54 protein-coding genes and 1 rRNA gene are annotated in these 49,362 nt (G+C 39.2%); 54 read left to right on the forward strand and 1 reads right to left on the reverse strand.

All coding sequences use genetic code 11. The features are described from left to right. The first annotated feature begins 10 nt into the window (after positions 1–10). The 12 genes from rrf (at position 11) to rsmI (ending at position 7,835) form a co-directional block, all read left to right on the forward strand. A 5S ribosomal RNA gene (gene rrf, locus ACFQRG_RS17420) occupies positions 11–126 on the forward strand. A 230-nt stretch (positions 127–356) separates the two neighbouring features. Then, positions 357–575, forward strand: a complete 219-nt coding sequence (locus ACFQRG_RS17425; protein ID WP_380968440.1) for a sigma factor G inhibitor Gin — start codon at positions 357–359, stop codon at positions 573–575. 129 nt (positions 576–704) lie between these two features. Next, on the forward strand, positions 705–2,144 hold the full coding sequence (locus ACFQRG_RS17430) for an aminotransferase class I/II-fold pyridoxal phosphate-dependent enzyme (RefSeq protein WP_380968443.1): 1,440 nt from the start codon (positions 705–707) through the stop codon (positions 2,142–2,144). A 26-nt stretch (positions 2,145–2,170) separates the two neighbouring features. Then, a complete protein-coding gene (gene tmk, locus ACFQRG_RS17435) occupies positions 2,171–2,821 on the forward strand; it encodes a dTMP kinase (RefSeq protein WP_380968446.1) in 651 nt (216 codons plus the stop codon). 12 nt (positions 2,822–2,833) lie between these two features. Then, on the forward strand, positions 2,834–3,163 hold the full coding sequence (locus ACFQRG_RS17440; RefSeq protein WP_380968448.1) for a cyclic-di-AMP receptor: 330 nt from the start codon (positions 2,834–2,836) through the stop codon (positions 3,161–3,163). Positions 3,164–3,233: 70 nt separating this feature from the next. Then, complete coding sequence (locus ACFQRG_RS17445; protein WP_380968450.1) at positions 3,234–3,674, forward strand: YaaR family protein; 441 nt, start codon at positions 3,234–3,236, stop codon at positions 3,672–3,674. Positions 3,675–3,688: 14 nt separating this feature from the next. Next, positions 3,689–4,696: a DNA polymerase III subunit delta' gene (gene holB / locus ACFQRG_RS17450; protein WP_380968452.1), complete on the forward strand. Its 1,008-nt coding sequence runs from the start codon at positions 3,689–3,691 to the stop codon at positions 4,694–4,696. Further along, positions 4,686–5,516 carry a PSP1 domain-containing protein gene (locus ACFQRG_RS17455; RefSeq protein WP_380968454.1) on the forward strand — a complete coding sequence of 277 codons (831 nt, stop codon included), beginning with the start codon at positions 4,686–4,688 and terminating at the stop codon, positions 5,514–5,516. The genes holB and ACFQRG_RS17455 overlap by 11 nt, the downstream gene beginning before the upstream one ends. 14 nt (positions 5,517–5,530) lie before the next feature. After that, a complete protein-coding gene (gene yabA / locus ACFQRG_RS17460; RefSeq protein ID WP_380968456.1) occupies positions 5,531–5,890 on the forward strand; it encodes a DNA replication initiation control protein YabA in 360 nt (119 codons plus the stop codon). Positions 5,891–5,976: 86 nt separating this feature from the next. Continuing rightward, on the forward strand, positions 5,977–6,714 hold the full coding sequence (locus tag ACFQRG_RS17465; protein WP_380968458.1) for a tRNA1(Val) (adenine(37)-N6)-methyltransferase: 738 nt from the start codon (positions 5,977–5,979) through the stop codon (positions 6,712–6,714). Then, complete coding sequence (locus tag ACFQRG_RS17470) at positions 6,701–6,991, forward strand: GIY-YIG nuclease family protein (protein ID WP_380968460.1); 291 nt, start codon at positions 6,701–6,703, stop codon at positions 6,989–6,991. Before ACFQRG_RS17465 ends, ACFQRG_RS17470 begins: the two co-directional genes overlap by 14 nt. Continuing rightward, a complete protein-coding gene (gene rsmI / locus ACFQRG_RS17475; protein ID WP_380968463.1) occupies positions 6,963–7,835 on the forward strand; it encodes a 16S rRNA (cytidine(1402)-2'-O)-methyltransferase in 873 nt (290 codons plus the stop codon). The genes ACFQRG_RS17470 and rsmI overlap by 29 nt, the downstream gene beginning before the upstream one ends. A 41-nt stretch (positions 7,836–7,876) precedes the next feature. Here the strand turns inward: rsmI and ACFQRG_RS17480 are convergent, their stop codons facing one another. Beyond that, the gene (locus tag ACFQRG_RS17480; protein ID WP_380968465.1) at positions 7,877–8,155 is read right to left on the reverse strand and encodes an AbrB/MazE/SpoVT family DNA-binding domain-containing protein; all 279 of its coding nucleotides are present in this window, start codon (positions 8,153–8,155) and stop codon (positions 7,877–7,879) included. A 397-nt stretch (positions 8,156–8,552) separates the two neighbouring features. Between ACFQRG_RS17480 and metG the strand changes: the two genes are divergently transcribed. From metG to lysS, 42 genes are all read left to right on the forward strand, one after another. Further along, entirely contained in the window at positions 8,553–10,520 is a 1,968-nt protein-coding gene (metG, locus tag ACFQRG_RS17485) for a methionine--tRNA ligase (RefSeq protein WP_380968468.1), read from the forward strand. 33 nt (positions 10,521–10,553) lie between these two features. Continuing rightward, the gene (locus tag ACFQRG_RS17490) at positions 10,554–11,327 is read left to right on the forward strand and encodes a TatD family hydrolase (RefSeq protein ID WP_380968470.1); all 774 of its coding nucleotides are present in this window, start codon (positions 10,554–10,556) and stop codon (positions 11,325–11,327) included. Positions 11,328–11,402: 75 nt separating this feature from the next. Further along, a complete protein-coding gene (rnmV, locus tag ACFQRG_RS17495) occupies positions 11,403–11,975 on the forward strand; it encodes a ribonuclease M5 (protein WP_380968473.1) in 573 nt (190 codons plus the stop codon). Continuing rightward, positions 11,968–12,840, forward strand: coding sequence for a 16S rRNA (adenine(1518)-N(6)/adenine(1519)-N(6))-dimethyltransferase RsmA (gene rsmA / locus ACFQRG_RS17500; RefSeq protein WP_380968475.1), 873 nt, complete (start codon positions 11,968–11,970; stop codon positions 12,838–12,840). The genes rnmV and rsmA overlap by 8 nt, the downstream gene beginning before the upstream one ends. Before the next feature lie 90 nt (positions 12,841–12,930). Then, positions 12,931–13,797 (forward strand): sporulation peptidase YabG, encoded by an 867-nt coding sequence (gene yabG / locus ACFQRG_RS17505; protein WP_380968477.1) that lies wholly within the window; start codon positions 12,931–12,933, stop codon positions 13,795–13,797. A 173-nt stretch (positions 13,798–13,970) separates the two neighbouring features. Further along, positions 13,971–14,228: a biofilm formation stimulator Veg gene (veg, locus tag ACFQRG_RS17510; RefSeq protein WP_380968479.1), complete on the forward strand. Its 258-nt coding sequence runs from the start codon at positions 13,971–13,973 to the stop codon at positions 14,226–14,228. A gap of 400 nt (positions 14,229–14,628) precedes the next feature. After that, positions 14,629–14,811 carry a small, acid-soluble spore protein, alpha/beta type gene (locus tag ACFQRG_RS17515; RefSeq protein WP_380968481.1) on the forward strand — a complete coding sequence of 61 codons (183 nt, stop codon included), beginning with the start codon at positions 14,629–14,631 and terminating at the stop codon, positions 14,809–14,811. Between the two features lie 82 nt (positions 14,812–14,893). Then, positions 14,894–15,763 (forward strand): 4-(cytidine 5'-diphospho)-2-C-methyl-D-erythritol kinase, encoded by an 870-nt coding sequence (ispE, locus tag ACFQRG_RS17520; protein ID WP_380968483.1) that lies wholly within the window; start codon positions 14,894–14,896, stop codon positions 15,761–15,763. Between the two features lie 102 nt (positions 15,764–15,865). Further along, positions 15,866–16,690: a pur operon repressor gene (gene purR / locus ACFQRG_RS17525; RefSeq protein ID WP_380968486.1), complete on the forward strand. Its 825-nt coding sequence runs from the start codon at positions 15,866–15,868 to the stop codon at positions 16,688–16,690. Between the two features lie 31 nt (positions 16,691–16,721). Continuing rightward, positions 16,722–17,096, forward strand: a complete 375-nt coding sequence (locus ACFQRG_RS17530) for a RidA family protein (RefSeq protein ID WP_380968488.1) — start codon at positions 16,722–16,724, stop codon at positions 17,094–17,096. 120 nt (positions 17,097–17,216) lie between these two features. Beyond that, positions 17,217–17,507 carry a septation regulator SpoVG gene (spoVG, locus tag ACFQRG_RS17535; RefSeq protein WP_380968490.1) on the forward strand — a complete coding sequence of 97 codons (291 nt, stop codon included), beginning with the start codon at positions 17,217–17,219 and terminating at the stop codon, positions 17,505–17,507. A 171-nt stretch (positions 17,508–17,678) separates the two neighbouring features. Beyond that, entirely contained in the window at positions 17,679–19,052 is a 1,374-nt protein-coding gene (gene glmU / locus ACFQRG_RS17540) for a bifunctional UDP-N-acetylglucosamine diphosphorylase/glucosamine-1-phosphate N-acetyltransferase GlmU (protein WP_380968492.1), read from the forward strand. A gap of 43 nt (positions 19,053–19,095) precedes the next feature. Continuing rightward, complete coding sequence (locus ACFQRG_RS17545) at positions 19,096–20,046, forward strand: ribose-phosphate diphosphokinase (protein WP_380968494.1); 951 nt, start codon at positions 19,096–19,098, stop codon at positions 20,044–20,046. Between the two features lie 61 nt (positions 20,047–20,107). Further along, positions 20,108–20,743, forward strand: a complete 636-nt coding sequence (locus tag ACFQRG_RS17550; RefSeq protein ID WP_380968496.1) for a 50S ribosomal protein L25/general stress protein Ctc — start codon at positions 20,108–20,110, stop codon at positions 20,741–20,743. 101 nt (positions 20,744–20,844) lie between these two features. Continuing rightward, positions 20,845–21,405, forward strand: coding sequence for an aminoacyl-tRNA hydrolase (gene pth / locus ACFQRG_RS17555; RefSeq protein WP_380968498.1), 561 nt, complete (start codon positions 20,845–20,847; stop codon positions 21,403–21,405). Between the two features lie 63 nt (positions 21,406–21,468). Then, positions 21,469–21,699, forward strand: coding sequence for an anti-sigma-F factor Fin (locus tag ACFQRG_RS17560; RefSeq protein ID WP_380968500.1), 231 nt, complete (start codon positions 21,469–21,471; stop codon positions 21,697–21,699). A gap of 201 nt (positions 21,700–21,900) precedes the next feature. After that, positions 21,901–25,440 carry a transcription-repair coupling factor gene (gene mfd, locus ACFQRG_RS17565; RefSeq protein WP_380968502.1) on the forward strand — a complete coding sequence of 1,180 codons (3,540 nt, stop codon included), beginning with the start codon at positions 21,901–21,903 and terminating at the stop codon, positions 25,438–25,440. Positions 25,441–25,604: 164 nt separating this feature from the next. After that, entirely contained in the window at positions 25,605–26,141 is a 537-nt protein-coding gene (gene spoVT, locus ACFQRG_RS17570; RefSeq protein WP_380968505.1) for a stage V sporulation protein T, read from the forward strand. Positions 26,142–26,440: 299 nt separating this feature from the next. Next, a complete protein-coding gene (locus ACFQRG_RS17575; protein WP_380968507.1) occupies positions 26,441–28,045 on the forward strand; it encodes a putative polysaccharide biosynthesis protein in 1,605 nt (534 codons plus the stop codon). A gap of 4 nt (positions 28,046–28,049) precedes the next feature. Then, positions 28,050–29,510 carry a bifunctional methyltransferase/pyrophosphohydrolase YabN gene (gene yabN, locus ACFQRG_RS17580; RefSeq protein ID WP_380968509.1) on the forward strand — a complete coding sequence of 487 codons (1,461 nt, stop codon included), beginning with the start codon at positions 28,050–28,052 and terminating at the stop codon, positions 29,508–29,510. A gap of 104 nt (positions 29,511–29,614) precedes the next feature. Beyond that, entirely contained in the window at positions 29,615–29,887 is a 273-nt protein-coding gene (locus ACFQRG_RS17585) for an HU family DNA-binding protein (protein ID WP_380968511.1), read from the forward strand. Beyond that, entirely contained in the window at positions 29,887–30,147 is a 261-nt protein-coding gene (locus ACFQRG_RS17590) for an RNA-binding S4 domain-containing protein (protein WP_380968513.1), read from the forward strand. Before ACFQRG_RS17585 ends, ACFQRG_RS17590 begins: the two co-directional genes overlap by 1 nt. Before the next feature lie 175 nt (positions 30,148–30,322). Further along, a complete protein-coding gene (gene yabP / locus ACFQRG_RS17595; RefSeq protein WP_380968515.1) occupies positions 30,323–30,631 on the forward strand; it encodes a sporulation protein YabP in 309 nt (102 codons plus the stop codon). Next, the gene (yabQ, locus tag ACFQRG_RS17600) at positions 30,628–31,197 is read left to right on the forward strand and encodes a spore cortex biosynthesis protein YabQ (RefSeq protein ID WP_380968517.1); all 570 of its coding nucleotides are present in this window, start codon (positions 30,628–30,630) and stop codon (positions 31,195–31,197) included. Before yabP ends, yabQ begins: the two co-directional genes overlap by 4 nt. A 10-nt stretch (positions 31,198–31,207) precedes the next feature. After that, positions 31,208–31,588 (forward strand): FtsB family cell division protein, encoded by a 381-nt coding sequence (locus tag ACFQRG_RS17605; protein ID WP_380968519.1) that lies wholly within the window; start codon positions 31,208–31,210, stop codon positions 31,586–31,588. A 72-nt stretch (positions 31,589–31,660) separates the two neighbouring features. Then, positions 31,661–32,068 carry a S1 domain-containing RNA-binding protein gene (locus tag ACFQRG_RS17610; RefSeq protein ID WP_380968521.1) on the forward strand — a complete coding sequence of 136 codons (408 nt, stop codon included), beginning with the start codon at positions 31,661–31,663 and terminating at the stop codon, positions 32,066–32,068. 201 nt (positions 32,069–32,269) lie between these two features. Then, entirely contained in the window at positions 32,270–34,771 is a 2,502-nt protein-coding gene (spoIIE, locus tag ACFQRG_RS17615) for a stage II sporulation protein E (protein WP_380968523.1), read from the forward strand. A 64-nt stretch (positions 34,772–34,835) separates the two neighbouring features. Beyond that, positions 34,836–35,570: a vWA domain-containing protein gene (locus ACFQRG_RS17620; protein ID WP_380968525.1), complete on the forward strand. Its 735-nt coding sequence runs from the start codon at positions 34,836–34,838 to the stop codon at positions 35,568–35,570. Then, positions 35,536–36,507 (forward strand): protein kinase domain-containing protein, encoded by a 972-nt coding sequence (locus ACFQRG_RS17625; protein ID WP_380968528.1) that lies wholly within the window; start codon positions 35,536–35,538, stop codon positions 36,505–36,507. Before ACFQRG_RS17620 ends, ACFQRG_RS17625 begins: the two co-directional genes overlap by 35 nt. A 42-nt stretch (positions 36,508–36,549) precedes the next feature. After that, a complete protein-coding gene (tilS, locus tag ACFQRG_RS17630) occupies positions 36,550–37,968 on the forward strand; it encodes a tRNA lysidine(34) synthetase TilS (RefSeq protein ID WP_380968530.1) in 1,419 nt (472 codons plus the stop codon). Further along, entirely contained in the window at positions 37,968–38,507 is a 540-nt protein-coding gene (gene hpt / locus ACFQRG_RS17635; protein ID WP_380968533.1) for a hypoxanthine phosphoribosyltransferase, read from the forward strand. The genes tilS and hpt overlap by 1 nt, the downstream gene beginning before the upstream one ends. Before the next feature lie 71 nt (positions 38,508–38,578). After that, on the forward strand, positions 38,579–40,516 hold the full coding sequence (ftsH, locus tag ACFQRG_RS17640) for an ATP-dependent zinc metalloprotease FtsH (RefSeq protein WP_380968535.1): 1,938 nt from the start codon (positions 38,579–38,581) through the stop codon (positions 40,514–40,516). Positions 40,517–40,771: 255 nt separating this feature from the next. Further along, on the forward strand, positions 40,772–41,539 hold the full coding sequence (locus tag ACFQRG_RS17645) for a type III pantothenate kinase (RefSeq protein WP_380968537.1): 768 nt from the start codon (positions 40,772–40,774) through the stop codon (positions 41,537–41,539). Positions 41,540–41,563: 24 nt separating this feature from the next. Further along, entirely contained in the window at positions 41,564–42,442 is an 879-nt protein-coding gene (gene hslO, locus ACFQRG_RS17650; protein WP_380968539.1) for an Hsp33 family molecular chaperone HslO, read from the forward strand. 95 nt (positions 42,443–42,537) lie between these two features. After that, positions 42,538–43,458: a cysteine synthase A gene (gene cysK, locus ACFQRG_RS17655; RefSeq protein ID WP_380968541.1), complete on the forward strand. Its 921-nt coding sequence runs from the start codon at positions 42,538–42,540 to the stop codon at positions 43,456–43,458. Positions 43,459–43,663: 205 nt separating this feature from the next. Continuing rightward, positions 43,664–44,248 (forward strand): anthranilate synthase component II, encoded by a 585-nt coding sequence (locus ACFQRG_RS17660; RefSeq protein ID WP_380968543.1) that lies wholly within the window; start codon positions 43,664–43,666, stop codon positions 44,246–44,248. A 107-nt stretch (positions 44,249–44,355) separates the two neighbouring features. Next, positions 44,356–45,207, forward strand: a complete 852-nt coding sequence (gene folP / locus ACFQRG_RS17665) for a dihydropteroate synthase (RefSeq protein ID WP_380968545.1) — start codon at positions 44,356–44,358, stop codon at positions 45,205–45,207. Then, the gene (gene folB / locus ACFQRG_RS17670; RefSeq protein ID WP_380968547.1) at positions 45,200–45,559 is read left to right on the forward strand and encodes a dihydroneopterin aldolase; all 360 of its coding nucleotides are present in this window, start codon (positions 45,200–45,202) and stop codon (positions 45,557–45,559) included. Before folP ends, folB begins: the two co-directional genes overlap by 8 nt. Before the next feature lie 2 nt (positions 45,560–45,561). Next, positions 45,562–46,095: a 2-amino-4-hydroxy-6-hydroxymethyldihydropteridine diphosphokinase gene (folK, locus tag ACFQRG_RS17675; protein ID WP_380968549.1), complete on the forward strand. Its 534-nt coding sequence runs from the start codon at positions 45,562–45,564 to the stop codon at positions 46,093–46,095. After that, positions 46,047–46,256 carry a helix-turn-helix domain-containing protein gene (locus ACFQRG_RS17680; protein WP_380968552.1) on the forward strand — a complete coding sequence of 70 codons (210 nt, stop codon included), beginning with the start codon at positions 46,047–46,049 and terminating at the stop codon, positions 46,254–46,256. The genes folK and ACFQRG_RS17680 overlap by 49 nt, the downstream gene beginning before the upstream one ends. A gap of 12 nt (positions 46,257–46,268) precedes the next feature. Further along, positions 46,269–47,255 (forward strand): tRNA dihydrouridine synthase DusB, encoded by a 987-nt coding sequence (gene dusB, locus ACFQRG_RS17685; protein ID WP_380968555.1) that lies wholly within the window; start codon positions 46,269–46,271, stop codon positions 47,253–47,255. A gap of 225 nt (positions 47,256–47,480) precedes the next feature. Beyond that, positions 47,481–48,971 (forward strand): lysine--tRNA ligase, encoded by a 1,491-nt coding sequence (lysS, locus tag ACFQRG_RS17690; protein WP_380968557.1) that lies wholly within the window; start codon positions 47,481–47,483, stop codon positions 48,969–48,971. The last annotated feature ends 391 nt before the right edge of the window (positions 48,972–49,362 follow it).

Consider the following 49,362-nt stretch of genomic DNA (forward strand, 5'->3'; position numbering starts at 1 on the left):
AAACCAATAGTCTGGCGGCAATGGCGAAGAGGTCACACCCGTTCCCATCCCGAACACGGTCGTTAAGCTCTTCAGCGCCGATGGTAATTGGGGGCTTCCCCCTGTGAGAGTAGGACGCTGCCAGGCACATGAAAGAGCAGGTAAAATACCTGCTCTTTTTTTTTGATTTTAACTTTCAAACCCTTCTGACTCTTTCTAGAATGAGTCAGGTCCATCTTGAGCCTATCTCTTTTTTTCGTTGACAAACACGAACAAAATAAAAAAACCATATAATATAAAAATTCTTTTTATAAATAAAGCGGCTATGAATAATTTTGAAAAATATGGGCAAGGATGACTAATGGAGGTGGATTGACATGGCTATATTAACGAACAAGCATGCAGGGGAAACGTGTATTATATGCGAAAAACAAAAAAGAAGCGGCATTCATATTTGTGATCAATTAATCTGTGATTCTTGCCAAAAACATATAATAGAAACAGATGTTAGTGATATAAAATACCAATATATTTTAAAAAAGTTATCTAAATTAAGTATAACACTTAAAGACACGGTTAAAAGCAGGCATTCTTAATAAAATGCCTGCTTTTTTGTTTAAACATATACATAGACAAAGTGAAGGATGCTCTTTCATATGATAAAATATGAATATCAATGAGTAAAATATGAATATCAATGAGTAAAATATGATAAGGAATGGACTATGGATCAAAATAGAACACCTTTGTTAGATGCATTGCTTAGTTATCGAAAAAAACAACGAATTTCCTTCCATGTTCCGGGACACAAAGATGGTTTGGTTTTTTCTCAAAAAGGGGAAAACATATATCGGGACATATTGTCTATTGACGGGACTGAACTGGAGGGCCTCGATGATTTATATCAACCTCAGGGTCCTATTTTAGAGGCACAAAAATTATTGACTGATTATTATCAAACAGGGAAAAGCTATTTTCTGGTCAACGGATCAACAGTCGGCAATTTAACAATGATTTTATCAGCGTGCAATGTCGGAGATCGGATACTTGTCCAGCGGAATTCTCATAAATCTATTTTTAATGCTATTCAATTATCAAAGGCTAACCCTGTTTTTCTGACACCGCAAATAGATGAAGACACGGAAATTCCGGTTGGTATAGATAAAAAGGTCATTTTAGAAGCACTGGACAAGTATTCCGATGCCAAAGTGCTGATTTTAACGTATCCTAATTACTTTGGGATGGCAGCTGATTATAAAGAAGTGATAAGCATTGCCAAAGATAAGGGATTAAGAGTATTAGTTGATGAAGCACATGGCGCCCATTTTAAACTTGGAGAACCAGTACCGGTCAGTACATTAGAATTAGGGGCAGATATCGTTGTTCATTCGGCTCATAAAACTCTTCCGGCCATGACTATGGGGTCATTTCTTCACATTCATAAGGATTCGCAGGATTTGACAGCTCCTGTTGAAAAATATCTGAGTATGCTGCAGTCATCAAGTCCTTCTTATCCAATTATGGCTTCTTTAGATTTGGCAAGGCATTATTTGGCTAGTGTCACTGAAAAGATGCTGGAAAATACACTATCAAATATTAAACAATTAGAATGCCAATTACAAGACATACCGCAAATAAATCTGGTAACTGACCAGGGCAAATTTTATACTAAAGACCCTTTTAAAATTTTATTGCAAGCCCCTTTTGACATTTCCGGCTATATGATGCAGGAAAGATTGATCTCCCACGGCATTTATCCTGAACTTGCCGATCCAAACCATGTCCTGTTCATCTTAGCTGTCAGCGATCAAATAGATTATTCTATAGAACCCAAAATACTAAAGCGGGCATTAAAAGATTTGCCTATTAAAAATAAACAAATGAATAAGAGAATGTATTTACCTGATAATATTTCATCATTAGCTTTAAATTATGATCAGATTATTAATCTCGAAATGATTGAAGTCCCTTTAACTGAGGCAGAAGAATGTATCTCGGCAGAAGACGTCATTCCTTATCCGCCAGGCATCCCGATTGTTTTAAAGGGCGAAAGACTAACGGGCAGAACGATTAAAATAATCGAGCAATGGCGGCTTACAGGCGCGCGTTTTCAAAACGGAGAAACATTGCAGTATAAGGGAAAAATTAAGGTTTACGATTTTTGACGGCATGACTTAAAGGAGAATGATTTGTGAAAGGTCTATTTATAACATTCGAGGGTCCTGACGGTTCAGGGAAAACAACACAGATTCGAAAATTAGCAAATTACTTAAAGGAAAAAGGGATTCCATATATTTTAACAAGGGAGCCGGGCGGTACTAAAATCAGCGATGATATTCGCTCAATTATTCTTAACCCTGCATATAATGAATTAACCGGTGCAACGGAGATTTTGCTTTATGCGGCTTCAAGAGCGCAGCATGTCAGAGAAAAAATTAAACCCGCTCTGCAATCAGGTAAAATTGTTTTATGTGACCGGTTCGTAGATGCATCAATCGCTTATCAAGGATATGGACTTGGTGTATCATTGCAAACAGTCAAAGAGATTAACGAGTTTGCGACAGAAGGTTTAACACCGGATAGAACTTATTTACTCGATATTTCACCTGAAAATGCCAAAAAAAGAATGTTGAGCCGGATGGAAATGGAATACAAGGAAGGGCTTGACCGTATAGAACAAAGAGAGAATGTTTACCATCGTAAAGTTCGTGAAGGGTTTTCGAATATCTATAGAGAAAATAAACATCGTATCTGTTTTATAGATGGTGATCGCAGTGAACAGCAAGTTTTTGAAGATATCAAGAATGATGTTATGCAAGTGATAGACAAATATTTTAAATAGAGGTGATGAGAAATGAAACTGATTATGGCAGTTGTACAAGATAAGGACAGCAACAGATTGTCATCGGCACTTATAAAAGCGGGCTTTAAAGCGACTAAGCTTGCAAGTACCGGCGGATTTCTAAGGTCCGGAAACACAACATTTTTAATTGGGGTTGAAGATAATAAAGTCGATGACCTTTTAAATATTATCAGGGAGAATTGTGAAAGCAGGGAACAATTGGTTGCTCCGGTATCTCCAATGGGAGGCAACGCCGATTCCTTTATTCCTCATCCTGTTGAGGTTGAAGTCGGCGGTGCGACAGTTTTTGTTTTATCTGTTGATGAATTTAAACGTTTTTAATAAAAAGTTCCAAAGTGTGCTGAACAATGTTTGTCTTAATCTTTTGGATACAAAATAATGGGAGCAAGGTATGTCTTTAAAAGTGCAAAAAGAACAGCAAGTAAGAGAGTTAATGAAGCCAAAGCGGCAAGCGGCTGACAAATCATCAATTCAGTTCCAAAATGATATGAAAAGTCAACAAGCCCGGCTGCAAGAGGGTTACCTTGGGCAGCTTCTTAATAAAGCAGAAGGACAAGCCAAACGATTAGCTGTCTCACGAACGATAAAAGATGTACAATTGTATAAAAATGCCGTTCACCAATTTATTAGAGAGGCGCTTAGGACCGGGATGGAAATGAAGCAATCCCGGTCTTGGCAACAACCGTCGGCGCCTATGCAAACATTGGTACAAAAAATTGATAAAAAACTAATAGAATTAACTGATGATGTTATAAATAAAGAAAGAGACGCCATTGACCTTTTGGCTAAAATAGGTGAAATCAAGGGGTTATTAATTAATTTATGTACTTGAAAGTGTGATAATAGATGGGATTCCAAGACCTTTCCAAACAGCAAAAGACCGTTTCCCGGATTTTAGTAAATGCATTAAAAAGGGAGCAGCTGGCTCATGCTTACCTTCTTGAAGGCCCTAAAGGAACAGGAAAACGGCAAGCAGCAAGTTTGTTAGCTCAAGCGTATTTTTGCCAAAATAAAGATAGAGAGAATATTGAACCCTGCCAAAAGTGTGTCAACTGCCGGCGTATTTTATCAGGAAATCATCCAGATCTCGTATGGGTAAAGCCGGACGGGCAATCCATCAAAAAGGAACAGGTATCAAATCTTCTTAAAGAGTTCTCTTATCGCGGTGTAGAATCAATTAAGAAATTCTTTGTTATTGAAGAGGCTGATAAATTAACAACCCAGGCTGCCAACAGCCTTCTTAAATTTATTGAAGAACCCTACTCTCAGACAATTGCTATTTTGATTACTGAACATGCCCACCAATTATTGGATACAATTGTGTCACGCTGTCAAGTATTAACCTTTATTCCATTGTCTAAGGAACGCATCGCAGAGCAATTAATGGGAAAAGGCATTAGTGAACCGTTAGCAAACCTTGGAGCTGCTTTAACTAATGATATTGATGAAGCTGCAGATTATTGCGGCGATGAATGGTTTGCTAAGGCAAGACAACTAGTGATACAATTAATGGAAGGCATAATGGGGAAATCCCATTCACCTTTACTTATGGTCTATGATCAATTCTTACCTCATTTTGATGATATTCGTAAAATGGACATAGCTCTTGATTTTATTCTTTACTGGCTCCGAGATGTCTTGAGTATTCATTTGGAAAATGAGAAGGATATTGTTTATATAGATCAGATAGACTTATTAAAGAACCAAGCGTTAAAGTCCTCGATGCAGCAGGTTACAGGAAGAATGACAGCTGTATTAGCTGCAAAGAAACGTCTGGGCGCAAATGTTAATCTGCAAAGTGTTATGGAACAGCTCGTGCTCAGGTTACAAGGAGGATCTCATCATGCAGTATGATATTGTAGGTGTCCGTTTTAAAAAAGCGGGTAAAATATATTATTTTGATCCTGGTGAATTTGATATTCCGGGAGACGCTTCAGTCATAGTTGAAACAACCAGAGGTATTGAGTATGGTACAGTCGTCATTGAAAAAAAGTCAGTGGATGAAGAAGATGTTGTTCTCCCTTTAAAAAAGGTCATCCGCGTAGCGACTGAGGATGACAAGATTCAGGTTGAGAAAAACCGTACGGATGCCGAGGAAGCATTAGACATTTGTTTAGCAAAAGTGAATGATCATCAATTAGACATGAAGCTGGTTGATGTTGAGTATACTTTTGATCGTAATAAAATTATTTTTTACTTTACAGCTGATGGACGTGTTGACTTTAGAGAATTGGTCAAAGATTTAGCTGCTGTTTTTAAAACAAGAATAGAATTAAGGCAAATTGGTGTAAGAGATGAGGCCAAAATGCTTGGCGGGATCGGCCCGTGTGGTAGAATGCTATGTTGCTCGACCTTTTTAGGAGATTTTGAACCCGTTTCGATAAAAATGGCAAAAGACCAAAATCTTTCATTAAATCCAGCTAAGATTTCTGGGGTCTGCGGACGGTTAATGTGCTGCTTAAAGTACGAAAACGATCAATATGAAACCGCGAAACAAGAACTTCCGGATATCGGCGAAAATATTGTCGTTGATTATGGAAAAGGCCGTGTTGTTGGACTTAATATTTTAGAACGGCTTGTCCAAATTGAGTTGGATGAACAAGAAAAAGTGATAGAGTATACACTAGATGAGCTAATCGAAGAAGGTGCCATCTCTTCACAAGCCACTAAATAATGAGGTGGATGGACTTGGAGAAGAAAGACATTTTTTCACAAGTATTGCGTTTAGAGGAACAGATCGGTCACTTATATACGGAGCTTGGGGACTTAAAGGCTCAGTTAGCAGAGTTCTTAGAAGAAAATCAGCATTTGACGATAGAGAACCGCAATTTACGTCGTCATATTGAAACATTGCAGCAAGAGAAAAAAGCTGAATCACAAAAAGGCAAATCGGTTAATCATAAGGTCGTTGAACCTGAAGTTGGAGAAGGATATGATAATCTTGCGCGATTGTACCAAGAGGGGTTTCATATCTGTAATCTTCACTACGGCAGTATTCGAAAAGAAGGAGATTGCTTATTTTGTTTGTCCTTTTTAAATAAGAAGTAGGCCTTTCCAATAGGGAAAGGCAATTTTTTTGTCTTGTAAAGGCATAATCAAAAATAATGTTCAAAAAAGGAATGACTTAAAAAAGAATGGTAACCCTTGAAGATAATGAACGAATTGACGTTTTATTTGATTCGAATTTAAAAGTTATTCAAAGTAAGGATGTTTTTGCTTTTTCATTAGACGCTGTATTGTTGGCGAAGTTTGTATATGTACCTATTCAGAAAGGTTCGTTAATTGACCTATGTACAGGTAACGGCGCAATCCCGTTAATGTTAACAACGCGGACTAAGGGTCATATAACGGGGATTGAACTTCAGCCAAAACTCCATGATATGGCAAAAAGGAGTGCGTTATTAAATCATTTGGAACAGCAAATTTCGTTTCTTTGTGATGATGTGAAAAATGCTCCCGAAAGGCTTGGAAAACACCAATTTGATATTGTCACTTGCAATCCTCCTTATTTTCCAAAGCATCAAGCCAGTGACCGCAATATAAATGAACATTTGGCCATAGCCCGTCATGAAATATTTATTACGTTGGAGGAAGTTATCGCGGTATCCAGTCAGCTTCTAAAACAAAAAGGGAAGGCAGCCTTTGTCCACCGGCCGGAACGGTTAATGGACATTATGATGTATATGCGCAAATATCATCTTGAACCAAAAAGAATTCAGTTCATTTATCCGAAAAAGGGAAAGCCGGCTAATATTTTACTCATTGAAGGCACAAAAGCCGGCAAAGAAGGCCTGAAAGTTTTGCCGCCTGTATATGTTTATGACGAACAAGGGCATTATACTGAGGATGTATTGAATTATGGGCGAAGATAAATATACCGTTTATATTTTGGAATGTGCTGATGGCAGCTATTATACCGGCTATACTGTTAATATTGACCGGAGGATGATTGCCCATGAACAAGGCAAGGCTTCCAAATACACGCGTTCGAGAAGGCCATTGAAATTGGTTCATCAAGAAAAGTATGAAAGCAAATCAGATGCGCTTAAACGCGAATATGCCATCAAGCAATTAACAAGAACTGAAAAGGAAATGCTTGTGGAAGGAGGCGAGCTGGATAATGTGGATTCAACAAAGTTTTCAGAGTAACCAAACAGGCGGTGTTCTTTATTTGGTTCCTACACCCATTGGAAATTTAGAAGATATTACAGTCCGTACTTTAAATATTTTAAAATCAGCGGATATGATTGCCGCCGAGGACACAAGACAAACCATGAAGCTCTGTAATCATTTTGAAATTCATGTCCGTTTGGTGAGTTATCATGAACATAATAAAAAAGCAAGCGGAGAGAAGCTGCTTGAAGAACTTAGAAAAGGATCTCAAATTGCCCTGGTTACAGATGCAGGCACCCCGGCTATTTCTGACCCGGGCTATGAGCTTGTTGTGCAATGTATTAGCCATAACATTCCTGTCATTCCTTTGCCTGGGGCTAACGCCGCAATTACCGGTTTGATTGCGTCGGGACTCCCGACTGACCATTTTTTATTTTACGGATTTTTACCAAGACAGAATAAGGAAAAGAGAAAGGCTCTTCAGGACCTTGAGAAAAATCCTTACAGCATGATTTTTTATGAATCACCGCATCGGGTTAAAGATACACTGGATATGGTATTAAAAGTGTTGGGTAATAGAAAAATGGCGCTGGCAAGGGAGCTTACCAAGAAATTTGAAACCTTTGTAAGGGGCAGTGTTGAAGAATTAAAAGATTGGCTTGATGATGAGCCTATTAAAGGGGAATGCTGCTTAATTATAGAAGGGGCAAGTGAGTCTTCCCAATCAGATGAAAATTGGTGGGCCGACTTAACCATTGCAGAGCATGTCGACCATTATGTTAAGGTAAAGCATGAACCGAGTAAAGAAGCAATTAAATTGGTAGCCAAAGAAAGGCAGCTCCCGAAGCGTGAGGTCTATCAAGCTTATCATATCAAATAAAAAATTGGGTGAGGAATATTCCTCACCCAATTAATTAACACTTATTTTCCAAGGTAATCTTGGATTTCTTTAAGAACGACTTCAGCGCCTTCTTTGCTAAGGATCAGTTTTCCGCCGTCAATACTGAGGTTATTTTCGTCAGTATCTCCTGTGATTTGACAAGTCATGCTAGGTTTATATTTTTTAAGAACAATTCTATCATCGTCAACATAAATTTCTAAGGCATCTTTTTCATTAATCCCTAGGGTACGCCGTAACTCAATAGGAATAACTACGCGGCCAAGTTCGTCAACTTTTCTTACAATTCCTGTTGATTTCATGAGAATTCTCCTCCCAATGATAAAGTCCGTCATAATTCGACAAAATTTATTTTTACTTATAATACCAATGTTTCCGAAACTCGTCAATGTTTTTCTATTAAGTTTTTAAGAGATTGGTATAATATAAGACATAAGGACTACTAAATGGGAGATTTTATGAGTTTTTTACTTTTTGGAATATGGATTAACTAGATATTATAATGGTATTTTTTTAATAGTGTTTGTTCTATGTTGTTTGACACGTTTCGACATGTTGCTTAAAGCCTTGCAATTCTTGACATTCATTAATCTCATTAGTATAGTTTTGTGAAAGAGATAGAGGTTTTTAAAGCCTCTCGGACGTTTTTTGAAATACTATTAGAACTCTAGTTATTGTTAAATTAAGGAGGCAGGAAAAGTGGAAGAACGTCAATCGTTTTATATTACAACACCCATATATTATCCAAGCGGAAGATTACATATTGGACATGCTTATACAACGGCAGCCGGGGATGCTATGGCGCGTTATAAGCGTTTGCGGGGCTATGATGTGATGTATCTGACAGGTACAGATGAGCATGGACAAAAGATTCAAAGAAAGGCAGAGGAAGCACGTGTATCACCACAAGCTTATGTAGATAAAATGGCTGAAGGGATACAAACGCTATGGCGTAAATTAGACATTTCTAATGATGACTTTATCAGGACAACAGAAGAGCGTCATAAGAAGGTTGTTGAAAAGATCTTTAAGAAGTTATTAGATCAAGGCGATATTTATTTAGGAGAATATGAAGGCTGGTATTGTACATCATGTGAATCATATTTTACTGAAATTCAATTAGCGGACGGCAATTGCCCGGATTGCGGCGGACCCGTTGAAAAGGTGAAAGAGGAATCTTATTTCTTTAAAATGAGTAAATACGCCGATCGTCTTCTGAAATATTATGAAGACCATCCTGACTTTATCCAGCCTGAATCAAGAAAAAAAGAAATGATAAACAACTTCATTAAGCCAGGACTTGAGGATTTAGCTGTTTCAAGAACTGCATTTGAATGGGGAGTCAAGGTGCCGGACAATCCGAAGCATGTGGTATACGTCTGGATTGATGCCCTTTCTAATTATATTACTGCTCTAGGCTATGGAACAGACCATGATGAAAAGTTCAAAAAGTTCTGGCCGGCTGATGTCCATTTAGTGGGAAAAGAAATTGTTCGCTTCCATACGATCTATTGGCCGATTATTTTAATGGCATTGGACCTTCCTTTACCAAAGAAAGTGTTTGCCCACGGCTGGTTATTAATGAAAGACGGCAAAATGTCCAAGTCGAAGGGGAATGTCGTAGATCCTGAATCGCTCATTGACCGTTACGGGCTAGATGCGCTCAGGTATTACCTGCTGCGGGAAGTGCCGTTTGGTTCCGATGGCGTTTTCACTCCGGAAAGTTTTGTTGAAAGAATTAATTTTGATTTGGCCAATGACTTGGGAAATCTCTTAAATCGGACAGTCGCCATGATTAATAAATATTTTGATGGTACCGTTCCGGCATACCAGGGCCATGTCACTGCTTATGACGAAAGCCTGCAAACTTTTGTCCAAGATACCGTTGATAAGATAGAAAAGGAAATGGAAAATCTTCAGTTCTCTGTCGTCTTATCTACAATTTGGCAGCTTGTCAGCCGGACAAATAAATACATTGATGAAACTGAGCCATGGGTATTGGCAAAAGATGAAGCGAAACGTCATGAATTAGCGTCGGTCATGACCCATCTTGTTGAATCGTTGAGAACGATTGCTATTATGATCCAACCTTTCTTAACGGAAGCTCCGGAAAAAATTGTTCACCAGTTAGGAATTGAGAAGGAACAATTAAAGGATTGGAATCATGTTCATACATTTGGTCTAAGCGAAGGGAAATGGTCAGTAACCAAAGGCCAGCCTATTTTCCCAAGATTAGATGTTGAAAAGGAAGTAGAACATATTGTCAGCCTGATGAGAGGACCGAAAGCAGCTGATTTTAATGAAGCTGAAGAAAGTAAAAAAGAAGATAACGGTATAAAAACAGATCAAATCAATATTGACGACTTCTCTAAGGTTGACCTTCGAGTAGCAAAGGTTCTTCATGTAGAAAAAGTAAAAAAGGCAGATAAATTGCTTAAGTTCCAATTAGATCTTGGTTATGAAAAGCGCCAAGTTATTTCAGGGATCGCGAAATTCTACACACCTGAAGAATTAGTCGGGAAAAAAGTTATCGTTGTAGCAAACTTAAAGCCTGTGAAATTAAGAGGGGAATTGTCAGAAGGCATGATATTATCAGGAGAGGAAAACGGTGTCTTAAAAGTGGTGACCATTGATCCTTCCGTACCGAACGGGGCTAAAGTTAAATAGTTGCTTTGTTATGGTTCATCAAGGAGGAATGAAATGTTATTTGATACACATACACATATAAATGCAGCTGATTTTAAGGATGATTTTGATGATGTGTTGAAAAGGGCGAAAGAGGCTGGCGTGTCTAACATGCTGGTTGTCGGTTTTGATCAGCCAACCATTACAGATGCTATTAAAATCATTGATGAATACGACCATATCTATGGCTCTGTAGGCTGGCACCCTGTTGATGCAATTGATATGAGGGACCAGGATTTGCAGTGGATTGAGGAATTATCAAGCCATCCCAAAGTTGTTGCACTAGGGGAGATGGGCTTGGATTATCATTGGGATAAGTCTCCAAAGGATATTCAAAAGGATGTCTTCAGAAGGCAAATTGACTTGGCTAAGCGGGTTAAATTGCCAATTATCATCCATAACCGTGAAGCGACAGATGATATCATTCAAATATTGAAAGAAGAGAACGCGGAAGAAATTGGCGGTATTATGCACTGCTTCAGCGCAGACTGGGAAGCGGCCAAGCAATGCCTTGACATGAATTTTTATATCTCGTTCGGCGGTCCGGTGACGTTCAAAAATGCCCATCTTCCAAAGGAAGTTGCTGTCAAAGTCCCTGATGATAAATTACTTGTTGAAACAGATTGCCCTTATTTAAGTCCGCATCCTTATCGCGGGAAAAGAAATGAACCTGCCCGGGTAAGGCTGGTTGCTGAAAAAATTGCTGAATTAAAAGGGATGTCTTTTGAGGATTTAGCAAAATTAACAACTGACAATGCCAAACGATGCTTTGGTATTAAAAAAATATAAGTACTAAATTGTTCCTTACGGGCGGTCATTTCTCATTTGTTAAAATGGGTCATACCGCCCGTTACACATTAGTGTTTGGAGGCGTCTATGCATATTAAAGAAATCATTGTAGTTGAAGGCAAAAGCGATACACTAGCAATAAATAACGCAGTTCAAGCAGATACTATTGAAACAAATGGTTCGGCAGTTAATTCAAGTGTTATTAGAGCCATTGCTCATGCCCAGCAAAAGCGCGGGGTTATTATTTTTACGGACCCGGATTTCCCAGGAGAGAAAATCAGAAAAACTATTAGTCAAAAGGTTCCCGGCTGTAAGCATGCCTTTTTAACAAGAAAGGAAGCTTTTGGCGGGGAAAATTGCAGTTTAGGTATTGAACATGCCTCTCGGGATGCGATTATTGAAGCATTATCAAAGGTATATACCGAGGCGGAGGAGCAGCCGGAACATATTTCCCAAAGCATGTTGCGGGAATATGGATTAACGGGCGGCTCTTATGCAAGAAGCCGGCGCGAAAAACTTGGTGAAGCACTGAAGATTGGTTATACAAATGGCAAACAGCTTTATAAACGCTTAAAAATGTTCCAAATTACAAAGCAAGAATTTATAGATGTGATGCAAAGGATTTTTGAGGAGGAACAACATGGATAATAAAATCTCTAACCCGCGTAAAACCTCAGATATTATAAAAAAGCACCAGTTTTCTTTTAAAAAGAGTTTAGGACAAAACTTTCTTATTGACGAAAATATTTTAAAAAAAATTGTTTCATCAGCAGATTTATCGCCTTACAGCGGTGTTATTGAAATAGGGCCGGGCGCCGGGGCGCTGACTCAATTTTTGGCAGATGAAGCAGATAAGGTCGTTGCATTTGAAATTGATCAGCGTCTAAAACCCATCTTGGCAGAAACGTTAAAAGATAAGGATAACGTTAAAGTCTATTACGAAGATATTTTAAAAGCAGATTTAAAAAAAATAATTGAAATGGAATTCCCGGATAATAACGATATTATGGTGGTCGCTAATCTTCCGTATTATGTCACAACACCAATCCTTATGAAGCTGTTAACAGAGAAACTTCCAATCAGGGGTATTGTTGTGATGATTCAAAAGGAAGTTGCTGACCGTCTGGAAGCGGAACCTTGTGAAAAAAGTTATGGATCATTATCTATTGCCGTACAATATCTCAGTGATCCTAAAGTGGTTATGACAGTGCCAAAAACCGTTTTTGTTCCCCAGCCTAATGTTGATTCCTCAGTCATTCGCTTAAATATTCGCAAACAAAAAAAGGTGGACGTTGAAGATGAAGACTTTTTCTTTAAAGTTGTCCGGGCAAGCTTTGCGCAAAGAAGAAAAACACTGATGAACAATCTTCTCAACAACCTTTTTACAAAAGACAAAAAGGAAGCGTTAATAAAAGCATTATCAGTGATTAATATAGATCCGAAAAGAAGAGGAGAAACGCTTTCCATTGAGGAATTCGCCAAGCTCAGCGATGCATTGATCAAGTTGCGTTAAAGGAAATGATCATGATTTTCCAATCCCCTGCATATGTTGGTATTAAGGCCCTTATCTTGCGCTGCCTCAGTATATGTGAGGAGGATAACCATGAAGATCACTGTTGGAGATATGGTAGGACGATTGTCTTACAAGTGCGATATCTGCTTTCGTGTTGTTAAAATTAATCCGGAAAAGGAGACAGCGGAATTATCAGGAGAAGACCTTCGCTTATATGCTGATGCGCCTCTTAGTGATTTAACATTAATAACAGAGGATGAACGCTTGCTTTACGAAAAAAAGAAACGTCAACTTGAAGATCATTCTTATCGTTTATTTCGACAAGATTATCAAAAACTTAAGCTTAAAAGAGAGTATACCTCGACAAATGGCTATCGCGCACATACAGCCTATTTTGAAATGCCTGGTCGGGTTCTTCATATTGACGGCGATCCTCACTATTTAAAGAAGTGCTTGCGTGTCTATGAAAAACTCGGGGTTCCGGTTCTTGGAAAATACATGAAAGAAGAGGTAATGCCTGAGAAAGTACCGCAATTGGTACAGCAAATACACCCGGATATTCTTGTATTAACCGGTCATGATGCCTATATGAAGAGTAAAGGGACAGAGGATGACATAAAAGCTTACCGGCATTCGGGACACTTTATACGAACGGTTAAAGAAGTCCGTTTTCTATTCCCCCATCTGGATCAATTGGTCATTTTTGCCGGCGCATGCCAGTCTCATTTCGAAATGCTTATTCGAGCCGGGGCAAACTTCGCCAGTTCACCAACTAGGATTAATATCCATGCTCTGGATCCGGTTTATCTCGTTTCCAAAATCAGTTTTACATCCTTTATGGATCATGTCAATGTTTGGGATGTTTTGAGAAATACGTTATCCGGCTCCGATGGTTTAGGAGGTGTAGAGACACGGGGGTTGTTAAGAACAGGAATGCCGTATCCGCCATCTCAATAAAAAATGAAATAACATTACATATTTATGTAAGACTATGCACATACTATCAACATTAACAGCAATAAAAATTGACAAGATATCTAATTTCTTGATATAATTTTCTCTTTTTTGCTCTTATTTGACATTTGGTATGATCAATGTTATAATTTGGTTAAGCGAGGTGGATTGTTCAAATGGGAAAAACCATTAAAGATATCAAGTGCGCTTTAGATGAAAGAGTCGGAAAACGTTTAGCTTTAAAGGCGAATGGGGGCAGACGGAAGACGATTCAACGTGAGGGTGTATTGGAAGAAACCTATCCATCTGTGTTCATTATTAAGCTGGATCAAGACTCTAACGCGTATGAAAGAGTTTCATACAGCTATACAGATGTCTTGACTGAAACAGTTGAAATAACATTTCTAGAAGAAGCAGCAGCAAGCGGGCAGTAAAAACTTGCTGCTTTTTTGCTGTCTGAAATAACATTCTTATAACTGCGACGAGAAGTGGAGCAGCCTCAATGAATAGGCGACGGCGCAGGAGCAAGCGGCCAGTAAAAGCCCTCTTGCTGTTTTTTTGCTTCTTCGAAAAGGCATCATTAATAACTGCGACGAGAAGTTGGAGACACTTCCTTGAATAAGCGACGGCGCAGGAACGAGCGTTACATCTCGAACTACTACGAGTTGCGACGAGAAGTGGCCATACTTCTCTGAATTAGCATCGGCGAAGGAGCACCACCTACACTTCTCGTAAATATTGCTTTTTTTATAACCTGGCTAAAAAAGCCATTCATATTAAAGCACCTCCCTTCAAATAATAAAAATGCTCAACATTAAAGGAGGCTGGCTTGCCGTGAGCAGACGCCGCAGCATTATGTCCGATGAGTTGAAAGAAGAAATAGCGAAAGAGCTCGGTTTTTATGATACCGTTCAAAAGGAAGGTTGGGGCGGTATTCGGGCACGTGACGCTGGTAACATGGTTAAAAGAGCCATCGAAATGGCAGAAGAACAAATGCTAAGGGATTCTAATAAATAATGTTGAGCAGCCGGAGCCTTGTGCTCCGGCTTTTTATTTTTTATATTAATATAAGGAAATTTATTTGAAGCGGGGGACAAATGTGAAAGTCATTGAAAGGGCGCCAGCAAAAATTAATCTATCTCTGGATGTAATTAGAAAAAGAAACGACGGCTTCCATGAAGTAAACATGGTTATGACCACCATTGATTTGTCTGACAGGATAGAGTGTACAGCGTTAGATACTGATCAAATAAAAATTAATTCTTCCGCCTCCTTTGTTCCGGAGGATGCAAGAAACTTTGCTTATCAGGCTGCTAAACTTATTAAACAAAAGTATAACATTCATCAAGGGGTTTTAATTAATATTCTAAAGGAAATACCTGTAGCAGCAGGATTGGCGGGAGGAAGCAGTGATGCAGCAGCCACCATTCGGGCCTTAAATAAAATGTGGAATCTTAAAATGTCAGTTGAAGAGATGATGGCTATTGGTGAGGAAGTTGGTTCAGATGTACCTTTTTGTATTATAGGGGGAACGGCAATAGCAAAAGGAAGGGGAGAAAAATTAATACCGATAGCGTCACCGCCGCCATGTTGGGTGATATTAGCTAAACCTCCCGTGTCTGTATCAACTGCTGAAATTTATCAATCATTGTCATTAAACAATGCCCCGCATCCGGATGTTCAGGCAATGGTTCAAGCTATAGAAAATCAGGATTACTTTCAAATATGTGCCTTATTAGGCAACACACTGGAATCAGTAACGCTTTCAAAAGTACAGGAAGTCAGCCAGATTAAAGCACATATGAAAAGAATGGGTGCAGACGGAGTATTAATGAGCGGCAGCGGCCCTACAGTATTTGGTTTAACACGGTATGAATCAAGGATGCAAAGAATTTATAACAGTTTAAAAGGATATTGCCCTCATGTCTATGCGGTCCATTTATGCCGCGGGAGAGAACCGCTTGAATAAACAATTTTGTAGGTGTAAGATTTATCTTAAGTACGTGTTCGGAGTGAGGAGAAAATCTTTATGAATATCCTCTGTAAGTAACACTTGGTTTGGAGGATTAAAATGAAACTCAAGCGAAGCAGCAGGTTAATTGATATGACCGGCTATTTACTGCAACACCCGCATCAAATTGTTTCGCTTTCATATTTTTCAGATCGTTATGCTTCCGCAAAATCATCCATTAGTGAAGATTTAGGCATCGTTAAAGATAATTTTGAATCTCAAGGCATCGGACGATTAGAAACGATTGCCGGAGCTTCCGGCGGTGTTAAATACATTCCGTTTATGAAAAGGGATGATGCTGAAGCCTTTTTACGATTGTTAAGTGAACAATTATCTCAATCAGACCGTTTGTTGCCAGGCGGTTATCTATATATGACAGACATCCTTGGACAGCCCTCGTACATTAATGAAATCGGCAGAATGATTGCTTCCGTTTATTCAAATCATTCAATTGATGTTGTGATGACTATGGAAACTAAAGGTATTCCTTTAGCATTTGCGGCAGCTTCTCAACTCAACGTTCCGGTGATCATCGTCCGGAGAAGCATCAAAGTTACAGAAGGTTCTACGGTGAGTATCAATTACGTTTCCGGTTCATCCAAACGTATACAAACAATGGTATTGCCGAGAAGAAGCTTAACACCGGGTTCCAGAGTCTTAATTATTGACGATTTTATGAAGGCTGGAGGAACGATGAAGGGTATGGCGAATTTACTTAAAGAGTTTGATGCCGAAGTTGCCGGAATGGCTGTTCTTGTTGAGACGAAGAGTGAAGAGCCAAAGCTCGTAGATAATTATTTATCGCTTTTAAAACTGTCAATGACAGAACAAGAAGAACAATTTATTATTGAACAAGGCAACTATTTTCAATACTACGAATGCTAGTTCAAAAACAACTTTACAAGGAGGAATTATCATGAAAAAAACCCATACTGATCTTGCACCGGCTGCTATTGGCCCGTATTCCCAAGGAGTAATAGTTAATAATATTTTTTACAGCTCAGGGCAAATCCCTCTCCGTCCAAATGGAGAACTTGTGAGTGAAAATCTAGAAGAACAAGTTCATCAAGTCTTTTCGAATATCAAGGCTGTTTTGGAAAGTGCAGGGGCCTCATTAGAAACGGTTATAAAGACAACATTGTTTATTAAAGATATGAATGACTTTCCAAAAATTAATGACATTTATGGTACATATTTTGATAACCATCTTCCTGCCCGTTCATGTGTTGAAGTTTCCCGGCTTCCTAAAGATGTAAAAGTCGAGATGGAAGTTATAGCTCTAGTGAAATAGGACAAAAGATATACATCTATCATAAAAATTTTGACTTTTTTCATTTTGTTGAAGGATTTAGCCACTTTTTGTTGAATGATTGTATAGTCTCTTATTTATGGTAAAAGGTGGTGCCTAAAAATGGAAGTGACAGATGTAAGGTTACGTCGCGTAAATACAGATGGGCGTATGAAGGCAATTGCTTCAATCACGATTGACAACGAATTTGTTGTCCATGATATTCGTGTTATTGACGGGAACAACGGAATGTTTGTTGCTATGCCTAGCAAGAGGACACCGGATGGTGAGTTTCGAGATATAGCCCACCCAATCACGTCGAGTACCCGTGAAAAGATACAAACGGCGGTATTGGAAGAATACCAGCGTGTAGGTGAAGTTGAATCCGCTTACGAAGAAGCTGGCGCATCATAAGTTTAAAAAGAAGGGAAAGGAACCTAATTTCAAAGTTAGGTTCCTTTCTCTTCTTTGTGTTTTCTTGAAAAAACACTTTTTTTAAGCTATAGTCATAATGGATGAAAAGGTATTTATAAAGGATGTTCAAAAAGTCTTTTTTGAACACATTTATATGATGGAGGTTTCCAAATGTCAAAGCGTTATGCTGTCATTCTTGCTGCCGGACAAGGTACAAGAATGAAGTCAAAACTATATAAAGTATTGCACCGTGTATGCGGAAAGCCAATGATTCAACATATAGTTGATCAAGTCAGCGATTTAGAATTTGAAAAGATTGTTACTATCATAGGACACGGTGCAGATGCTGTCAAGGAACAACTTGGTCATTCTGTGGAATATGGTCTTCAAGCTGAGCAATTAGGGACCGCTCACGCTGTTATGCAAGCAGCTGATTCTCTTAAAGGTCTTGAGGGTACAACGGTTGTCCTTTGCGGTGACACACCGCTTATTAAGAAAGAAACAATTGACGCCCTGTTAAGTCATCATGAAAATGAAAAGGCAGCTGTTACGGTCTTAACTGCCTTTGCTGAAGATCCTTCAGGTTACGGCAGGGTTATCCGCAATGATAATCAGCTTGTTGAACGCATTGTAGAAGATAAGGACGCAATGCCTCAAGAGAAGGAAATTAAAGAAATTAATACGGGGATTTACTGCTTCGATAATCAAAAGTTATTTAATTCCCTGGAAAAAGTAAATAATAATAACTCCCAAGGTGAATATTACTTACCGGATGTCATTGAAATATTACAAAATGAAGGTCAAAAAATTGCAGCTTACATGGCCGATTCATTCGAAGAAACCATTGGCGTGAATGATAGGGTCGCCCTTTCCAGAGCAGAGTCTTTTATGAGAAGAAGAATCAATGAACGGCATATGCGCCAGGGAGTGACAATTATTAACCCTGATGACACGTATATTTCACCAGATGCTGTTATTGGAATGGATACGACAATTTATCCGGGCAGTATCATTGATGGAGAAACAAAAATTGGCGAAAATTGTAACATTGGCCCTTATACAGAGATAAAAGACAGCGAAATTGGCGATGGGGCAAACATCAAACAATCTGTCGTTCATGACAGTGAAATCGGTAACGATGTTAATATTGGACCGTTTACTCATATACGCCCTCTATCAAAAATTGGACATGAAGTTAAAATCGGCAACTTTGTCGAAGTGAAAAAATCGACGATAGGAAACGGAAGCAAAGCATCTCATCTTAGCTATGTAGGTGATGCAGAAGTAGGCAGCGGCGTTAACCTGGGCTGCGGATCAATCACAGTTAATTATGACGGCAAGGATAAACACCTGACTAAAATTGAAGATGGCGCATTTGTCGGCTGCAATGTCAATCTTGTTGCACCAGTAACAGTCGGAAAAGATGCGTTTGTTGCTGCAGGTTCGACAATTACGAGTTCCGTCAATGATCATGCACTGGCAATCGCCAGATCACGTCAAGTTAACAAAGAAAATTATGTCGATAAACTGAATTTAAAGAAATAAAGGATATTAAAGTACTATAAAAAACCACGGAGGGACCGTAAGGATGGCCAATTATTTAGATCCAAATTTAAAAGTTTTTTCTCTTAACTCAAACCGGGAGTTAGCGAAAGAAATTGCTCAGCATATAGGTATTCATTTAGGAAAATGTTCAGTAACACAATTCAGCGATGGAGAAATTCAAATCAATATTGAAGAGAGTGTCCGCGGTTGTGATGTCTATGTCATCCAATCTACGTGTGATCCTGTTAATAAACATATGATGGAACTGCTTATTATGATTGATGCTTTAAAGAGGGCATCGGCAAGAACAATCAATGTGGTCCTTCCATATTACGGATATGCGCGCCAAGATCGCAAAGCCCGGGCAAGAGAGCCTATTACTGCAAAGTTAGTCGCCAATTTATTAGAAACAGCAGGCGCCACCCGGGTCATTACAATGGATCTGCATGCGACTCAGATTCAAGGGTTCTTTGATATTCCTGTTGATCAGCTCCTTGGTGTGCCTATTTTATCGGATTATTTTATTAGTAAAGAATTAAATGACATTGTAGTTGTTTCCCCTGACCATGGCGGCGTTACAAGGGCAAGAAAAATGGCGGACCGCTTAAAAGCGCCGATAGCCATTATTGATAAAAGAAGACCAAAGCCGAACGTGGCCGAAGTCATGAACATTATCGGTAATATTGAAGGGAAAACAGCGATCATTATTGATGATATTATTGATACGGCTGGAACGATCACTTTGGCTGCGAATGCTTTAATTGAAAACGGGGCAAATAAAGTATTTGCTTGTTGTACGCACCCTGTTCTTTCAGGACCTGCTATCGAAAGAATTGAAAATTCCTGTATCGGCGAGCTTGTCGTAACAAATACGATTCCGTTACCGGAAGAAAAACAAATTGAAAAAATTACTCAGTTGTCGGTAGCGCCGCTTTTGGGTGAGGCAGTGATCCGTGTTCATGAAAAATTATCAGTAAGTAAATTGTTTGATTAAATAGGTTTTAAACTGATAGAAAAAGGGTAATTGTATATAGTAGAGAAAGGGAGTGTCTTATATGTCAACTTTGAATGTGATAAATCGAGATGAATCTAGAAGGTCATTAACGAAGGGATTAAGACGCAAAGGAAAAATCCCTGCTATTGTATACGGCAAAGATATCAGTAATCAAACGATTGCAGTAGAAGAAAGCGATATGTTACGTCTTTTAAGAAATGAAGGACGCAATGCTGTCATAAACTTGAATTTGGATAATAATAAGTCTTATCCGGTTATGGCTCATGAAATCCAATATGATAATCTTAAAGGTGAAATTGTCCATATCGATTTTCTGAAAATTGATATGAAGTCTGAAATTGATGCGGTTGTTCCTGTGACATTAACGGGAGAATCCATCGGCGAAAAAGAAGGCGGGGTTGTTGAACAGCCTCTTGTTGAATTAAACATACGGGCATTGCCTGGGAATATTCCAAACCATATTGAAGCAGATATTTCCGAACTTAATGTGGGAGACTCATTAAGAGTCGCGGATATTTTAGATAAGCTCGATGTTGAAGTGCTTGATGAGGAAAATGAAGTTATAGCTTCGGTTCAACCGCCTACAAAACTTGAAGAAGAAACCGCTGATGAAGAGCCTGAAGAACCGGAATTAGTTGACGAAAAGGGTTCAGGCGATAAAGAGGACAAAGAGTAAATATTTTAAGCAACAGGCGCATCCTGTTAGGTTGCGCCTGTTTCGCTATGTAATATATAATTTACAGACATATCAAGACAGATGAATGGAGTGTCTTATTTGTGAAACTAATCGTTGGATTAGGGAATCCTGGTTCTAAATATGAACATACAAGACATAATATAGGCTTTGAAGCGATTGATGCGATATCAGAAAAGCATCAAATACCATTAACAAAAACAAAATTTAATGCATTATACGGCAAGGGCAAGATTAACGATGAGGATATTCTTCTTGTGAAACCATTAACATACATGAATTTATCCGGAGAAGCTGTTGCCCCTTTAATGAATTTTTATAAGTTATCCATAGACGATTTACTCGTTATTTATGACGATATGGATTTAGCGGTCGGCAAAATACGCTTACGAAAAAAAGGAAGCGCCGGCGGGCATAATGGTATAAAATCATTAATAGCCCATTTGGGGACGCAAGATTTTAAAAGGATAAGGGTTGGTATTGGCAGACCTGACGGCAGACAACCGGTTATTGATTATGTATTGCAGCGTTTTGGCGAAAATGAAAAAGATACCATAAGTCAAGCGATTGAAAAAGCAAAAGAAGCCAGTGCTTATTGGACAAAACATTCCTTCGAACAAGTTATGAACCGTTTTAATAGTTGAATAAAAAAAGTATAGTAAGACAATACTACTCCTAGCAGAACCTATGTTAGGAGGCCGAATAATATGGATGTCTACTATACATGCCGTCATTGCGGCACAAAAGTAGGGCATATCCAAGGCGATGTTTTTAATGCTGATAAGCTAGGTTTCGATCATTTAACCGTAAAAGAACGCGAATCAATGATACACTATGATCATGCCGGCAGTATTCACGTTAAAACGATATGTGAAGATTGCCAGGAAGCCTTAGAAAGAAACCCCGAATTTCATCAGTGGGATACATTTATACAGTGAAAGTCGCTTTGGTCCAGCCAAAGCATTTTTCCGCTTAAAGAAAATGTTTAAAAGGCAGAGGAAAAAGGTGCGTTAAAGCGGTGATCCTTCGCTGGCGATTATTTGAAGAGGCAGCGCCAATTCTCGCGGCAGCACGCAGCAGTTCGAGATGTAACGCTCGTTCCTCTTTTTTGAACATGGAGTAAAAGGGAGGGGATTCCTATGTTGGGGTTAGAAAGATACTTTTCAGAAAAATTAATGGATTTAGATACAGTACTTGATGGGTTTGCAGGCGGTATGAAGCAGCAGCTTGTTTCAGGTTTAACAAATGCTGCTAAATCGCTATGGATGGCTTCTATTTACAAGAGACGGAAAAAACCGCTGCTTATCGTGACGCATAATTTGTATCAAGCCCAGAAGCTGTATGATGATTTAGAGGATTGTCTTGGTTCAGAACAAGTCTATTTATACCCGGTTAACGATTTAATAGCCTCAGAAATTTCAATCGCCAGTCCTGAATTACGGGCTCAGCGCATAGAAGTATTAAATCGGCTTGCTCAAAAGGAAAATAGCGTTATTATTGCTCCAATTGCCGGTGTCAAAAGATATCTCGCCCCGGAAAAATTATGGGCATCCAGTCTTATTCATTTAAAAATGGGCGGAACTGTTGATCTTGATTCATTAATTAAGACATTGACAGCTATTGGTTATGAAAGAGAAACAATGGTTAATGGGCCTGGAGAATTTAGTGTCCGGGGGGGAATTATTGATATTTACCCTTTAACAGAGGACTATCCGGTAAGAATTGAACTGTTTGATGATGAAGTTGATTCTATTCGCTATTTTGATAGCGATACACAAAGATCGGAAGATAAAGTAGAAGAAATTACGATTGGACCGGCTAAAGAACTGATTTTATTTGACAGCCAATACCAGTTAGCTGCTGATAAACTTGAAAAAGGGCTCGCCAGTACATTAAAGAAGGTTAAAGACAAACAGGTTAAAGAACTCTTAACTGAAAATATAGGCTATGAGATAGAACAGTTAAAAGAGCATCAGCCTTTTCAAGGAAATGCCAAGTATACAACATTTTTTTATGAGACAGAATCAACGCTTTTGAGCTATCTTCCAAAAGATTCTTTGATTATTGTCGATGAAATTAGTAGAGTTCAAGAAATGTCGGAACAGCTGGATAAAGAAGAAGCGGAATGGCAAACCGCATTATTACAAAAAGGCGAGATTGTATCGGGGGTTTCATTATCTTTAGATTGGCAGGATTTTAACCAGATCATTAATCATCCGGTATTATACTTGTCGCTGTTTCTCAGACACCACGGGTATATTCAACCGGAGAACATCATTAATATTTCTTGCCGTTCTATGCAAAATTTCCATGGACAAATTAATGTATTAAAACATGAGTGTGAGCGCTGGGAAAAGGGCAATTATGCCGTTGTGCTGCTTGCGGCCAATCATGACCGCGGCAAACGTATGGAAGATGTATTGTCAGATTACGGCATTGAAGCGCAATTTGTTGAAGATAAAACAAGACCGGCCCCCGGTAAGAGGCAAATCGTAACCGGACATCTTGACGGCGGATTTGAACTTCCGCAGCAGAAGCTTGTTGTTATTACAGAAAAAGAAGTTTTTGCGAACAAAGCGCCTAAGGCTTCAAGACGGCAAAAGAAAATTTCCAGTGCAGAACGGTTAAAAAATTATAATGAACTAAAAATTGGCGACTATGTTGTCCATGTTGATCATGGGATTGGTAAATATATAGGTATTGAAACTTTAGAAGTCAACGGGATTCATAAAGATTATTTACAAATCGTCTACAAGGGCAACGATAAATTATACGTTCCGGTTGAAAACATTGATCAGGTTCAGAAGTACGTAGGGTCTGAAGGAAAGGAACCCAAGTTATACGCGCTTGGCGGAAGTGAATGGAAACGTGTTAAAAGCAAAGCCAAATCTTCTGTACAAGACATTGCGGATGACCTTATTAAACTTTATGCGGAACGTGAAGCAAGCCAGGGTCATGCCTTTCAAAAAGATGGCCCTGAGCAGCATGAATTTGAAGCTGCCTTCCCTTATCAGGAAACAGATGACCAACTTCAAGCGATTGAAGAAATTAAAAAGGATATGGAAAATATCAAACCAATGGACCGCTTATTATGCGGCGATGTAGGTTACGGGAAAACTGAAGTAGCGCTTAGAGCAGCGTTTAAAGCGATTGCTGAAGGCAAGCAAGTGGCATTTTTAGTTCCGACGACGATTCTTGCCCAGCAGCACTTCGAAACAGCGAAAGAACGGTTTGAAGATTTTGCTGTTAATATCAGTGTTTTAAGCAGGTTCGGCACCCGTAAAGAGCATCAGGAAACAATAAAAGGATTGAAAAAGGGTACAGTTGATATGGTGATCGGCACTCACCGTTTATTATCAAAAGATATTGTTTTTAAAGATTTAGGGCTGCTAATCGTCGATGAGGAGCAGCGTTTTGGCGTCACACATAAAGAAAAAATAAAAAGAATGAAGGCCAATGTTGATGTATTGACACTTACGGCCACACCAATACCAAGAACATTGCATATGTCGATGCTCGGGGTTCGTGATTTATCAATTATCGAAACGCCTCCAGAGAATCGTTTTCCGGTTCAAACCTATGTGACGGAGTATAGCGGGACATTAATTCGTGAAGCGATTGAGAGGGAACTGGCGCGGGATGGACAAGTTTATTTTCTTTATAACCGGGTTGAATCCATTCAAAGAATGGCCGAACAAATTTCAGCACTTGTACCGGATGCGCGAGTTGCCTTTGCTCACGGCCAAATGAAAGAGAATGAGCTTGAGGCCGTTATGGTTGATTTTCTTGAAGGTGCGTATGATGTGTTAGTCAGCACAACTATTATTGAAACAGGTGTTGATATACCCAATGTAAATACTTTGATCGTCTATGATGCTGATAGAATGGGTTTATCCCAGTTGTACCAGCTGCGCGGGCGTGTTGGCCGGTCTAACCGTGTTGCTTATGCTTATTTCACGTACCAGCGCGACAAAGTGGTTAATGAAGTAGCAGAGAAACGCCTTCAGGCTATTAAAGAATTTACAGAACTTGGTTCAGGATTTAAAATCGCGATGCGGGATCTGTCCATCCGCGGCGCAGGTAATTTGCTTGGCGCCCAACAGCATGGTTTTATTGATTCTGTCGGTTTTGACTTATATTCGAAAATGCTGAAGGATGCTATTGAAGAAAGAAAAGGAACCGTTAAAGCCAAACATGAGCATCAAGTCGGCATTACGATTGATGCTGATGCTTATATTCCAGAGACTTATATCGAAGATTCTCTGCAAAAAATAGATATGTATAAACGATTTAAATCCATTGAAACATTAAGCGACGTTAATGAACTTCATGATGAAATGATTGATCGTTTCGGTGACTATCCTCAAGAAGTTGTTGATCTATTTACTGTTGCTAAAATTAATGTCATAGCCCATGAGCTGCAAATTGAGACGATTAAGCAAAATAATAATCAAATGACCCTTACTTTTTCTGAAGAAGGATCTGAGAAAATAGATCGTGTGAAGTTATTTGAGGTCGTCAGTGAAAGAGGAAGACAAATGGGTATCGGTGCTGACGGACAAAAAATCAAATTATCGATTAAGGTTGATAAAGCGTCCCCAAGTAAACAGTTAAATGACTTTTACAGCCTAATCGAAAAGATTTATGAGGGACAGTCAAATATCCCTATCGCTAACTAAAGAAGTTGCAAAAGTTTGCCCTCCTTTTTGAACACTTACTAATAATTTCAAAAGCGTGCATAGTTATGGAAACGACGTAAATAATAAGAGCAAGAAATATTACAATATCATTATTTATGACACCTTAGACATTATTGAAAGTGAAAGCGAGGGCATCTTAGAATATGAAAGCAACAGGAATAGTACGTCGTATCGATGACTTAGGACGTGTAGTGATTCCAAAAGAAATTCGCAGAACGTTACGTATTAGAGAAGGGGATCCTTTGGAGATCTTTGTAGATCGGGAAGGTGAAGTCATTTTAAAGAAATACTCTCCCATTAGCGAATTGGGTGATTTTGCACAAGAATATGCGGAAGCCTTGTCCGAAAACTCGGGCAGTGTAGCTTTAATCGCCGATCGGGACGCCATCATAGCGGTTTCCGGAGGAGCCAAAAAAGATTACCTGGATAAAAATATATCAAGCACCGTTGAAAAGGCAATGGAAAACCGAAAGTCAGTTCAAGAGGAAAAAGGTAATCACGAATTAGTCGAAGGTGCCGGTGAAGTTACTGGCGCTTACGTGATATCGCCGATTATTTCCGGCGGTGACCCAATAGGCGCTGTCATGTTGATAGCAAAAGAAGATAAAACATTAGGTGAAGTAGAACTGAAATTGGCAGAAACAGCTGCAGGCTTCCTGGCAAGACAAATGGAATCGTGATGCTTTATTAATAAATGTACAAGCTTTTATTTCATTTCTTTGCAGAAACACCGTGTCGTAAAGCTGCCGCTTGAATAACCTCTTGCAGCTTTACGACGGGACCGAGACACTTCTTTGAACAACCTTTTCGGAAAAAAGCACTGAAATATATATTATACTTTTCGCAACTCGCCATCCGGCGGGTTTTCTTATTATGTTTTTGATATAATATATCCAGTTTAGGAAAAGTACACGTTCTATTTTTTATGCGGATAAATATTTCCCGGGCATTTTTAATATCCTTGAAAAGGTGAAATACCATGAATCATCATATATGGAGAGGGGCTCTTATTCTTAGCATTGCTGCTATGATTGTTAAAGTCCTCAGTGCTGTCTATCGGCTCCCTTATCAAAATTTAGCGGGTGATGTCGGCTTTTACGTTTATCAACAAATCTATCCTTTTTATTCCCTTGCGGTTGTGATGGGAGGGACAAGCTTTCCTGTCCTGATTTCAAAATTGATGGCTGAACATTCAGCTGATAATTCGAAAGGGCAGCGGCAAGTGTTTGTTAATGCCAGTATGGCTGTCGGCGGGCTGTCATTTTTAATTTTTATTATTTTGTTTGGAGGAGCCGAATTTATTGCCAGGGTGATGGCTGACCCTCTTCTTGCCGCACCTATTCGAACGATTTCCTTTATCTACCTCTTTGTTCCTTTTCTTGCTGTGTTACGCGGTTATTTTCAGGGCAGTTTATATAATATGACGCCTACTGCCGCGTCACAAGTAGGTGAACAAGCGCTGCGGGTAGGTTTGATTTTGGGTTTGTCTTTCATCCTGTTTTATAGAAGCGGGACGCCGTATCAATTTGGGACGGCGGCGGCTTTTGGTTCAATGATAGCGCCGATAGCTTCAATTTCTATCCTTTGTTTTTTCTTTTTTAGGAGAAAAAATAAGATAAAGGTAAAACAAACCCATTCCAGTAAAAGATTCGGGCATGTTAAAGTTGATGTCCCCTTTATTAAAAGACTTTTAAAAGAAGGCATTGCCTTTACATTAACTTCACTGACATTGATATCTTTCCAGTTCATCGATTCGCTGACACTTGTGCCGCTTCTTAAGCATTTCCACTGGGGGCATGCGAAGGTATTGGAAGGTGTATATGATCGGTCTTTTCCGTTAATACAAATAGGGGTGACTGTGGCAGGCGCATTAACGGCTTCAATCGTCCCGGCGGTTGCTAAAATAAGGGAAGAATCACCCGGTGATGACCTCATCGACCAGATCAAATTTTCCTTACGGGTATGTATAATATTTGGATTAGCGGCTGCTTTAGGACTGGCATTAATTTCGGGGGAGACGAATCATATGCTTTTTGAAGATACTAAAGGGACGCTCGCCATGTTCTATATGTCTTTTAATCTTTTATGGATTATCATTGTTGTACCGTCGGCAGGTATTTTACAAGGGGGAAAATCAATTTGGCAGCCTGTTGCTTATTTATTAGCGGCTCTTGTCGTTAAAGTTTGTTTAAATACCGTGCTTGTCCCGCGTCTCGGAATTACAGGTTCCGCAGTGGCTACAAGTCTGTCCATGGGACTTGTTGCTTGTCTAAATTTAAATCAAGTAAAGAAAGTTTACCGGATTTCACTTTTTACTTTAAAGGATAAATGGAAATTGATACTGTCATTATTAGTGATGACATGTTCAATTATCATTTGGAAAATGGTTTTTGCTGTCCTGCATTTTGATGAAGTATCTCGTATGAATGCTGCTGTAGTCGCTTTAACAAGCGTTTTTATAGGGGGAGGCGCCTTTTTTATGTTAATCATTAAATTGAATTTTTTTAAAGATGATGAACTGAGACATCTCCCAATCGTTGAGAAGTGGTTAAATAAATCGAAAAAAGTGAGAGTAAAGGAGTGAAATAATGGCTTGTAAGATAACAATTATTGGGCTTGGAGCCGGCGGGATAGATCAACTGACACTTGGCATATATAAGAAATTAAAAGAGACAAACAAGCTCTTTTTAAGAACGGCGGATCATCCTGTTGTTCAGGATTTGAAAAATGAAGGGATTGAATACCAATCCTTTGACCATATTTATACCGATCAAGGCACATTTGAAGGGGTTTATGAACAAATTGTTAAAACCCTCCTTAAAGAGGCCGGCCAATATGAAGAGATTGTCTATGCGGTACCCGGCCATCCAATGGTGGCGGAACGCACTGTTCAGTTGTTGTTAGACGATGCTCAAAATCAAGAGGAGATTTCAGTAAATATCATCGGCGGGCAAAGCTTTCTTGATCCGTTATTTACAGCACTTAAGATGGACCCAATAGAAGGATTAAATTTTGTTAATGCGATGGATCTGGATGGTGATGAGATCTCCTTACACCAGCATCTGGTTATTTGTCAGGTCTATGATGCTTTTGTTGCTTCGGAGGTCAAGCTTGTTCTTCTTGAACACCTTCCCTATGATTACCCGGTAGTTATCGTCACAGCTTGCGGTCATGAAAATGAAAAGGTGATTCATGTGCCGTTACATGAACTCGACCATAGTATCGAGGTAGATAATCTGACCAGTGTATATGTTCCGCCGGTTAAGGATCCGGACTTATTAACCCATACGTTCCCGTCGCTTAGAAAAGTCATCCGAAAACTCCGCAGCCCTGAAGGCTGTCCTTGGGATCGACAACAGACGCATGAATCATTGAAGAGATATTTGGTAGAAGAGACGTATGAAGTTCTAGAAGCAATTGATCAGCAAGATGATGATCATTTGGCAGAAGAGTTAGGCGACGTTCTTTTACAGGTCATGCTTCATGCACAAATTGGCGAAGACGAAGGATATTTTTCAATTGATGATGTCATTAGGTCCATTACGGAAAAAATGATCAGAAGACATCCGCATGTTTTTTCTAATGAACATGTTAAAAATGCTGACGAGGTAGTAACAAATTGGGAACAAATCAAGGCTGAGGAAAAAGGAGTAAAAAAAGATTCATCAATACTTAACGATGTTAATCAGGCTTTGCCTCCGCTTCTAAAGGGATTAGAATATCAAAAACTTGCAGCCAAAGCAGGGTTTGATTGGGAAGATATACAATCTGTATGGGAGAAAGTGGATGAAGAGTTAAAAGAGGTTAAGGATGCTGAAAACCAGCCTGATCACTTGGAACTGGAGATTGGCGATCTCCTTTTTTCAGTCATCAATGTGGCAAGATGGAAAGGAATTAACCCTTTTCTTGCATTGGAACGGACAAATCGTAAATTCCTTAAACGATTTACTTATATTGAGCACTGTGCCCGTCAAGAAGGTAAATCAATCAATGATCTGACTTTAGAACAAATGGATTATATCTGGGAAGCTTCTAAAGAAAATGAATGATAAAGAAGGATAATGCTATCGAACAGAGAATAAGATTGGTAAAATAAAAAAGCTGGTCTTTGCTAACTAAAATTGTTTTATGAAGTAAAAGGAGGATTTTAAAGATGAATAAAAATGAATTAGTTAACAATATTTCTGAAAAAAGCGGATTGACAAAAAAAGATGTTGAATTGGTCGTTAATGAACTTCTTGATGAAATTACTGAAGCTCTTAAAAAAGATGAAAAAGTTCAGTTTGTCGGATTTGGCACATTTGAAACCAGAGAACGTTCAAGCCGTACAGGAAGAAACCCTCAAACCGGCGAAACGATTAATATTCCTGCATCAACGGTTCCTGCTTTCCGTGCCGGAAATAAACTAAAAGAAGCTGTGAAATAATGCGGTTAGATAAGTTTTTGAAAGTTTCCCGTCTTATAAAGCGGCGAACTGTAGCTAAAGAATTGGCTGATCAAGGCCGTGTTGACATCAATGGTCAGCAAGGTAAAGCAAGTTCCGACATTAAAGCAGGAGACACTCTGCGCATTCATTACGGTCAGAAGGTATTAACTGTAAAGGTGACAGAACTTAAGGAAACAGTTAAGAAGGACGAAGCCGGGACGCTTTACGAAGTGATAAGCGAAGAGCCGGTTAACAAATGAGAAGGGATAGTATTTATCCCTTCTTTTTAAAACAAACAGAACGAACTAAATTTTGGCAGTTGCTGCGAACCTGCTTGACATGCTGTAAGGTTATTTTCCGATAGTAAAATATAAAACAGCTTGTTCTAAAATGATTCTCTCCCTCATAACAATTAAACAAAGAGGAGGGAGAGCAATGGATCATTATTATTCTCAACCCATGAATAATAAAGACAAGCCATCACCGAACCATGATATCATAATGAAGAGCCGTAAGAAGATTGAAATTACCGGCGTAAAACATGTCGAAAGTTTTGATCATGAAGAATTTCTCTTAGAAACGGTTATGGGCTTTTTAGCTATTAAAGGCAGTCATTTAAAAATGCAAAATTTGAACGTTGAGCAAGGGATAGTGGTCATTGAGGGAAAAATTTTTGACATCAGCTACCTTGATGATCAATACGGAGAAAATTCTAAAGGTTTCTTTAGCAAATTGTTTAAATGACTTTACCAGAGCAATTCTCCACAATAATTGCAATGACTGCCATGGGGATATGGATCGGAGCCTCTTTATCGACCTATCATCGTTTTATCCGCCCCAGGAAAAGATGGCATTGGATTATGATTATCACCGATACGCTTTTCTGGGCTTTCCAAGGCTTACTGGTCTTTTTTGTCCTTTTGGAAGTAAATGAGGGTCTCATCCGCTTTTATATATTTATAGCCTTGGCGATAGGTTATTGTGCCTATAAAGCACTTTTTCAAAGGATTTATGAGAAGATACTGGAAGGGTTAATCTTAATTGTTGTCAGAACGGTATCAGCAATTTATACACTTATAAAAATCATCATTGTACAACCTGTTTGGATACTATTGAAGCTTCTCTATAGATCATGTAAGATATTAATTAGTGTTTTATTGAGCGCTGTCTTATTTATCATCACAGTGATTATTTTTCCATTTAAATGGTTAATCAAATGGTTAGTGCCTCAATCTTTTATTGATAGAACGGTAAAGTTTCTTTATGTTATCTTAAGGTTTTTTGATCGGTTTACGAAGAAATTCAGGTAGGAGGGGTACCATGAATCCAACCGGAAAGTTTGGTGTAACATCGATAAACACTGATTATGTTGCATCAAAAGAAATACACGAAAAAAAGATGCGAAAACGGCGGAAAGGATTAATTCGCCGTCTAACAGTATTTGTCATTATCTTGGCTGTTGTCGTTGGGGGCATGGTATCCGTCATTTTATCTCAAAGAAGTCAAATCGAACAAAAAGAAACTCAAAAAGAGCAGCTTGAAAAAAAACTGAAAGATGAAAAACACAATGAGAAGGTTTATCGAAGTAAAGTCCGTCTTTTACATAATAAGGATTATATTGGAGAATTGGCTCGCAAGGACTTTTTATTGTCTAAAAAAGGTGAAATTATTTTCCCTTCTCACGATACTGACAAACATTGACATGCTCTTTTTTCATTATGTATAATAATATAAATTATATATACTATTTTTTTTAGGAGGAGCATTTCTTTTATGTCAATAGAAGTAGGCAGCAAGTTGCAAGGGAAAGTGTCAGGTATTACAAACTTCGGGGCCTTCGTTGATCTGCCGGGCGGCAAGACAGGTTTGGTACACATCAGTGAAGTTGCTGACCGCTATGTAAAAGATATTAATGAAGTTTTATCGGTAGGTGACGAGGTAACGGTTAAGGTTCTCCAAGTTGAGTCTGACGGTAAAATTGGCCTGTCAATCCGTAAAGCTGTCGATAAGCCAAAACCTAAGCCGAGACCAAAAGGCGGTCAAAGGGGAAAGCGTTTCAACAAAGAACAAACATTTGAAGATAAGATGCTGCGTTTTCTTAAGGACAGTGAAGACCGATTATCGGCTTTAAAAAGACAAACAGAATCAAAACGCGGCGGACGCGGCGCCAGAAGAGGCTAAGCTTGCTGTCTTTAGCGATATAGAATAGATATAGATTTTAAGCACCCGGCTTACAGGGTGCTTTTTTTGTGTATTTAAAACTCACCGTGTGACGTGTTTCGTCGAAGAGTTTTTTGAATATTCTCTGCTGTTTTGACAAATTACGAAAGTCTAATGTGTTTTAATGGGACATACAATAATAACTTACGGGTGGTGCAAGTTATGATACAACGTTTTGAAAGTCCTGATTCTCATGCATTAGGCGCTTTAACACCAACGGCAAAACAACAACAACGTTTCCAACAACGCTTATTTTTAAGTTTTAAGACCATGTGGCTAAAAGTCTTTGCTAGGTGGGAAACATTTTGTATCATTATTGGTTTTTTACTTGGACGAGCTTTAATTTTATCTAATATGTCTCCGTTTATTATTCCGTTTTTTGCAACAGTTTTAGCCTTAAAACGAAGTAAGTATTGGTTGGCTTTTATGAGTTTAGCAGCTGGAGGAGTAACTGTTTCACCAAAGCATGGACTATTTGTTCTTACGTCGGTTGTTGTTTATATTCTTTTTCGTGCGGTTACCATCAAGTTTATTAAAAGGGATAACTTAAAAGCATTGCCGTATCTCGTTTTCTTCAGCAGTGCAGGCGCAAGGCTTGGCTATGATTTTATGATGACGCGGCAATTGCAGACATCAAGCGCCTTTATCGCCTTAGTTGAGTCCGGTTTAGGGTTTATTTTAACCTTAATCTTTTTACAAAGTATGCCTCTCTTATCGACAAAGGTAAGGACAAAGGTTTTGAAAAATGAGGAAATTATTTGTTTTATTATAATGCTTGCGTCGGTTTTAACCGGTACAATTGGCTGGCACCTTGGACAAGTATCAATGGAACATGTTTTCTCGCGTTACTTTGTATTATTATTCTCTTATGTTGGCGGTGCGGCAATTGGATCAACCGTCGGCGTTGTTGTCGGATTGATATTGAGTTTGGCAAATGTCAGCAGTCTATATCAAATGAGTTTGCTGGCGTTCTCGGGTTTGCTTGGAGGGCTGCTTAAAGAGGGAAGAAAAATAGGCGTTTCCTTGGGGCTTATCATCGGTACCTTATTAATTGGGCTGTATGGCCAAGGTTATCAGCATTTAACAAGCACAATGATTGACTCGCTCATTGCGGTAGCCATGTTCTTATTAACGCCAAAAGCGATTTCATCAAAGCTCGCTTCATATATACCAGGCACGAAAGAATATCATGCTCAGGAGCAGCAATATTCGAAGAAACTTCGGGATGTGACAGCCCACAGGGTTGAGCAATTTTCTAATCTGTTTCAAACATTATCGAATAGTTTTACACCGGGGCAATTATATAGTGAAGAAGAAAACTCGGGAAAAGAGGTGGATTTGTTTTTAAGCAATATTACAGAGAAAACATGCCAAACTTGCTTTAAGAAGGAATATTGTTGGGTAAAACATTTTGATGAAACCTATGATTTTATGAGTCAGATTATGGAACAAACAGAAGACGGGCCTATGTTAAAAGATTCTAAGTTAAAGAGAGAATGGCAAACGCACTGTGTGAAGCCGGAGAAAGTGACTGAAGCTATTTTTGAGGAGCAGTCCCATTTTAATGAGCATAAAATGCTAAAGCAAAAAATGAAGGAATCAAGACGCTTGGTAGCGGAGCAGTTAATGGGAGTATCCCAGGTAATGGGGGATTTTGCCCGTGAAATAAAAAGGGAGGGAGATACTCATCAGCAGCAGGAAGAAGAAATTATGATTAATCTGCAAGAAATTGGGTTAGATGTTGCAAATGTAGACATCTATAGTCTTGAGGAAGGAGCGGTAGATATCGAAATGACACTCCCATCCGATTGTCATGGTGAATGTGAAAAACTCATTGCCCCTATTCTTTCGGATATCCTTAGGGAGAATATTATTGTCAAAAAACAAACGAATGATGATTCAATTCCAAATGGATATTACCAGGTCATGTTTGCATCGGCACGGACATTTGAAATAGATACCGGTGTCGCACATACAGCAAAAGGCGGAGGCTGGGTTTCCGGTGATAACTTTTCTACTTTTGAATTAGGGGCAGGAAAGTTTGCTTTAGCGATCAGTGATGGGATGGGCAATGGTGAAAGAGCCTATTTAGAAAGTAATGAAACGTTAAAGCTATTATCCAAAGTTTTGAAGTCGGGGATTGACGAAACTGTTGCCATCAAGTCTATTAACTCAATCCTTTCTTTAAGAACAACAGATGAAATCTTCTCAACATTGGATTTGGCTATGATTGATTTACAAAATGCAAGTGCAAAGTTTCTGAAGATTGGATCTAATCCAAGTTTTATAAAGCGCGGAGACAAAGTCATGATGGTGGAAGCAGGCAATCTGCCGATGGGGATCCTTCAAGACTTTGATGTAGATGTTGTCAGCGAGCAATTAAAAGCAGGTGATTTATTAATAATGATGAGTGATGGCATCTTTGACGGTCCAAAGCATGTTGAAAATAAAGAGCTGTGGATGAAAAGAAAGATAAGAGAATTAGAAACCGATGAACCGCAAGATATTGCAGATTTAATAATGGAGGAAGTGATAAGGACACGAGGAGGGTTAATTGAGGATGATATGACGATTGTGGTGGCAAAGATTAAGCACCATATTCCAAAATGGGCGGCTATACCAACATACACAAGAGGCAATATACTCCGCCGAAAAGCACAATAGCAGCCGTATAAAACCCATATCTCTTGGCAATGATGATTGATAAGTTAAGAGAGGGTGAACAGGAATGAAAAAGGGAACTTTAAAACAAATCCTTTTAATTACTGACGGCTGTTCCAATCAAGGTGAAGACCCTGCTGCAATGGCGGCTTTAGCAAAAGAACAAGGCATTGCTGTTAATGTGATCGGTGTGATACATGAACATCAATCAGATGACGGCGGTATACGGGAAATAGAAGATATTGCTTTAGCTGGCGGCGGCATTAGTCAAATTGTGCAAACAAAACAATTATCACAAACGGTTCAAATGGTAACTAGACAAGCGATGACCCAAACAATTAAAGGCGTTATTAATCAAGAATTACAGCATATTCTTGGTGATGAAGAAACGATGGAAGACCTTCCTCCGGAAAAGCGGGGCAAGGTGATGGAAGTCGTCGATGAATTAGGAGAAACGGTTGATTTAGAAGTCTGTATTCTAGTAGATACAAGCGCCAGTATGAAAAGTAAATTGCCTACTGTTCAGGAAGCTTTACTAGATTTGTCAATCAGTCTAAATTCACGTATGGGAAGTAATCAGTTTTGCTTGTATTCATTTCCCGGGAAACGTCAAGCTACCAGCAAGTTGATGGCCTGGACACCGAAAATTGACAGCATAAGCAGTGTCTTTTCAAAGTTAGCTTCTGGAGGTATTACGCCTACGGGCCCGGCCATTAAAGAAGCTATTCAAACCTTTTCTAAAACATCTAGAAGGAGTTTCTTATCCGATGATGAATCATTCTATGAAGAACCAGGATATTAACTTAGCTTCTGGCACATTGATTACAGGGAAATGGCACAACCGCACCTATCAAATCATTAAACGTTTGGGCAGCGGTGCTCAGGGAACGGTTTACCTGGCCCATTCGCCGGCTGGCAGAGTGGCTGTTAAATTCGGCAAAGATCGCTCATCAATGACTACCGAAGTGAATGTTTTAAAGAAATTATCAAAGGTCCAAGGAGAACCCCTGGGGCCTTCTTTGTATGATGTTGATGATTGGGTGACTTATCATAGTAATATCAGTTTTTATGCTATGGATTACATCCATGGCATTTCTTTGGTTGAATGCCTTAAAATAAAAGGTTTTGATTGGGCCTGTATATTTATGCTTCAGCTTCTGCAAGATTTAGACAGACTGCACCGGGAGGGGTGGATATTTGGAGATCTTAAGCCGGAAAATTTAATTGTTTCTGGCCCGCGTTTTCGAATTAGATGGCTCGATGTCGGCGGTGTAACATTAATCGGGCGTTCAGTCAAAGAGTATACTGAATTTTTTGATCGCGGATATTGGGGATTTGGCCACCGAAAGGCGGACGCGGAATATGATTTGTTTGCCGCTGCAATGATTCTGGTTTATGCGGCAGGGGGGAAACGTTTTGAAAAACAGCAAAATGCTCAAAGGCAATTGCTAGAATATATTAAAAGACATGAACGGTTGAGTTTGTTACAATCGGTTTTAATTAAGGCAATTACGGGAAAATATACTAGAGCAAAAGATATGAGAGAAGAACTTTTACAAAAAATAAGCGGAACCTCTTCTTCGGATAAACGTAATTATTATACAAAGCCTGCGCAGCCGAGCAGGCAAACCAGACAAAGAAAAAAAAGACGAAGAAAAAGAGGGTGGAAGGTAACACTCATGTTAGGTTTGTTCATCGCCGGCCTGTATATTCTTTACCTGACGATGTATGTTATGTAAAATTTTAAATGGTAACTTTTAAGGAATAAAGGTGGCTTTTTCTTGGAATATATTGTGGATCAGTTTATACGGCGTCACAAGTTAATTACTCCGCACGCAACGGTTGTTGTCGGGGTATCAGGCGGTCCTGATTCTATGGCACTGCTTGATTATTTAAATAAGGCAAAGCAATCATGGGATATTAAAATTGTTGCATGCAGTATTGATCATATGCTGCGAGGCGATGATTCCCGTAAAGATTTAGAATATGTTGCATCTTTTTGCAGTCAAAAGGATATATTATTTGAAGGCAAAAGTGTGAATGTACCTCTATTTAAGGAGGAGCATCACATGAGTACAGAAGCTGCCGCAAGACATTGCCGTTACAAAGTTTTCGGTAATGTTATGAAAAAATATAACGCATCAATGCTGGCTCTCGCTCATCATGGCGATGATCAGATTGAAACAATGCTCATGCGGCAGGTAAGAGGCAGTTTTGGCGCCGCAAGGGCAGGAATGCCAGTGTCCCGGCCATTTATGGGCGGAAAGGTTATTCGTCCATTTTTAATTGTTACCAAAAAGGAAATTGAAGAGTATTGTTTTAAAAATGGAATTGAACCAAGAATTGACAAAACAAATGAATCTGATGAATACACTCGGAATCGTTTTAGAAAAGTTATTCTGCCTTTTTTAAAGACAGAAAATCCGCTTGTTCATTTACGCTTTCAGCATGACAGTGAAATTCTTTATGATGATAATAACTATTTGGATCAGTTAGCGGAAGAAAAGCTGTCTGATATTGTGACAAATAAAAGGCAAGAGCAAATGACAATATCAATACAGCATTTTCTTCGTACCCCGATTCCTTTACAAAGAAGGATTATTCATCTAATATTAAACTATCTTTACCATAACAAACATATTGAGCCATCACTTCAATCAATACATATTGAGACACTATTGGATTGGTTTCGTTCTGATAAACCATCAGGAATGCAGCATCTTCCTGATCGGCTGATTGCCGTCCGGTCATATGATCAATGTACGTTTTCTTTCAGTCAAAATGATGCGGAACAGGCTGGTTATCAAACAGCTCTCGCCATTCCGGGTGTCACAGAGGTTCCGTCCGGCAAGGTAATAGCAAAAGTTACTGACGATATTACTGCCTATGGAAAGGGATTAAACCGCTTTATTTGCCCTTATCATCAAGTGATTCAACCGTTGCTTGTCAGATCGCGGCAAAATGGTGACCGTATCACGCCAAAAGGTATGAGCGGCACACAAAAGATTAAGGACATTTTTATCAATGCCAAAATTGACCGCAGATTAAGAGATGAGTGGCCGGTTGTCGTTGATGCAAATGGATATGTTTTATGGTTGCCATTGTTAAGACACAGCGATAAGGCATCGATGGATGTAAATAGTACAAATTACCTTGTATTAACTTTTATACCAACAGCTGATTTTGGGAGGCAGGCGTAATGAAGGAAGATTTGCAAGAAATACTTTATACTGAAGCAGAGATTCAGAATAAAGTCACTGAACTGGGTGAAACTCTATCAAGAGAGTATCAAGATCAATTTCCGCTCGTCATTGGCATACTTAAGGGTGCCTTGCCGTTTATGGCAGACCTGATTAAGCGGATGCAGGTTCATTTAGAAATTGATTTTATGGATGTTTCAAGTTACGGGAATTCTACAGTCTCATCTGGGGAAGTTAAGATTATAAAGGATCTGGATACTTCGGTTGAAGGACGGGACATACTTATTGTAGAAGATATTATAGACAGCGGGTTAACGCTTAGCTATTTAGTGGATTTATTAAAATACCGCAAAGCAAGGTCCATTAAAATTGTCACGTTGTTGGATAAGCCAACAGGACGCAAAGTTGATATTGTACCGGATTTAACTGGTTTTACTGTTCCTGATGCCTTTCTGGTCGGCTACGGATTAGATTATGCGGAAAAGTATCGTAACCTTCCGTACATTGGGATATTGAAACCTGAAATCTATGAGAGTTAATTCTTGTGACATTTAAAATGAGTATGGTACTATAAAATATGGTTTCCTTTTATTGCGGGAGGAGGTAAGGGATGAGTCGAATATTTAGAAATACCATCATATATTTGCTCATATTTTTAGTTATAATCGGAATTGTGAGCTTCTTTACAGGCTCAAACCAAGAAGTTCGCTCCATGAGTTACAGTGATTTTCAACAGCACTTAACAAAAGGTGATGTTAAATCGCTGACTTTACAGCCTGAAGGCAGTGTATATGTTGCTCAAGGCCAATTAAAAAATTACGCTAAAGATACAACTTTTAAAACATATGTGCCATTTAATGAAAAAGCAGTTGACCAAATTAGAGACGAAGCAAAACAAACTGATGTTCATTTTAAACCTCAGGAGCAAACCAGCGGATGGATAAACTTTCTTACTACCATGATCCCGTTTGCTATCATCTTTATTCTGTTTTTTGTTTTAATTAATCAGGCTCAAGGCGGCGGCGGCCGCGTGATGAATTTCGGTAAGAGTAAAGCCAGATTATACTCAGAAGATAAGAAAAAGGTAACATTTAAGGATGTAGCTGGTGCGGATGAAGAAAAGCAGGAGCTCGTTGAGGTTGTAGAATTCCTAAAAGATCCAAGGAAATTCTCGGCTTTGGGGGCAAGAATCCCAAAAGGTGTTCTTTTGGTTGGTCCTCCTGGTACTGGTAAAACCTTGCTTGCACGTGCCGTGGCTGGTGAAGCCGGTGTGCCGTTTTTCTCTATAAGCGGTTCAGACTTTGTTGAAATGTTCGTAGGTGTCGGCGCATCCCGTGTCCGTGATCTATTTGAAAATGCGAAGAAAAATGCACCATGTATTATCTTTATTGATGAGATCGATGCTGTCGGCCGTCAACGCGGTGCCGGACTGGGCGGCGGTCATGATGAACGCGAACAAACATTGAACCAGCTCCTTGTTGAAATGGATGGATTCGGCGTTAATGAAGGCATAATCATTATTGCTGCTACTAACCGTCCGGATATTTTGGATCCTGCGCTCTTACGTCCCGGCCGTTTCGATAGACAAATTCCTGTTGGGCGCCCTGACCTTAAAGGCCGTGAAGCTGTTCTGCGTGTCCATGCCAGGAACAAGCCTTTGGCTAAAGAAATTGATATCAAAACAGTTGCCAGACTGACACCGGGGTTCTCTGGTGCGGATCTCGAGAATTTGCTTAATGAAGCAGCGCTTGTTGCTGCGAGAAGTGATAAAAAGCAAATCGATATGGAAGATATAGATGAAGCGGTAGAACGTGTTATTGCCGGACCGGCAAAGAAATCCCGCGTGATTTCCCAAAAGGAAAGAAATATTGTTGCTTACCATGAGTCAGGCCATACGATTATTGGACTTAACTTAACGAGTGCTGAAACTGTTCACAAGGTTACGGTTGTTCCCCGTGGTCAAGCGGGCGGCTATGCTGTAACGCTTCCTAAGGAAGATCGTTACTTTATGACTGAACCGGAACTGCTTGAGAAGATTACCGGCTTACTCGGCGGACGTGTAGCCGAGGAAATTACTTTTGGTGAAGTAAGTACCGGTGCAAGTAATGACTTCCAAAGAGCAACCGGCTTAGCCCGGAAAATGGTTACTGAATTTGGTATGAGTAAGAAGCTCGGACCAATGCAATTTGGCCAAAGTGAAAGCGGTCAGGTATTTTTAGGCCGTGATATTCAAAATGAACCTAATTACAGTGATGCGATTGCTTACGAAATTGATATGGAAGTGCAGCGCATTATTAAAGAATGCTACGAACGTTGTAAGAAAATCTTGACGAAAGATCAAGATAAACTTGAACTAATAGCAAAGACGCTTCTTGATGTCGAAACGCTTGAAGCCGACCAGATTCGTGCGCTGTACGACCGCGGTGAACTGATCGAAGCAAACAAAAATAAATATGCATCAGAAGATAACGATGTTAAAGTGAATATCAATAAAAAAGAAGAACATGAAGATAAAAAGTCAGATGAAGATAATAAAATTGACGAATAATTGATTTTTTGGATGTCTCAAATTAGGAGGCATCCTTTTTTTACACTTTCATTAAATTAAAATATAATAAAGGTTGAAAGTATTTGGGGCGGTCTTATTCATTGAAGCAACCCTGACCTCTCGTCGCAAAGCAAAAAAGAAGTATTTTCAAGCCGCAGCTTCTCTATCTGTGCTTTTAGGCTTGCTAATCGGGCAAGTTTTCTTTATGGTAAGATAAAAGCGTTTTAAACAATATACATAGTATGGTGATTAAAAATGATTTTTGTATGTGATGTTGGTAATACGAATATAGTGTTGGGTGTTTATAAAGGCGATGAACTCATTCATCATTGGCGGATTGCTACAAATCGTGAAAAAACAGAAGATGAATTTGCGATGGTCATTAAAGATCTTTTCTTAGATGCTGATTTAAGCTTTGAGAAAATCAGCGGGATAATCATTTCTTCTGTTGTTCCTTCAATTATGTTTTCATTGGAGCGTATGTGCGAAAAATATTTTCAACAAAAGCCGATTGTCGTTGGGCCGGGAATTAAAACAGGATTGAATTTAAAATACGATAATCCAAAAGAAGTTGGTGCAGACCGTATTGTAAATGCCGTTGCAGGCATACACTATTATCAGGCGCCTCTGATTATTATTGATTTTGGCACAGCAACAACCTATTGCTACATTGACGAACAGAGCAATTACATTGGCGGGGCAATCGCGCCTGGAGTAAACGTTTCAACTGAGGCACTTTATAGTCATGCCTCTAAGCTGCCAAGAATTGAAATTACAAAACCACCGCATATAGTTGGCAGGAATACGGTAAATGCTATGCAATCCGGTATTGTTTATGGTTATGTTGGACAAGTTGAAGGTATTGTTGCCAGAATGAAACAACAAGCGAAAAAGGAACCTGTTGTTATTGCAACCGGCGGCCTTTCAGCATTGATTGGCGGAGAAACGAATGTCATTGATCATATTGATCCGTTTCTTACCTTAAAGGGTTTGTACCTTATCTATAAACGGAATAAACATTAGCACAGTTAAAGGGGGACAAAAGCAGTGTCTGATTACTTAATAAAAGCGCTTGCCTTTGATGGTCAGGTAAGGGTGCAAACGATTCTAACAACTGACATGGTTAACGAAGCGCAGCGCCGTCATCAAACATGGCCGACTGCTTCCGCCGCGCTTGGCAGATCGATGACGGCAGCAACGATGATGGGAGCACAGCTTAAAGGTGAAGATCGGATAACGGTAACTATTGAAGGCGGCGGTCCTATTGGCGCCATCATCGTTGATTCAAATGCAAAAGGTGAAACGAGAGGTTATGTGACTAATCCTCAAGTTCATTTTGAATTGAATAAGTATGGAAAGCTGGATGTAGCAAGAGCAGTGGGCACCAATGGCTTTCTAAGCGTGGTTAAGGACTTGGGTTTAAAAGAAAATTTTACAGGCAGAGTGCCGATTGCTTCAGGTGAAATTGGCGATGATTTTACTTATTATTTTGCCCGTTCAGAACAAATTCCTTCTGCTGTAGGTGTAGGTGTTTTGGTTAATCCTGATAACAGTATTAAAGCTTCGGGCGGGTTTCTGATTCAAATTTTACCGGGAGCAGCTGAAGAACTTATTGATGAAATTGAGAAAAGGTTATCAGAAATACCGCCGATCTCTAAATTGATCGAAATGGGGCAAACCCCGGAAGATTTGCTCAGTACTTTATTTGGAGAGGGTCATTATAAGGTTATTGATAAAATGCCGGTACGGTTTGAATGTCAATGTTCTAAACAAAAAATTGAAAATGCTTTAATAGGTTTAGGCAAGGAAGAAATAAAGGCAATGATCGAAGAAGATCATGGGGCTGAAGCTTCTTGCCACTTTTGCCGGGAAATATACCGCTTCTCTGAGGATGATTTGAAGGAGATTTATCGAGCCATTGATTAGATTTATTATTGACAGAAAGTTATAAGATTTGTTAAGATAATCCCAACAAAACAAACTTATTTACTCGGATTTAATAAAGCGAGAGGGGAAACGGTATGATTGCTAATTCAATTACAGATTTGATTGGTCAAACACCTTTAGTCAAACTTGGAAGATTAACAGGTGAAAATGATGCGGATTTATATGCAAAGCTTGAGTATATGAACCCTGGAAGCAGTGTAAAAGACCGTATAGCTAAAGCAATGATTGAAGCAGCTGAAAAGGAAGGTAAAATCAAGCCGGGAGATACAATTATTGAGCCTACAAGCGGCAATACCGGTATCGGCCTTGCTATGGTTTGCGCAGCCAAAGGCTACAGAGCCATTCTTGTTATGCCTGAGACAATGAGTATGGAAAGACGGAATTTACTCAGAGCATATGGAGCGGAATTGATTCTTACCCCTGGTCCCGGCGGAATGAAAGCTGCCATTGCCAAAGCTGAAGAGTTAGTTGAGGCAAAAGGTTATTTTATGCCTCAGCAATTCAAAAATATGGCGAATCCTGAAGTACACCGGCTCACGACAGGCAGAGAAATTGTTGAACAAATGGGTGACCAGTTGGATGCGTTTGTTGCCGGTATCGGTACGGGCGGAACAATTTCAGGTGCAGGTGAAGTTTTAAAAGAAAATTATTCAAATATAAAACTTTTTGCCGTTGAACCCGAGGATTCTGCTATTCTTTCCGGTCATGAACCCGGACCTCATAAACTTCAAGGATTAGGGGCAGGATTTATTCCAGACACATTAAATACACATATTTATGATCAAGTCATCACTGTATCTACAGAGCAGGCTTTTGAATATGCTCGTCTGGCAGCGAAAAAAGAAGGTGTACTCGGAGGGATCTCTTCAGGAGCAGCAATATATGCCGGTATTCAAGTCGCGAAGCAGCTTGGTCAAGGAAAGAAAGTTCTTGTTGTCCTTCCAAGTAACGGAGAAAGATATTTAAGTACACCGTTATATCAATTTGATGAATAAAACATCATAACATAATTGGAGACTTTTAGAGTCAGGTTGCCGATTGATTTTCGACAACCTGATTTTTTTTATACTAAAGTTTCAATAAAATATTGACGGTTATCATCATCCGGTTTAGGCTATATGTAAACGTAATTGAAAGAAAATCCTTTTTGGAAAAAAGTTGAGTAAAGAAGAGAAGAGCAGAGTTGAGGAGGAGAAGAAAATGATTGTAATGATTGATAATTATGATTCATTCACTTATAACCTGGTTCAATATTTTGGCGAGCTGATGGAGGATATCAAGGTTTTTAGAAATGATGAAATTACTATAGAACAAATAAAAAACTTGAATCCGGATTATATTGTTATTTCACCTGGTCCGTGCACGCCAAATGAAGCAGGAATTAGCCTCGAAGTTATCCGTCAATTCTCCGGCAGTGTGCCTATACTGGGTGTTTGTTTGGGTCATCAAGCCATTGCTCAGGCCTTCGGCGGCCGGGTTGTACGAGCCAATCAGTTAATGCATGGAAAAACGTCAGTCATAACACATGACGGGGAAACAATATTTGAAGGTTTAGACGCAAATTTAGAAGTCATGAGATATCATTCATTAATCGTTGATAAAGCGTCATTGCCAAAAGAGTTCAAGGTCTCAGCAAGGACTTCTGAAGGAGATATCATGGCTATCCGTCACAAAACATTGCCAATAGAAGGGGTTCAATTTCATCCTGAGTCGGTTATGACCCGAAATGGTATTAATATTTTACAGCGATTTTTACAATATTACGCTAATACAGTGCACTCATAAGGTGTTTTTATAAACATATTTATTAGTTTTACATGAAACGTTACAACAATTTTTGCCAAATTGTTATGGAGTATGTACAAGAAATCCTGCCAGGCGGTGAAAAATAAATGTTAGCAATGAAGCAGCGCAATCATCAATTAATTATTCGCGGGCAAACACTTGATCTTAATAAGAAAACGACGATTATGGGTATTTTAAATGTTACGCCTGACTCTTTCTCAGACGGCGGCCGTTATAATCGCATCGACATTGCTGTAACGCATGCTCTGGAGATGATTCGAGACGGGGCGGATATTATTGATATTGGGGGAGAATCTACCCGGCCAGGGGGCGATTATACGCCCCTTGATATTGAGCTGGAAAGAATCATACCGGCCATTAAGGCTATACGACAAGTTTCTGATATTCCTATTTCCGTTGACACGTATAAGGCAGAAGCTGCAAGACAAGCGCTGGACGCCGGCGCAGATATTATTAATGATGTTTGGGGAGCCAAGAAAGACCCTGACATGCCTTATGTTGCTGCTCAGTATAATTGCCCGATTGTGCTTATGCACAACAGAGAGAATAAAGATTACCATGATCTTTTAACAGATATGAAAATCGATTTGACAGAAAGTGTTGACTTAGTAAAAAAGGCCGGTCTGTCCGATGACAAAATTATACTTGATCCTGGTATCGGTTTTGCAAAGACTTACCATGACAATTTAAAGGTTATGAATAACCTTGAGACCTTTCATAGTTTAGGTTATCCATTACTCCTTGGAACATCAAGAAAAAGATTCATTGGTAAAGCGCTGGGGACGAACGTTAAGGACCGGATGGAGGGAACGGGGGCTACGGTATGCTTAGGCATAACTAAGGGCTGCCAAATTGTTAGGGTTCATGACGTTAAATCAATAGCGCAAATGGCTAAAATGATGGATACAATGCTTATGGAAGGTGAACCAATTGGATAAGATATATGTAAATAAAATGGCTTTTTACGGTTATCACGGGGTTTTCAGTGAAGAAAATAAATTAGGCCAGCGTTTTTTTGTAGATGTCATTTTAGAATGTGATCTAAAAGATGCGGGCAAGAACGATGATCTTGACCATACGATCAATTATCAAGAAATTTATGATATCACGAAAAAGATTGTTGAAGGCCCTCCAAAAAAATTAGTGGAGAGCGTAGCCGAAGATATTTCTTCCGCCCTGCTGTCATCTTTCCAAATTATCCAGTGCTGTCATATAAAAGTGACCAAACCGGATCCGCCTATTCCGGGTTATTACGACTCTGTTGCTATTGAGTTGACAAGGAGCCGATGACCATGGAAGAAGCATCAGTTGCGTATATAGGACTTGGTTCTAATATGGGGGATCGGCATGGTTATTTGTATCAGGCCTTAAAAAAGCTGGATGATAATCCTGGCATAGACATTACTTCCTGTTCTTCTATTTATGAAACTGAGCCGTACGGTCCTGTTGAGCAAAATGAATTTTTAAATATGGCAATTGAAGTTCGTACAAGTCTCTCCCCTGAAGAATTGCTCAAAGTATGTCAAACGATTGAATACTCGCTTGGAAGAAAAAGAGATATTCATTGGGGGCCAAGGACTATTGATCTTGACATATTGTTATATAATAGAGAAAATATTAAGATGGAAAATTTAAAAGTGCCACATCCTGAACTTTCTAAACGACTTTTTGTATTAACCCCTTTAAAAGAGATTAATGCAGAATTAACCGTCCCTCACATGAATAAATCCATCGAACAATTATATGAGAATCTGAAAAGTGAAGAAGGAGTGCGCTTATGGAGACCGAACAATGGGGAAGGAGAATTCGGGCTTTTCGAAAACTGAAAGGGTACACCCAGGCAGACTTAGCAAAAGAACTTAATATTTCTCTTTCTATTTTAGGTGAAATTGAAAGAGGCAACCGTCTGCCGGCTGATGAACTCATCAAGAAGATCTCCGATACTCTGGGTGTATCAATTGATGAATTTATGGAAATTAGAGATTAAAGGGGTGATAAGATGTTGAAAATCGGGCCAATTGAATTGAAAAATCAAGTGGTTTTAGCACCGATGGCAGGTGTGTGCAATCCTGCCTTTCGTTTAATTGCTAAAGAATTTGGCGCAGGGCTTGTTTGCGCCGAGATGGTCGCTGATCGCGGCATTATCAGCCAAAATGAAAAATCGCTGCAAATGCTATATGTTGACGAAAGAGAAAAACCGTTAAGTCTTCAAATTTTTGGCGGATCAAAGGAAACGCTTGTAGAAGCGGCAAAATACGTTGATCAATATACAAATGCAGATATTATCGATATTAATATGGGCTGTCCTGTACCGAAAATCACAAAGTGTGATGCGGGAGCAAGATGGCTTCTTGATCCTGATAAAATTTATGAAATGGTTTCAGCTGTGGTAGAAAACGTTGACAAACCTGTAACGGTTAAAATGAGAAAAGGCTGGGATGATGACCATATTTATGCGGTAAGAAACGCCCAAGCTGTTGAAAGTGCAGGTGCTCAAGCAGTTGCGTTACATGGCCGTACAAGGGTTCAAATGTATGAAGGTACTGCTGACTGGGAAATTATAAAAGAAGTCAAACAAGCCGTAAATATACCCGTTATTGGCAACGGTGATGTCTTAACGCCTGAAGATGCCAAGCGTATGCTTGATACCACAGGTGTTGACGGCGTCATGATTGGAAGAGGCGCATTAGGAAATCCTTGGATGCTTTACCGGACGGTTCAGTATTTAGAAACCGGCGTTCTTGCTCCTGATCCGGATCCAAAGGAAAAAATTGATGTTTGTTGCTTACATCTCGACCGATTAATTAAGTTAAAGGGCGAGAATATTGCGGTAAAAGAAATGCGTAAGCATGCGGCATGGTATTTAAAAGGAATACGCGGCGGTAATAACGTACGCAAAAAGGTCAATGTTTGTGAGAAAGCGGACGAACTTAAAGAAATTTTGTACGGCTTTGTCGAAAAATTAACGGTTGAACAAGCATCTTAAGTTAAATCATCTGTGCTTTAGGTTGACATTAATTATCTGCTTAACTATAATTCGACCTAGATACAAGACTGCCGGTGAGACACTGGCAGTCTTTTACTAATCATAATGATTGCTATTTAAAGTTTTATTTAAGAACTATAGCACTACTCAGCACTGACAATTTATATCAATATAAATTTTTTAATAATAGGTCTATACATATGACCGGGACAAGGAGTTGCTATTATGAGTCAGGATGTTGAATTAAATGATTTGCTTCGATCAAGAAGAGAAAAACTAAATACACTCCTGGAAAATCACGTTAATCCATTTGGTGAACGGTTTGAACGTTCTCATACTGCCAGGCAAATAGTTGAGTCTTATGAACAATTTACAAAAGAGGAACTTGCGGAAAAAGATATTTCTGTTACCTTAGCTGGACGGATAATGACAAAGCGCGGTAAGGGAAAAGCAGGGTTTGCACATATTCAGGATTTAACAGCACAGATTCAAATTTATGTTCGTAAAGATATGGTTGGAGAAGAACAATATGAATTGTTTAATTCAATTGATATTGGCGATATTGTCGGAGTCAAAGGTGATATTTTTAAAACTAAGGTCGGCGAGTTGTCTATTAAAGTATCCGATTTTAAGCTGCTGACTAAATCGATGCGTCCATTACCAGATAAGTTTCACGGTCTAAAAGATGTTGAACAGCGTTACCGTCAGCGTTATGTTGACCTCATTATGAACCCTGAAGTGAAGAACACCTTTGTTACAAGAAGTAAAATTTTACGGTATATGCGCCAGTACTTAGATGAACAAGGGTATTTAGAAGTTGAAACGCCAATGATGCATAACATCCCGGGCGGTGCAGCAGCACGGCCGTTTATTACGCACCATAATGCCTTGGATATTCCGCTTTATATGCGTATTGCTATCGAACTCCATCTTAAACGATTAATTGTAGGCGGACTTGAAAAGGTTTATGAGATCGGACGGGTGTTTAGAAATGAAGGCGTATCTACACGCCATAATCCTGAGTTTACAATGTTAGAGCTATATGAAGCTTATGCCGACTTTCATGATATTATGTCATTGACTGAGAATTTGGTATCTTATATTGCTGACAAAGTATTAGGAACAACAAAAATTACTTACGGTGACCATGAAATAGATTTAAAACCTGAATGGAAGAGAATTCATATGGTCGATGCTGTAAAAGAGCAAACAGGTGTTGATTTTTGGAGAGAAATGACGGATGGAGAAGCGCGTGAATTGGCTCATCAGCACGGTGTTGATGTAAAAAGCAATATGAGTTTCGGTCATGTCGTCAATGAATTTTTCGAACAAAAAGTTGAACATACCCTGATTCAGCCTACATTTGTTTACGGGCATCCTGTAGCTATTTCTCCATTGGCTAAAAAGAACCCTGAAGATCCGCGCTTTACTGACCGATTCGAATTATTTATTGTCGGACGCGAGCATGCAAATGCCTTTAGTGAGCTTAATGATCCAATTGACCAAAGAGAACGCTTTGAAGCTCAAGTAAAGGAAAGGGCTGAAGGCAATGATGAAGCCCATATGATGGATGAAGACTTTTTAGAAGCGCTTGAGTATGGTATGCCGCCTACTGGCGGATTAGGCATTGGCGTGGATCGGCTTGTCATGTTATTAACGAATTCACCATCAATAAGAGATGTGCTATTGTTCCCGCAAATGCGCAAAAAAGATTAGTAAAAGAGAGCAGCCCTGCAGCTGCTCTCTCTTTTTTAAAAAAGTTATTGACTATAAACGAAACAGGTGGTATTATAAATCTTGTCGATTCTAAAGTGGTCTTCACAAAATAGACCAAAAAAGTATTGACGTTATGAATCTACTGTGTTACTATTAATAGCGTCGCTTTTGAAAGAAACAAAGGCGCCATGAAAAAAGTTGTTGACAAGTTGTTCGCAACTTGATATAATAAGAAGGTCGCTGTTGAGCGACTGACTTAAAGAGTTAAGAGATTGTACCTTGAAAACTAAACAAAAGCCAAGCGTGATTGAAAGGGCAACTTTTCAATAAAAGCTAAGGATCATAACGATTGAAAGTACAGCTGTTTAACAGCTTTAATAAGGATGTTCGC

It is taken from the genome of Scopulibacillus cellulosilyticus (assembly GCF_042665295.1).
GTDB classification, from domain to species: Bacteria; Bacillota; Bacilli; order Bacillales; family Sporolactobacillaceae; genus Scopulibacillus_A; species Scopulibacillus_A cellulosilyticus.

Bases quoted from the DNA above. Each gene is read 5' to 3' on its own strand.
- ACFQRG_RS17530 (WP_380968488.1), top strand. From the start codon at position 16,722: ATGAAAAAAACCCATACTGATCTTGCACCGGCTGCTATTGGCCCGTAT.
- ACFQRG_RS17550 (WP_380968496.1), top strand. From the start codon at position 20,108: ATGTCAACTTTGAATGTGATAAATCGAGATGAATCTAGAAGGTCATTA.
- yabN (WP_380968509.1), top strand. From the start codon at position 28,050: ATGGCTTGTAAGATAACAATTATTGGGCTTGGAGCCGGCGGGATAGAT.
- ACFQRG_RS17645 (WP_380968537.1), top strand. From the start codon at position 40,772: ATGATTTTTGTATGTGATGTTGGTAATACGAATATAGTGTTGGGTGTT.
- dusB (WP_380968555.1), top strand. From the start codon at position 46,269: ATGTTGAAAATCGGGCCAATTGAATTGAAAAATCAAGTGGTTTTAGCA.
- lysS (WP_380968557.1), top strand. From the start codon at position 47,481: ATGAGTCAGGATGTTGAATTAAATGATTTGCTTCGATCAAGAAGAGAA.
- folP (WP_380968545.1), top strand. From the start codon at position 44,356: ATGTTAGCAATGAAGCAGCGCAATCATCAATTAATTATTCGCGGGCAA.
- ACFQRG_RS17620 (WP_380968525.1), top strand. From the start codon at position 34,836: ATGAAAAAGGGAACTTTAAAACAAATCCTTTTAATTACTGACGGCTGT.
- ACFQRG_RS17560 (WP_380968500.1), top strand. From the start codon at position 21,469: ATGGATGTCTACTATACATGCCGTCATTGCGGCACAAAAGTAGGGCAT.
- veg (WP_380968479.1), top strand. From the start codon at position 13,971: ATGGGAAAAACCATTAAAGATATCAAGTGCGCTTTAGATGAAAGAGTC.
- rsmA (WP_380968475.1), top strand. From the start codon at position 11,968: ATGGATAATAAAATCTCTAACCCGCGTAAAACCTCAGATATTATAAAA.
- yabQ (WP_380968517.1), top strand. From the start codon at position 30,628: ATGACTTTACCAGAGCAATTCTCCACAATAATTGCAATGACTGCCATG.
- ACFQRG_RS17605 (WP_380968519.1), top strand. From the start codon at position 31,208: ATGAATCCAACCGGAAAGTTTGGTGTAACATCGATAAACACTGATTAT.
- rsmI (WP_380968463.1), top strand. From the start codon at position 6,963: ATGTGGATTCAACAAAGTTTTCAGAGTAACCAAACAGGCGGTGTTCTT.
- ftsH (WP_380968535.1), top strand. From the start codon at position 38,579: ATGAGTCGAATATTTAGAAATACCATCATATATTTGCTCATATTTTTA.
- ACFQRG_RS17455 (WP_380968454.1), top strand. From the start codon at position 4,686: ATGCAGTATGATATTGTAGGTGTCCGTTTTAAAAAAGCGGGTAAAATA.
- ACFQRG_RS17545 (WP_380968494.1), top strand. From the start codon at position 19,096: ATGGCCAATTATTTAGATCCAAATTTAAAAGTTTTTTCTCTTAACTCA.
- ACFQRG_RS17575 (WP_380968507.1), top strand. From the start codon at position 26,441: ATGAATCATCATATATGGAGAGGGGCTCTTATTCTTAGCATTGCTGCT.
- ACFQRG_RS17430 (WP_380968443.1), top strand. From the start codon at position 705: ATGGATCAAAATAGAACACCTTTGTTAGATGCATTGCTTAGTTATCGA.
- holB (WP_380968452.1), top strand. From the start codon at position 3,689: ATGGGATTCCAAGACCTTTCCAAACAGCAAAAGACCGTTTCCCGGATT.
- ACFQRG_RS17680 (WP_380968552.1), top strand. From the start codon at position 46,047: ATGGAGACCGAACAATGGGGAAGGAGAATTCGGGCTTTTCGAAAACTG.
- hpt (WP_380968533.1), top strand. From the start codon at position 37,968: ATGAAGGAAGATTTGCAAGAAATACTTTATACTGAAGCAGAGATTCAG.
- ACFQRG_RS17440 (WP_380968448.1), top strand. From the start codon at position 2,834: ATGAAACTGATTATGGCAGTTGTACAAGATAAGGACAGCAACAGATTG.
- spoIIE (WP_380968523.1), top strand. From the start codon at position 32,270: ATGATACAACGTTTTGAAAGTCCTGATTCTCATGCATTAGGCGCTTTA.
- spoVG (WP_380968490.1), top strand. From the start codon at position 17,217: ATGGAAGTGACAGATGTAAGGTTACGTCGCGTAAATACAGATGGGCGT.
- ACFQRG_RS17465 (WP_380968458.1), top strand. From the start codon at position 5,977: ATGGTAACCCTTGAAGATAATGAACGAATTGACGTTTTATTTGATTCG.
- ACFQRG_RS17660 (WP_380968543.1), top strand. From the start codon at position 43,664: ATGATTGTAATGATTGATAATTATGATTCATTCACTTATAACCTGGTT.
- ACFQRG_RS17445 (WP_380968450.1), top strand. From the start codon at position 3,234: ATGTCTTTAAAAGTGCAAAAAGAACAGCAAGTAAGAGAGTTAATGAAG.
- ACFQRG_RS17590 (WP_380968513.1), top strand. From the start codon at position 29,887: ATGCGGTTAGATAAGTTTTTGAAAGTTTCCCGTCTTATAAAGCGGCGA.
- ACFQRG_RS17425 (WP_380968440.1), top strand. From the start codon at position 357: ATGGCTATATTAACGAACAAGCATGCAGGGGAAACGTGTATTATATGC.
- folK (WP_380968549.1), top strand. From the start codon at position 45,562: ATGGAAGAAGCATCAGTTGCGTATATAGGACTTGGTTCTAATATGGGG.
- ACFQRG_RS17610 (WP_380968521.1), top strand. From the start codon at position 31,661: ATGTCAATAGAAGTAGGCAGCAAGTTGCAAGGGAAAGTGTCAGGTATT.
- ACFQRG_RS17625 (WP_380968528.1), top strand. From the start codon at position 35,536: ATGATGAATCATTCTATGAAGAACCAGGATATTAACTTAGCTTCTGGC.
- purR (WP_380968486.1), top strand. From the start codon at position 15,866: ATGAAACTCAAGCGAAGCAGCAGGTTAATTGATATGACCGGCTATTTA.
- yabG (WP_380968477.1), top strand. From the start codon at position 12,931: ATGAAGATCACTGTTGGAGATATGGTAGGACGATTGTCTTACAAGTGC.
- ACFQRG_RS17585 (WP_380968511.1), top strand. From the start codon at position 29,615: ATGAATAAAAATGAATTAGTTAACAATATTTCTGAAAAAAGCGGATTG.
- ACFQRG_RS17490 (WP_380968470.1), top strand. From the start codon at position 10,554: ATGTTATTTGATACACATACACATATAAATGCAGCTGATTTTAAGGAT.
- glmU (WP_380968492.1), top strand. From the start codon at position 17,679: ATGTCAAAGCGTTATGCTGTCATTCTTGCTGCCGGACAAGGTACAAGA.
- ACFQRG_RS17470 (WP_380968460.1), top strand. From the start codon at position 6,701: ATGGGCGAAGATAAATATACCGTTTATATTTTGGAATGTGCTGATGGC.
- spoVT (WP_380968505.1), top strand. From the start codon at position 25,605: ATGAAAGCAACAGGAATAGTACGTCGTATCGATGACTTAGGACGTGTA.
- yabP (WP_380968515.1), top strand. From the start codon at position 30,323: ATGGATCATTATTATTCTCAACCCATGAATAATAAAGACAAGCCATCA.
- ACFQRG_RS17480 (WP_380968465.1), bottom strand. From the start codon at position 8,155: ATGAAATCAACAGGAATTGTAAGAAAAGTTGACGAACTTGGCCGCGTA.
- mfd (WP_380968502.1), top strand. From the start codon at position 21,901: ATGTTGGGGTTAGAAAGATACTTTTCAGAAAAATTAATGGATTTAGAT.
- cysK (WP_380968541.1), top strand. From the start codon at position 42,538: ATGATTGCTAATTCAATTACAGATTTGATTGGTCAAACACCTTTAGTC.